The sequence below is a fragment of the Flavobacterium sp. 38-13 genome, assembly GCF_001899155.1.
Taxonomy (GTDB): Bacteria; Bacteroidota; Bacteroidia; order Flavobacteriales; family Flavobacteriaceae; genus Flavobacterium; species Flavobacterium lindanitolerans.
This window is the reverse complement of record NZ_MKVG01000015.1, coordinates 28306-71004: the sequence shown is the minus strand read 5'-3', so window position 1 is coordinate 71004 and position 42699 is coordinate 28306. Positions and strand designations below refer to the sequence as shown.

Genomic DNA, 42699 nt, shown 5'->3' with positions numbered 1-42699 from the left:
CTAAAGGTGGTATCCAGATTAATCCAAGAGATTATTCGCTTTCTGAATTAGAGCGAATCACAAGAAGATTTACTTTCGCTTTGGGCGATAATATTGGCCCAGAGTTGGATATTCCTGCTCCGGACGTAAATACAAACGAGCAAACAATGGCTTGGATTGCTGACACTTATATGTCAACAAAATCTCCATCTGAAAGGTCAAACAACAAACACGTAGTAACAGGAAAGCCTGTTGGTTCCGGTGGATTAGAAGGTCGTGACCGTGCTACAGGATTTGGTGTTTACCTGACTCTAAAGCTTTTCTTCGAAAACAAGAATGAAACATTAGCCGGTAAAAAATACATTGTTCAAGGATTTGGAAACGTGGGTTACTGGGTTTCTTACTTCATGGAAAAAGATGGGGCTAAATTATTAGCTGTTCAGGATGCTCACGCTACAATTATCAATGAGAATGGAATTTCTGTTAATGATTTGTACGAGCATTCAAAACCAAGAAAAGGTTCAATTCAGGGATTTACAGGTGCTAAAGAAATGGAACCAAAAGATTTCTTCGCTTTAGACTGTGATTTTGTAATTCCGGCTGCTTTAGGTAACCAAATTACTGCTGCCAATGCTTATGATATTAAAGCTAAAGTAGTAGCAGAAGGTGCTAACGGACCAACAGATAACGAAGGAGAAAGAATTCTTTTGGAAAGAGGAATAACTATTATCCCGGATATCTTATGTAACTCAGGTGGTGTTATTGGTAGCTACTTTGAGTGGTTGCAAAACCGTAATGGTGAATTATGGCCATTGGATGAAGTTATGGCTAAAATCGAAAAGAAACTTACTGAAAACTACAAAAAAGTGCAAAATATCGTAAACGAAAAGCAGGTAGACTGGAGAACTGCTGCCTACATTCTGGCTATTTCCAGAATTGAAACTGCTTATATACAACGTGGTATTTTCCCTTAATTAATTGTAGTGAATCATGAAAGAAATAATCATCGAGAAAAGAGAATATGAAATGCTGCGACAGATTATCTCTAATGCAGGTCATAATGTAGACAAAACTTACAAGGCTTCTATTGAAAAGCTGGCTAATGAGCTTAAATCGGCAACGATTATGGACAAGGAAAGCATGCCTGAAGAGATTGTAAGGTTTAATTCTATAGTAACAGTACAGATGCCTTTTGGTGACCCGAAAAGCTTCCAGATTGTTACGCCGGAAAAAAGCGATATTTCACAAAACAGATTGTCAATTCTGGCTCCTATGGGGCTGGCGTTATTTGGCTATGCTGTTTCAGATGAAATTATGTGGCAATTCCCATCCGGAATGAATGCCATAAAAATTCTGAATGTAGAACAACCGGACGCTTTACAAAAATAATGACCATGAAAAAAGAGCTAATCAAGATACATCAGGACCAGGATGACTTGCAAAAGTTTTTCATCAACAGGGATGTTGACCGCTGGAAAGATGAAGTGGCAATCATTGAAGAAGAAATCATTTTGTTTTCCAATTTATTGGGAGCTAAAAATGACAAGTCTTATTCAAATATCTTGGAAAAGATGAAGGTTTTCAAGGTTCAGAATTCTGAAATTCAAGAAGAATTAATCAATTATGACCGAAAATTAGAGGTATTGAAAGAATGTGAAGACCTTCAATGTGAAACCTTTTTCCTGAATTCTCATAACGATTTCAAGGAAAAGATTGAAGTACATTTTTACCAGTACCGAAATTTCAAGAAGAATGTTTTTTCTGTAATCAATAATAAATAATTAATTGTACCCAAAAAGTAATTGAGAATATACCATGATTATTAAGTAGATTCGTTTGAGACAGTTACTTTTAAAACACCGGTTTACGCCGGTGTTTTTTTTTAATTATTTTGATAAAGATGATTGGCTGACTTCGAGTGCAATTGTATTTTAGCCACGGATTAGGATGATTATGCAGATTTTATATTTATTTAATGAACCAAATTATTTAAATATCAAAACTCTAAAGATTAGCAGCCCATACATAAATATCGACCTTTTCGCTAATGTTATACTTTCTCCTGATTCTGTACTTTTTCCCCTCTATGCTTCTAATGCTGGAATTGGTAAACTTAGCTATTTCTTTTGTGGTAAAACCCAGTTTTATATAGGCACAGAATTCCTGTTCGCTTGCCACGACATTAGGTTGAATTTCAATCAGCCTTTCGCAGAAGTAAGGATACAGTTCCTTAAATTTTGGAAAGAAATGACTACTGTTCTGTACAGCCATATCTATAACTTCCTTTAATTTGTCTATATCAATTTCTGCTTCTCTTTTCCATATTCCAACCCTCTTTTTATAATATTTTATGGATATGGCTTGTTTTCTTATGATAAAACAGACAAGCCAAAACACAAGTCCAATTGAACCCAGCAATGATTCGAAAAAAATCATATCGTTTACCGGATGTTTAACTGAATTTGTCTTTATATCTAAAAACATCATGAAAAAAAGGAAAAAGCATATTAATACTATTGCCTTTTTATTTCTACTGATTTTAAAAAAAACAGGCAATGATAGAATCAACGGAATGTAATAGAAATAAATTCCCGACCCAAGCCCTATGTGAGAAGATATATAAAAAAAAATAAAACTCAATAACAGATATGTAAAGGTTTGGGCAAGGGCATTAAATTTTAAATCTGTGAATATCGTATAAAAGAAGAGAATAGACAGAAGAAAGAAGCAATACGAGATTAAAGATGATATATAAATAAAATCATATACAGAAATAGCAAAAAATAAAAGCGAGAGCGAAAGGAAACTTTTATTCCATAATTTAATATGTTCCACTTCCATTTTTTGCGTATACTTTTCGGTTCCAACTTCAATTAATTTGCAATAAAAACCTGAAATGCTTTCTAAAACCATAGTAGTTTGTAATTAAAAATAATGCCTGAAATTCAATGCAATTTTAAGCCAAAAAACTACGCAAGTACATGCATGTGTGTAATCATTTCGGAATATATCACATTAAAGACAATAAACAAACAAATGATTTTCAATAAATTAGATGACAAAATATGATATTGAAGTTTTCATATGTGTCTTTTAAATACAGTAATTAAAATAATCTTAATAGTAAGACGTCTATTACAAATAATTAAATTTGCAGTACCCACAAAATAAAAATTTATGAACAGAATATTTTCGGCCTTACTTCTTCTCTGCTTGTTTTCTTCGCTACTCAATGCCCAATCAAATAAAGAGGATATCGACAAATTATTAAAAGATGCGGGATACACTTTAGATTTTGTTGACAATCAGAAGGGCTTAAAAATTATACTAAAGGCAAGAGAAGCCTCCAAACGAATCGGATATAAGGAAGGATTACTAAAAAGCGGAAGCATGTTAACCGTTTTTTATATGCGTGAAGATAATTATAAAAAAGTGATTGAAACCAGTCGGGAAATGGAACCCCTTGCACTGGAACTCAAAAATTATATAGCACTCACAGATTTATACAGGATGATGGCACTTGCGCACGGTCAATTGGGATTGAGCAAACCAAGCTATGAAAAATACCAGGCTGCCTTAAAAGCTTCCAAAAAAATTCAGCAGAAAAATACGCGCCATTATAAAACGTCACTCATTTATGGGAATATGATAACCTATTTTGATCGTATGGACGACAATTATTCCCAGGATAGCATTTTACATTACCTGAAAAAAAGTTTGGACGAAATAAAACAAATTGATGACAATAGCCCCGATACTAAGCTTAATGACAAATATGATATACTTGCCGGTACTAACTCCAATATTGGCATGTTCTATATAAATCAGCATAAACCACAAAGAGTAGATCTCGCCGAAAAGTATTTTATGGATGCAATAGCCATATACGATAATAAAAAATACAAGCTTATGGCCATAAACAGAGTGTTACTATCAAACTCTTTTGGCCGTTTCTTCCAGGCAAAAAAAGACTATAATAACACTATAAAATATGCTACTAATGCTTTAGAATTAGAAAGAAAAGCGAATTCGCCTTATATGCGAAAAGAGTCTTATGAAATGCTGGCAGACTCTTATCTTGAATTAGACAACAAAGCTCTGTCAAAAAAGTATATGCAATTGTATACAAGTATAAACGACAGTATTACGGCAGCGCAAAATGCAAGTATTGAAGCACCTGTAAACCAAATCGTTTCACAGGAAAAAAAGAAGCATACAACTATAATCGTTATTATTTCGGGTTGTATTCTTGTCATTATGGCTTTTGTTGTAAGGCTATTCTGGAAAAGAAAAAACAGGATTTTACATGAAAACTATGAAAGCTTAATTGAAAAACTAAAGTCAGAAAAAAAACCAGGCAGACTTACTGAAGAAGAAAATTATGGTAAGATATCGTCAGATAAATCGTTTACTATTACAGAAGAAACTACTGATGCCCTACTCTTGAAACTGGAAAAATTTGAAAAATCTAAAAATGTGATTAAAAAGGAAGTTAGCCTTACTTGGTTGGCTAATCATCTGAATACCAACACGCGATATCTTTCTGAAGTTATAAAAAAATATAAGGGCAAATCATTTAATAATTACATCAATGGCTTAAGGATAAACTATATTGTAGAATTACTTTATGAAGAACCCAAACACAGAGAATATAAAATAAGTTATCTTGCTGAATTATGCGGCTTTTCGTCAAGAGAGGTATTTACAACAATATTTAAAAAGGAAACAGGCATCTCTCCCTCCTATTTTATTGATAATTTAAAAAATAAGGATATTTCATCAGGAACAGAAAATAAAGAATAGTGTTTTTATTTGTTCTTTCTGTAATGATTAAGCCACAATCTTGGCGGTGGTTCTTTCCCTATTAATTGAGCCGGATGGAACGCCATAGCTGAAAATGGTACCACCTGTATTGCGGTTTTCAGCCCAAATTCTTCCGCCAAGTTTTACTATAAAATCTTTACTAAACGAAAGTGCAATACCTGCGCCATCACGGGTTGAACCTCCTTTACTGCTTATGGAAAATAGTTTTTTCATTTGATTATCGGATAGTCCTGGTCCTTCATCTTTTACAGAAATTATAATTTCTTTCCCTGTTTTGAGGGCATCTATAGCAATAGTTTTGCCTTTAGGAGAAAATTTTAATGCATTCGATAACAGGTTTCTGTTTACGAATTGCAGCATTTCCCGATCAGATGTAGTTAAAATGCCTTCAGGCACATTATTAATAACGGTTATACTTTTTTCATTCAGCTGTGCCTTGTAACCGCTAATGGCTTCATTAAGCAACGAACGGATATTTACGGTTTCAAAATTGATTTTAAATTCTCCAAGCTGGTGTTTAATCCATTGCAGGGTAGCATCAAAATTTTCCAGCGTTACTGAAATATCGTTGCTCATAGCCAGATAAAAAGATTCCTTTTCTGATTTGGTAAGTAATTCCGAATTTCTTTCTAACAATCGCATCATATAAAGCATTGAAATAAGAGGTGAACGGAAATCATGAGCCAATATGGAAACCAGGTTAGATTTAATTGTATCTGCTTCAGATAAAGAACTGTTTTTATTTTTAAGAAGCTCACATAACACAACCTTCTTTTTATAATCGTTTCTGATTTTTTTATACGCACGTAACAGCAGCAATAACAGAATAGTGCAGGTTATTAAAAAGAAAATCAATATCATGACGGTCTGTCGCAATGCTTTTTGCGATAGTTGGAGATTTCCAGTGCTTTCCAATAATTGATTATAATCTATCCCATAACCTCCTGCATTATCGGAAGTAGTTACTTTGTCAGAAACAGACAGGCTGTTGATATTATCTTTTTTTGTAATAGCTGTTGTGCCGGTATGGGTTGCCTGAGAAAGCAAAATACCTTTGTTATTAGCAACGGCCTCTAACCGGATAGAATTATCAGACATTCCGGTTCTAATTCCAACCTCTCCATAAGCCCCACAGGCTCCCATAGCAAATAATAAGGTTAGAAATTTGTAGTTCATCACTGGCATTTTAAGGTTAAGTTTGTTCTATTTATAGATCTCTAACAACAATTAACAATAAGGTTGTTTAGAAAAACATTCAAAACAACAAGATGATAAGACTGATGGGGTAAGTATAAAAAAAGGCGAACTAAAAAATAAAAACTGTGGGGGACAGTACTTTAAATAGCAGTTGCCCAAAAAGCCCTAAGTTTAACTAGTGCTTCCTCTATCTGAAACATTTCTGCAGTTGTATACCCCATTTTACGGCTGGCAGCAACAGCTTTAAGTTCCAATATTGTTATAGGCGAAATAGTAATATATATGGCACAGGAGTTAGCTTGAATGTGAGATGTTTCCGTCCATATGGACAGTTTGGGGCCAGTTATGGAATGTACATAGCCATATTCTTCGAAAATTCTGTATACATCAGTAACACTGACCTTAAAATCAAAACAGGTATCAAATACACTGTTGAGCAATTTGGTGATATAAGTCAGTTCAATGGCATGGTTTTGAATCAAACTGTCATTTTTTTCAATCAGGAATTGTTTTATAAAGCTCTTTAATATCCGGTGCTCTTCAACTGCTAAATTATGTCCCATATTCAAAATCATTCATTAATCTATTAGTTCCATACAGTTCTAATTAAGCAAGAAACCTCTATTAGCCCTTGCCCACTTTATACAAATAACATAGGATAAATATGCTTTGGCAATAGACAATAGCTGTCATTACAAAGAAAAAAAACAAGGTGAATAAAAAGCAAAAACAACCAACGTATATATACACGTGTATAGTTATTTTTTCATAAAAAACTGATAATGATTTATTTAAATAAAATCATATGATAGTAAAAACTATATAAATCAAATACTATTTGAAAATAAAAAGTATTTTTAAGTAGGCACGTGTAGTTAAAAATTTACTTTTTCATCCGGGGTAACAATCAATATAAAGCAGTGTGGGAATGCCTCAGATTTAATAATTCAGGTGCAATTAATATTGTTTTATCAGATTTAAATCTGTACCAAACAAAAATCCCAGCCTAAAAAAGCCGGGATTTTATTTTTGTATTAATGATATAAGATTTAACTGGTAAGCCTAACGCCATCCCAATCCCGGTGCCACATGCTCCAAAATAGATGACAATACATGCACATTGTAATCAACACCTAATGTATTAGGAATAGTCAAAAGCAAGGTGTCGGCTTCCTGAATTGCTTCGTCTTCGGCCAATTCTTTTATCAGTTTATCCGGTTCTGCGGCATAGCTCCGTCCAAAGATGGCATTTCTGCCGGGTTCAATCATTCCAATCTGGTCTACTCTATTGGCTTCCTGACCAAAATAAAGTCGGTCCTGGTCATTTACCAAAGCAAAGATAGAACGACTCACAGACACTCTTGGTTCTCCCGGATGTCCTGCTTTTTTCCAGGCTTCCTTATACAACCGGATTTGTTCGGCTTGCTGTACATGAAAAGGCTTGCCGCTTTCATCAAATTTCAGGGTTGAACTTTGGAGGTGCATTCTGTTTTCTGCTGCCCAAACTGCTGTTGCATTGGAAGCAGCTCCCCACCAGATACGTTCACGCAATCCTTTTGAGTAAGGTTCCAAACGCAGTAAACCCGGCGGATTAGGAAACATCGGAGTTGGATTAGGTTGGGCAAAACCTACGCCATCCAATCTTTCTAAAAATTCCATGGCTTTACGGCGGCCCATATCGGCATCGTTTTCTCCTTCTTTCGGTTCATATCCAAAATAGCGCCAGCCTTCAATAACCTGCTCTGGTGAACCTCTGCTTATTCCTAATTGCAATCGTCCTTCCGAAATCAGGTCGGCAGCTCCGGCATCTTCCACCATATAGAGCGGATTTTCATAACGCATGTCAATCACTCCCGTACCTATTTCTATCTTACTTGTTTTGGCACCAATAGCCGAAAGTAAAGGAAATGGTGAGGCTAACTGCGCTGCAAAATGATGTACGCGAAAATAAGCGCCATCTATACCAATATCTTCGGCTGCAACAGCAAGGTCAATAGATTGGAGTAACGTATCGCTAGCCGTACGCGTTTTATAAGCCGGATGATTGGCCCAATGCCCAAACGATAAAAATCCTATTTTCTTCATTATTTGGTCTTAATTTTGTCTATTGTAAAGATAAAGATTTTCTGTCGGAAAATTGACAGGCTGCTAACCTATATCCCAATTGTTTCTGTCTTTATAAACTATAGGCTGCTACAGACTGCAGTGCTTTTGGTAAAGCTTCATCCTTAAATTGAGGAATTGCAGAGCCTTCAACCCTAAAAACAGTTATGTCTGTAATACCCAGAAAACCTAATACATTCCGCATATATTTTTCAGTAAGGTCAAATTCCTTTAATGGTCCTTCAGAAAAAATTCCTCCGCTTGCTATTGCCAGGTATACCTTTTTATCCTTCAGTAATCCCTCCACTCCATTTTCTGAATAACGAAAAGTTATACCAACCCTAACGATATGGTCTATCCATGCTTTAAGTGATGAAGGAATACTCAAATTATACATAGGCACATCTATGACCAATATATCTGCCGGTAACAGTTCTTCTAAAGCATCATTTGAATAAGATATCGCATCCTTCAGTTCAGCAGAAAGGTTCTGTGCAGGTGTCATAAATGAATTGAAATGGAGTTCGTTAAGATGTGGGATTTCATCTTTTGTTAGATTTCGTATAACAGTATCTATTTCCGGGTGTTGAGTTTTAATTTTTTCTACAATTGCATTTCCCAATTGAAAACTCATGGATTCCTTTCCTTTGAAGCTGGTTATTACTCTTAATAATTTCATCTTTTTTTATTTTTAAATTGTTATCACAAATTTTAAAAGAATTACTATACATTTGTTATCTGTTACAAAAAGGATAGTAGTTACAAAAAGAATAGTATATGGAAATACATATAGAAGATAGATGTGCTAAGGCTAAATTAGCCATCCGAGATACATTAGATGTGGTAGGCGGGAAATGGAAACTGGTCCTTCTTTCTGTTTTAAGAAATGGAAAAAGAGGGTTTAATGAATTATCCCGAGAAGCCGGAATTTCGCCCCGGATTTTGTCAAAAGAGCTTCAAGAACTGGAAATGAATGGTCTTGTGAGCAGAGAAGTCTGTAATACGAAACCTGTCACAGTGCAATACGCACTGACAGAGTATAGCAAAACTTTGGAAGAAGTATTAATTGCAATGGAAAAATGGGGAAACCTGCATAGACAGAAAGTAATTTCGGGAAACTGATTCCTATTCCATCTCTCCTAAAAACAGACTCCAGACTTCTTTCTTTTTATTTCCAAACGTTTTTGCTTCCGGGTAGAAATAAATTCTTTGGGATATATTTTTTTGTAAAGTTTCTGTATCTCTTTGAATGGTTAGTATATAGGATGCTGTCCAGTAATTGCCAAACGTTTTTACTTTCTGGATATTTTTTATCTCAAATTTAAGTTCCTTGGAAGCTACTTTCTCCAGTAATCTGTCTACACTTATTTTGTCTGAAGTAAAAAAGTCGGAAACCAAAGTGTTTTCCTTATACAAAGCATTAATTCTTTCTTCTAATTGTTTTTTTAAAGTATTGGGAGTGTTTTTAGCAGAATATATTTCTAAAAGCTCATAAAAATCTTCCAGCTTTGAAAAAGAATTTTCTTCATAAGCTTCAAGTGCTTTTACAGAAAAGTTGGTTTTTATACTGTTTGCTGCAATAGCATGGTTGGCTTCTTGCGCAAAAGTGCAGTTGTAAAAAAGGAATAGTATGACTGTAAAATACTTTATCATTGTTTGATTCTTATAAATTCAATTTTTCCTTCATCGTTGTTTTTAATTTCCAGAATCTGCATTCGCTTTACAGATTCGGTAGGAATGACAAGTTTTTCCGAAAACTCATTTTTATTGAAATATTCGGCTCCCAAATCATTTTTAAGCATCACAATGACTTCCAGATTATCCGATAAGATTTTATTGAGTTGTATTTTTCGGGTTTCCCAATCTTTAATATCCGATTTCATAAAGGCTTTGAGCATCATGGCATAATCGTCGGGCTGCAATAAGATTTCCGTCTTTTCTGAAGTCTTGTTTACTTTTATCTCCTGTTTTTTGTAGTAAGGGCTCTGAATGACAACTTTTGCATTTTCATCTTTCAGCGCCACTTCTATTTCAGAATTACGAATGGGTATTTCAATTTTTTTATCATCCTCAATAGTATAGGCTTTTACTTCTTTTGCCTGTATGGTATCATTTGTAAATTCATTCTTCAGTTGCAATTTCTGTGTCTGTTTCTTACCTGAGTAAGCAAAAAAGAGAATAGCAACCATTATAACAGCTAAAAAACCAATAACAACAAAATGTCTTTTATTCTTTTGGGAATGGTTTTCTTTTTGCTCAACGGCTACTTCCCTGTTTTTAAAAACAAATTCATCCCAACCTGAAAATCCGGAAAATTGGCTTAAAATATCAAGCATGTCTTTTCTTGGCAGTTTGGAATTGGTTTCGGCTTTAAGATGTGTGTAAATCCATTTTTCACTAATTCCCTGTCTGGTTTTCTCTTCAACCAATTCGATAAGATTCTGAATATCCTGTGAAGAAAAACTTTTCCAGTTTCCTTGAAAATAAGGATACTGCTTCTGGTAAGTCAAAAGCACTTCCTGTTTTAAAAGTTGGAAAAAGTCTAATTCGGTCATCAACAAAAATGAGTTCAAAAGTAGCCCGAAAGGTATAAAAAACTGTTGTAAATCTGCTGTAAAACTACTGTAAAAAGGTTACAGCCAAAGGAAAGCAGTTTTACCGGACTCCGTTTTGAATGGCAACGTAATCTTGCATCATTAATCAATAACAAAAATCAAGATGAAATTAAAATTCACAATTGCAGGTATTTTATTCTTTGGTATGGCTTACGCCCAACATGGCGCCAACCAAGTGTATAACAATCAGAATAATCCGTATAACTATAAAAATGCGGGCTTATTTCAAAACGCAGAAAAGGTTAACTATACAGAAGATGGTATTAATTTCAGGATTGCAATTTTAAACAATGTAAAACCGGATTCCTATGTGGTCACTTTGGGGCTAAACGAAGAAGGATTGTCTGTAAAAGACTGCAATGCCAAAATCAATAAGCGTTTGGATGGTTTCAAAAATGCGTTGAAAAAAACGGGAATCCGGGAAGAAGAGATTTTTGTTGATTTTATTTCGCAGACTAAAATTTATGACTATAAATCAACTTCTACCTCCAATCAGGTCAATATAACCCAGGAAGATAAGGGATTTGAGATAAAAAAGAATATTATTGTCAAACTAAAAGATGTCAGCTTGTTCGACAAACTGATTGATATGGCTTCGGAATATGAAATCTACAACATCATCAAAGTCGATTATAAAAAAGCTGATACCGAAAAAATCTATGATGAAATGTTGGCAGAAGCTAATGAGGTTTTAAAATCCAGAAGTAAAATTTATGATAAATACGGAAAAAGAGATTTTGAATCGGAGCCACAGCTATTAATAAATTTCTACAGTATCCAACCGGGTAAACAGTATAAAAACTTTACTGCCTTTGAAAGTTCAGATGCCGTTTATAATGATTATTACAATTCCAATAAGGTGTTGGTACGAAAAGAACAAAGGAAAAATAAGACTTTTTATTATGACGGTATAGACCCGGATTCTTTTGACAAGATTATGAATTCTGATTCTCCGGCTGTAGGCATTCAATATGTAATGGAATTCAGTATTTCTTACAAGACAAAGAAAAAAACAAAAGAAGAAACCAAAAAATTATACCATGTTATAACACCTAACGGAGATGTAAGAACATTAGATCTTAAGAACTAAAAAAGAAACAGCTTCAAGCACTTGTCTTGAAGCTGTTTTTATAATTCAACTCAATACATTTTATACTCTTCCGTTTTTGATTTCTTCCACAATTTCAGGATTCAATAACGTTGTTGTATCTCCAAAATTAGAGAAATCGCCTTCTGCAATTTTTCTTAGGATTCTTCTCATAATTTTACCGGAACGTGTTTTTGGCAATCCGGAAACGAACTGAATTTTGTCCAGCTTAGCAATTGGTCCGATATGACCGGAAATGTGCTGGTTGATTTCATTTGCTAAATTTGCCCTGTCTCTGGATTCGCCATATTCTTTAAGAATAATAAAGCCATACAAAGCATTTCCTTTAATATCATGAGGAAAACCAACAATTGCCGATTCAGCCACAGCAGGGTGTTCGTTGATAGCATCTTCAATAGGAGCTGTTCCCAGATTATGTCCGGAAACAATTACCACATCGTCTACACGACCCGTGATTCTGTAATAGCCTACTTCATCACGTAAGGCGCCATCGCCTGTGAAATATTTGCCTGGAAAAGCCGTAAAATAAGTTTCTTTAAATCGTTGGTGGTCACCCCAAATGGTTCGTGCCATTCCCGGCCAGGGAAATTTAATACAAAGGCTTCCTACAATTTGGTTTTCTTCAATTTCATTGCGTTTTTCATCCATCAAAACGGCCTGGATTCCCGGTAAAGGAAAAGTCGCATAAGTTGGTTTTGTTGGTGTTATAAAAGGTAGCGGTGAAATCATGATTCCTCCGGTTTCTGTCTGCCACCAGGTATCTACAATCGGGCATCTTTTTTTACCCACGTGGTTGTTATACCAGTGCCATGCTTCTTCATTAATCGGTTCTCCTACAGAGCCAATGACTTTTAATGTTGACAGGTCGTACTTTTCAACCCACTCACTGTTTTCTTTTGCTAATGAACGAATGGCTGTTGGAGCCGTATAAAATTGGGTAACCTTGTGTTTGTCGATGACTTCCCAGAATCTTCCAAAATCTGGATAAGACGGAACTCCTTCAAAAATTACGGTTGTGGCACCATTTAGCAATGGCCCATATAATATATAAGAATGTCCTGTAATCCAGCCTATGTCGGCAGTACACCAATAGATGTCGTTTTCTTCGTAATTGAATATATTTTTAAACGTATAGGCTGCAAAAACCATATAACCTGCCGTAGTGTGAAGCATTCCTTTAGGTTTTCCTGTAGAACCCGAAGTATAAAGAATAAACAATGGGTCTTCAGCATCCATAATTTCAGCCACATTGTTTGGAATTGCAGCTTCCAACAAAGGCTGTAGCCACAAATCGCGGCCTGTTTTCATGTTGATTTCTGCGTTTGTTCTTTTAACAACCAGAACTTTTTCTACCGAAGGGCATTTTTCCAGAGCCTCATCAATAATACCTTTAAGATCGATTGATTTGTTTCCTCTATAGGCGCCATCAGATGTGATAACCATTTTGCATTGCGAATCATTTACTCTAGTAGTTACTGCCGAAGCCGAAAATCCGGCAAAAATAACCGAGTGAACTGCTCCTATTCGGGCACATGCTAAAACGGCAATAGCCAATTCAGGAATCATAGGCAAATAAATGCATACTCTGTCGCCTTTCTTTATTCCCTGTTCTCTAAGAACATTGGCCATTTTTGCAACCCTGTCGTATAGTTCATTGTAGGTAATATGCTGTGCTTCTTCTTTTGGGTCGTTGGGCTCAAAAATAATAGCCGTCTTGTTTCCTCTTTTAGCCAGATGCCTGTCTATACAGTTTTTAGTAATATTAACTTTAGCATTTAAAAACCACTTGACATCCGCCTCCTGCATATCGAATTCAACAACCTTATCCCATTTTTGGTACCATGTGAAATTCTCATCAGCAATTTTGTCCCAAAATTTTCTGGGCTCTCTTATGGATTTGTTATAATGTTTGAAATATTGTTCCAGACTCTTGACTTGGTAATAGCTCATAATTGTATTAATTATAGATGGATTGAATGATGGTAAATATACTAAACATTGGATTAAATGGGTATCTGCAAACATTTTTTTTCTCAAATTTTATGAACCTGAGACTTATTTAAAAACGTTAAATTAAAAGTAGAAAACATTTGATGAACTATCTTTGCATAAATCCTGAAGATAAGATGCAAACTCGTAAAAAACTGCTTTGGCTAAAATGGCTTAAGCTTGCTCTTGCAGCAGTACTGGTCGGTTTTTTGGCCTCATTTCTGGCTATTTCACTAAAACATGTAACAGAACATTATGAAGGCGTTTTTTACGGCAAAGCCGAAAAGTATAATTTCCTGCTTTTGGTACTTCCGTTTTTTGGACTTTCTGTAATTTATTTTTTACGGATTTATCTTTTTAAGAACAAGGAAAACAAAGGAATCAAAGAGGTATTTGAAAGTACAAAACCGGGTAAAAGTCTGCCCGCCTATAAAATCCCTTCCCATTTCATCAACGGACTGATTACAGTAGCTTTTGGCGGTTCTACAGGAATTGAAGTTTCTACCGTTGTGGCTTCTGCCGCAGTTGGTTCCATTGCACATTCCAAAGAAAGCTTTTTGAAAAGGTATAAGACAGAATTAATCTGTGCCGGAGTTTCTGCAGGTGTTGCCGCTTTATTTGCAAGTCCAATAGCCGGCCTTTTGTTTGCTTATGAAGTCATTTCTAAAAAATTATCAAGGTCATTCCTGTTTACAACCGTTATTGCGATAAGCGTGACCTGGTTGTTTTTATTTTTTATGGATGTAAAGCCACTCTTTGACGTTGGCATTTCAACATGGAACTATCATGCTATTCCCTATTTTATCTTATTAGGAATTATTGCAGGTATAAATTCCGTTTATCTCACCAAATGTGTATTGCAAATCAAGGCTTGGTTTTCGAAAATAAAGACTCCTTATTACAGGGTCGTATTGGGAGCATTGCTAGTTGGAGTCGGATTGTTTCTTTTCCCACAATTGTTTGGTGATGGCTATAATGCCGTAAAAGAAAATATAGCCAACTCAAGTTCAACTCCTGCTATTTCGGTACTTTTAACCCTGGCAGCCTGTATTGTTTTAAAGCCAATTATTACTTCCGTTACGCTTTCGTCTGGTGGCGATGGCGGTGTTTTTGCTCCAAGTATATTTATTGGAGCGCTTCTGGGTCTTTTACTGGCTTTCGTGTCCAATCGTTTTTTTGATGCCGGAGTAATTCCATTAAATTTTATGGTTATAGGAATGGCCGCAATGCTTAGCGCCAGTATAAGTGCGCCTTTCACTGCCCTGTTTTTGGTTTGCGGATTAGTAGGGAGTTATGTTTTATTCTGGCCTATATTGGTTGTTTCTTTAGTTTCTAAATATGTAGCCGAAAGGCTTTGCCCATATACCGTATATACTTACGCAGCCAAAACAACCGCCTAATGCCAATCAAAAAGATACATCGCACCTACCGCAAAACCAGATATGTTCTCTATAAAGAAACGCTTGTTGATTTCAGGGAGCATTTTTGGGCATTTATTGGTTCATTTGTTGGAATGGGACTCATTGCCTATTTGCAGTATGGGTCGTTCAATGAAAATGATTTTGTATTTCTGATAGGTTCCTTTGGAGCTTCCTGTGTTTTGGTCTATGGTGTAATTCAAAGTCCATTGGCGCAACCCCGTAATCTGATAGGAGGCCATGTCGTTTCGGCACTAATTGGCGTTACGGTACAAAAACTGGTTCCGGATGTTTTATGGATAGCTGCTCCCCTTGCCGTTTCGTTATCTATCGTATTGATGCAAATCACAAAAACATTGCATCCGCCTGGTGGTGCAACGGCATTGATTGCGGTTACAGGTGGTCCGCAAATAAAAGCACTTGGATATGGTTATGTTATTTTCCCTGTGCTAAGTGGCGCTCTTATTTTGTTGTTTATTGCCTTAATTTTTAACAACCTGACTCCAAAACGAAAATATCCTTCTGCTCCTATTTTGAGAAAAAAGAAAAGAAAAAAGCATCCATAAAAAAGCTCCCGTTTGGGAGCCTTTTTTTTATTTTTCAACGCGGGTCCAATATTGCGTTCTTCCCAGTAGAGAAAAGCCAATATAACCGCGGACTTTTAGTTTGTCTTTATTTTCAAGATTGATATGGCATTTGTATTCTTTCCCGTTTTTTGGGTCCAAAATAGTACCGCCTTCCCATGTATCGTCATTTTTAGACAATCCTTCAATAATCACCAATCCTTTTATGGGTTTGTCTTTTTTGCTGCCTTTGCATTTTTCGCAGGTCTTGTCTTCTTTTCCTTTTTCAAGTATTTCAACCACTTTGCCGTAAATCTTGTCGTTCTTTTCATAAATTTCGACAATAGACTTGGCAGCCCCGGTTTCATCATCAAAGGTTTTCCACCGTCCGGTAACAGATTGTGCCTGTCCTGTCTGTATTCCTGCAAAAAGCAGAACGATACAATATGCAACTAGCTTTTTCATTTTCCGAAACTATAACGTATACCTATGTTTACTCCGATTCCACTGGCATTTACATACTGTGTTGGTAATCTGCGTGGAGAATCAGGGTCTGCCGGTCCTTGTGTATAACTGTCTGAAAAAACGAATTTCTTTTCATTTACAGGAAGATCTGCCAATTGCTGTCCCGGAACCAATACGGCATTTCCGTTAGTAACCGCCGTAGTTCTGTATTCTGTAATTTCTGCCGATTTACTCTTGATGCTCAAATTTTTAAACTCTACTTCGCCAAAAACCTGCAATCTTGGTGCAACAGGATAGGTAACACCTAATGCGCCTACAAAACCAACACTAAATTTCGATTCTACTTCTGATTTGGCTTCTACGTGAATGTCGGTTCCCTGACCGCCACCATTGGTTTGATTGGCCGTAGTTTCAATAAAAAGTTTTCCGGCTGTGGGTATAATGGCTCCAATTCTTGCGTACGGATTCAATTTGCTCAAACCCGGGGTAATATAAATGGCGGGGATAATGTCCAACCCTCTTAAATAGGCTACTTCTTCCGACTGGAGCTGCGGACTGGTTAATTTTCCTATAGTTTTATCATATCCTGAAAAATAATTGAAACCTATTTCGGCTCCTATATAGTTATTAAACATATATCCTGCCGTAATATTTCCTTTAAATCCACCTCCCAAAGTTCCATTCAGAGATTTTATCCTCATGGTTCCATCAGGATTTACGGTAATATCTGTTGACTGCTGAATCATTGTCAGCCCATTCGGGTCGGCATTGTTAAATTCTGTTTTTCCGGATTCGGTAACAAAACCTAAGCCACCCCGGATATAAAATTCCTGTGCCTGGCTTTTTGTGCCAATTAAGGCGAAACAAATCGTGCAAATTATAAGGCTTGCCTTTTTCATAATTTAGATTTTAAAGTTTAAAGTAATCAGTTATGCATCCTTTTTTCAAGTGTTTCGTTCAGGTTGCATATTAAAGTTAGCCATTTTCTGCTAGACCTTAACCGATTTTAGCATACCTTAACAGTTGGTCTTTCTTCGATAAATTGAAAAAATCCATTCTTTAAAATTGTCCATTGCTAACTTTTAAGTTATTTTGTAAAGTATAAATAAGGGCTATTTTGATACTTCAGGCAACCCATACTGTTTCTAACCGCAGGCTGAAAATGAGAACTGTTTTCACGGCCTGTTTAGTCTTGTTTATCACTGTAAACGTGCTTATAGATTACCTGTCTACACTATCCCAGAACAGCGCGTTCTACCTGTCAGAATCGTTACTGTTCAGTTCCTATTGGATTTTATTCCTTCCTTTGCTGACATTATTTTTAAAACTGACCGAAAAGAAAGATAAAATCGCAATTAAAATATTACTTATTGGCGGGGCAGTTGTATTGCATCTGCTATCATATCCTGCCTTGATTTGGATTGTCTCAAAAATATTCTATTCCCATACGTTTTCGTATTGGCAGACTTTTAGTTATGGCATATCCGCCTATTTGATAAAAACGATTATTATTTATGGGTTTATGCTAATGGCTTTCTCTTTATCGAATCAGAAAATCCAAACTTCACCATTATCTCCTTCAAATGAGAAAAAAGCTTATATCAATTCTATTTTAATTTCAGACAGCACTAACAGAAAAACAGTAGTGGCAGTAAATGATATATTCTATTTTTCTGCCAATTCTCCTTATGTCAACATTTATCAGCTTTCCAAAAAACATCTGTATAGCGGAACCTTAAAATCTTTGGAAGTACAATTAGACAACAAACAGTTTGTACGTATACACAAATCGTATATGGTGAACGTAAATAAGATTATATCTGTCCGGTCAAGACAAAACGGTGATTACGATATTACACTCACAGATGATACTGTTTTGAGATTGAGCCGTAATTATGCCAAGAATTTTAGGCTTCACTTTTCAGCACATCAGCTTAGCTTAAAATAAACTCCGCTTACACTATTTTAGTTGGAAATCAACTGTTTTCATTGTCATTTTGCATAAAATATTTGATTATGAAAAAACGAATTTTCTTTAAACTGATTTTTTTGCAACTGGTGTTTATGAGTTGTAACGGACAACAGGCAAATGAAAAATTACTCCCTAAAAACAATCCCATTGTTGGCGGTGGTTGTGATGGTTGCGAACTGATGTATATAGGAATACCCAAAGAATTGCATGCTACTGATACAAGTCCCGGCTGGAATGAAAAGGGCCAAAAGCTGATTGTTAGCGGAACTGTTTTTCAATTGGACCAAAAGACACCAGCCCCAAATGTAATTATCTACTATTGGCAGACTGATAATGCCGGATATTATTCGCCTACACAAAAAATGGATGAAAGAGTAAAACGCCACGGCCATATTCGGGGTTGGGTGAAAACCGATAAAAACGGAAAATATACTATCAAAACGGTACGTCCTGCTCCCTATCCAAATGATGTTTTGCCGGCACATATCCATCTGTCTATAAAGGAACCGGATGTTGCTAATGAATATTATACCGATGAAATCAATTTTGAGGATGACAAATTATTGACTGCTCATTTTAAAAAATATCCTCAGGAAAAGCGTGGCGGTAGCGGTGTTGTAAAAATTAAGGTTAAAGATGGTGTGCAAATTACTACGCATAATATTGTTTTGGGATTGAATATTCCTAACTATCCTAAGAAATTTAGATAAAATTCGATATTAATTTAGTTATGGTCCGTTATTTATCACTCAAAGACGCTAAGTCGCTATGTTTGCAACAGCAATTACCTCAAAACATTCTCTGACTTAAAATAAGTTACAGCATCGTGTACAGCATAATCTATAGGTCTGTATTTAATTCCAAGGTTCTGAACTGATTTTTTATTTGAATAGAAATTATTCTGGCAAAGAATACGCATGTTAGTCAGGCTTATGCTTGTTTCCAATCCGAAGAATCTTGCACAGTTACCGCCATAACCTAACAGATAAAGTAACCATTTAGGTAACGGTATCATTATTGGCCGTTGGTTGGAATATTGTCGAAGTAATTCAAAAAATGCCTTGTAGGAGAGGTTATTATTGGCCAAAAGATATTTTTCTCCGTTTTTTCCTTTCTCAATACCGGCTATAATACCTCTTGCCACGTCTTTTACGTCCACAAAGTTTTTACCACCCGGTGGATAAAACAGTATGTGTTTTTTCCATCCCATCAGTATTATTTTACCGGAACTGGGTTTGGTATCATAAGCGCCAAGCATAAATGTTGGGTTTACAATAATCACATCCATACTGTCTTTGTTTTGTAAGAGAAAATTTTCGGCTTCCAGTTTGCTTTTGGCATAATACGAATCTTTAAACGGATAACGCACAGCCTTATCTTCTGAACCCAATTCAAACAAATCACTGTGTCCTAACGTATTTGCAGAACTTACAAAAACAAATTTTTTAACAGAACCCGATTCAAGCGTAGAATGGAACAGGCTTATAGTAGCATCACAATTTATTTTCTGATAGTCTGAATAACGTAAGAGATGCTGTCTGGTTTCGGCAGCAATATGAATAACTACTTCACATGCTTCCATATGTGTGTATAGGTCTTCTTGCAAGTCACCTTTCACCAATTTCAAATGAGAGTGTAATTCTCCCTTATAATTTTTAGGGTTGCGAACTAATGCCCTGACCTTCCAGCCAAGTGCCAGCATTGCATGAACTAAATTTGTTCCTAGCAGTCCATTCGCTCCCGTGATAAAAACTGTTTTCATACTTGCGGATTTAGCTCTCTTTTTATAGACCGTGTCAATAAGGGTAGTTTTATCCAGATTGGAAGCATGACAAGCATTAGCCAACTCATACGGTTAACCATGATTACCGTATCCCGTTTTAGGAGTTGGCGGATACAATATCTTGCTACAGCGTCCGGATTGAGTAACGTTAGTTTTCCTAAAAAGCCTTGTTTTTCGATTCGGCGTGTGATTTCCGGGCTTGTTTTCATAGCACCCGGATTTACAACACTGACAAAAACGCTGGTGTGTTTTAATTCTTCATACAATCCTCTGGAGAAAGAATGTACGAATGCCTTAGAAGCCGGATAAACCGTTTTGTAGCCAATTGGGCAAAATGCTGCCATGCTCGATACGTTTAGGATATAAGCCTTTTCCTTTTTTTTCAGATTGGGCAGTAATTGATGGGTTAACAATGAGGTTGCCATTACATTTACCTCAATGATTTTGCTGATATATTCTGCTGTGGCCTCATCAAATTTTTGGGTTCCCCCGGTCCCCGCATTGTTTATCAGCATAAATACTGAAAAGTTTGCATTGACCCAGGCTGCAAAATCCAATACATTTTTTTTGACGGAAAGGTCGGTTTCGTAAAAAAATACCTTTACCCCATATCGTTCAGAAATTTCTGAAGACAATTCCGAAAGTTCCTGTCCCGGCAGACTCATCAAAATCAGCGGTATATTATTTTTAGCCAGTTCATAGGCAAATGCCCTGCCCAAGCCTTGGCTGGCTCCGGTAACAACAGCATAACCGGTTTCATTTCCAGATGCAACTGTCTCGTCATTTTTTCGTAGCATGATTCACTTTTTATGCCAAAAGTATACTCTTGCCCTTGTAAAAATGTTTGGATTTATAGAAATGAACTCTTTTTGAACACTCTATAATCAACTGTAAAATAAGCAGTTGGAAAATAAAAAGTTCCAATTTATAAATCAGAACTCTTTTTTCTGAATTCTGAAGGTGTAAGGTCCGTAAATTTTTTAAAAGTAATATTAAATGAGGTCTTGGAATTAAATCCCGATTCAAAAGCAATTCCTAAAATTGACAGGTTATTATTTCTGTTATCGGCTAACAATTCCTTTGCTTTTTCAATTCTGTATTTATTGATAAACTGAAAAAAGTTTTCATTAAATCCGGTGTTGATAACATACGAAAGCTGATGTGGTGTTACTTCCATCAATTGTGCGAGTTTTATCAAATTCAAATCACCGTCAAGATAGGGAGCTTCAGATTCCATAACTCCTAACAAACGTTGTTTTATGAGTTCGGTTTCTTCATTGCCAAGCAGCTTGATTTTTGGGCCTTCATTAGTTTTGCTTTCTTCCTGAAATGAAAAAACAGTATCAGCCTGTTGTGTTCCTACCGGATACACTTCCTGCTGTTTTAAAGAATAGTAGGCTATAAAATAAATTGCTATAAGGAAAGCAAAGTTCAGATAAGTGCCCGGCCTTTCTGCAATAAATATAATATTGTATACCGTGATTATAATTCCGGAAGCCAATATGGTATAGGCAATGTATTTAAGCCAGTTTAGACTGATTGGGTAAGTATCTGAAGAAAATTGCTGGATTTTCCTTTGATGCCTGTTGATTATCTCACAGGAATACAGTGCATAGAATAAACTTTGTACCAGCATAATTACGGTTAACCACGCCCTCAGGATGTCTTTATCTGCTTTGTCATAAAAGTACGATAACGATAACAAGGCCAGGAACAGACCGGCCAATGGTAAATGTCTCAATTCTTTTAAGGAAAAAGAAAATCCAGGATTTGTAAAATGAACCGCACTATAATAAAATGTCAACGGAGTAAAAAACTGCAGAAAATTCAAAACAAATAAAAAAGGCTTGCCAATGGATGCTATTCCCAAAATCTCGGCAGCTTCATCTATCCAGAAAGTTCCCCACAAAAACAAAAATAATCCCAGCCATATATTCGCTTTCCTGTTGACTTTTAAAGGATTGAAAATAACAAGCATAGTTAGCATGGCAAAGCCTCCTAACAGAAAAATTACAATCAATCGGTCAATATATATCATGGATAGTCAAAGCAATTATTTTTGTTTATGCATAAAACTCAAGTTTTCCAATCGTTTATGCCATCATTATATCTTATGTGTCCAAAGGTTGGCAATAGCTCATTTTCTCTGGTTATTGAGTATTCTATAGGCTGGTTAGGTATTTTACCTTCTTTCCAGCCGGCATAACATTCTTCCAGTTTTTGGATTTCTTCGTCTTTTGTCAGATTCATGTCCATACGATACAGCGTATTCAGCAATTCTTCCATTTCAGGAAGCGTATTTTTATCGGTATGAATCATAGGTGAAAGTCTTATAAACCGCTTTAATGCAGCGGCATCCAATCCTTTTTTATAATCTTCCCCAAATAAAAACATAAAAGCTACATAGTTGGACCAGTCAGGCGGTTCATACAATATGGTTTTTGCCTGATTTACTATCGACATTTTAAAAAACTGCAATTGCGGCTTCCACAGCCAGAATTTATATTTTTTTCGGCGCTGTTTGATAGTTGTCTGTTTGATGTCATAAAACGTCTTTTTATCGTCATTCGACATCGATTTATTGGAAGTTCCTAAAGAAACTAGGGTTATAGAATCTCTTGGCACGCCTGATTTTATGGCTTCAATGACTCCGGCAGCAATAGGGTTATTAAATCCACCTAAAGCGCCATCCCATAATTCAAAAAAGACTCCGGAATTCTTTGCTTTGAAACGGGCCGGAAAATCGAAATACTGTATTGGCGCATTTGAAGAACCGTGAATGGCCTGCGTGAGCTTTACCGAATCATAATAAGGACCGCCGCCATATGACCTGAAAAATTTCGCCCGATTATTTAAGGCGTCATAAGTACAGACAATTAGCTTTAAATCGGGTTTGCCAATAAAATCAGGAAGTTCGTTCATTTGTCTTTTGGCAGATTCCGTAAACAGTTCGCGAAACGCCTTTCCTTTTCTTTTGGAACTGTATTTTGGGCCTATACTTTTGATATAGTCTACGGGAAAAAAACGTTCCCAAAATGAATTTTTGCTAAAAATTTTTTCTCTGATTTTTTGGTCTTTAAAGAGTGCAATAGCCTTATCTAAAGGCCAGTCTTCTACCAAAGCCGCAAGAATAATACTTCCTCCGGAATTAGCAATCACCATATCAAATTCTTTCAGAATTGCATGGCCAGTCTTATCGGGATATCTGTCTTTTAAGGTGAGTAACTGTAGTAATGACCAGCTTCCGCCTCCGTCAAGCGATAGTATTTTATACATCTTGCTAATTTATGAGCTTCTAATTTAGTTATAAAAATAAACGCTTTTGTGCTGGTATCAAAAAATAGCGGAAAAATAATGATGCTTGTTGTGCTAAGGAGAATTATTTTCACGCAAAGACGCAACATCGCAAAGTATTAAATCTATTAGCTTCATAAGTTTATTAGAAATTTTTAAATCAAACACAATTACATTATATTTCTGAAAATAAAACAATTGATTAAGTTTATTTAAAGTTTTTTAATAACCTTTTCCGGATAATCTGTTATGATGCCATCAACCTTTAATTCAATCATTTTATCGATGTCTTTTTCGTCATTTACAGTCCACGGGATTAATCTCATATTGAGTTTCCTGACTGAATCAACCAAAGCTTGATTGACTTGTCCGTAATGCGGACTATATATCTGCGGCTTGAAATCCAATTTTGACAAATTCTTTGCAAGTCCCTTATCGCCCGCTAAAATCGCGATAGTCACATCAGGATATTTTTTATGTAAAGCATTTAGTATGGCCGGGTCAAAAGACTGGATATTACTTCTGTTTTGTATTTCTTTTTTCTTAACAATTTCCATCACCATTGTAACAAATACGTCCGGTTGCGGTTGGGATTTGTCGTATTGGTCTGCCCCTGACTTGATTTCAATATTATAACGAATGGGTTTGCCAGGTCTGTGTTTAGCCGTATAAGCTTCCATATCGTCAATCAGTTCTGAGAATAATGGCTTATAGGTCCTGAACTTTTGCTGTTCCGGAAAATGCGTATTTCCTTTGGAACCAATATCAAACTTACGAATACTGTCATAAGGCATCTGATATAAATTATAAGACCTTTCCTTTTCACGGGTAACAGGCATCCCGTTAGGGAGCGATACATATTCAGAAGACATAAAAGGTTCATGAGAAACCACCACCTTTTTATCTCCGGAAATAACAACATCAAGTTCAATTACGTCAGCGCCTTTGTCAATAGCACTGCGAAAAGCTTCCAGGCTGTTTTCAGGAAAAAGCCCTCTGTCTCCACGATGGCCCTGAACTTCGATGTGTGATAATTTTGCAGTAGCAGTATTATGGGCTATGTTGCAAGAGGTAACTGCACAGCAGGCAACCAAAAGAAAAGCAGGATATTTTTTCATTATTCAGTAGGTAATTGATTGGAAAAAGACAAATCCTTTCCGAACAAATATACAACATTCCCCCTACTTTGTCTGGTTAGTATTTTACAAACTTCGCCGTTGCAGTTCCTTCATCAGAATAAATCCTGATAACATAATTTCCTGAAGCCAGATTAGATATATCCAATACTTTGGTGTCGAAAGTACTACTGAACGTCCTTACCGGTTGCCCCATTATATTATATACGGTCACAGATTTTATCAGAATTTCATCCTTATTTGTAATCGTTATGAAATCACTTGAAGGATTTGGAAAAATCATAAAACGGTTTGAAAATTCATAATCCTTGTCACTAAGCGATTCGATTCTGGTGGTTACTCTTTCTGTCATAACCGGCAAATTAAAATCAAAATAAATACTGGCGGCATTGCTAAAACTATCGCCCGGAGCCAAAGACAGCTTAGTCTTAATTTTAAAAGCGATATAACCATCATTAATATGGTCATAAAAAGGGAGGTTGATGTCTTTAAAAACAAATTCAATCTTATTGGTATTGCTAATCTTGGTACTAAAATTATGGCTGCTTTCTATGGTTGAAAGCGTACTTATATCAAAACGTTCCGTATCGATAAGGTCTTTTACTACAATATCTTTTGCAACAAAATTGCCGGTGTTCTCAAAGCGTATAATATAATGCACATATTGCCCAATTATGGAAGAAGAAACCGAAAGTCCCTGAAGACAGGTTTTGTCATTAGGGTCAAAAGAATTAACTACTTTCTGGCGTAAGACAATCGTATTGTCTTCTGGTACAGCGTCTAATGAAGGTGTGATTATTGTAACTTTATAGTTAAGAATGTCTCCGCTATTAAGAGAAGGATTATCCGTTGGCCTATTCAATATAAAACGCAGTGCAATAGTACGCGATTCAAAAGGTTTTAAGTCAGAAAAAGACCATATCAAACGTCCAGGATTCTGTGCTGTTGATGTGGTTATTTCAGGGTGAATTATTGTAGCATCGAATTCCAATTGAATATTTCCGGATTGTGTTCTGGTTCCTTTATTTCTATATGAAATAGCGTAATTGGCTACATTCCCAGGCACTGCATCATTTAAAGGCAATAAGGCGATTTCAACGTCAGGATATTCTCCTTTTGATTTCAGGCAAAAAAGCTGCTCTAAAGAACCTGAGGGTTGGTCAGAAAATGAATACGTCATACTTGGTGGCGAAACATCAAAATAATCCGGGTTAGTGAGAAGAGGAATAATGGTTGTGTTGCCATCCAGTAATGGCAAATTATATTGCCCGCTCCTATCTGAAAAATATACCGTTTCAGTTGTTCCGCGAATTAATTTATAACCGGCAAAGGAAACAACGGTATCTTCCGCATCACAGCCATTCATGTCATCATCAAAAGTTGTACTGCTTCTCAAAGCATGATAATTTCCGCCCGGTGTAAAAGAGCAGTAAGAATTGACTCCGCATTCAAGACCAGGCAGTGCTGCCAACCGTGCTTCTATCATATCTATCTCATCTTCATCGGCACAGATATAGCGAAGACGGGGCACGGTGGATAACGAATGCTCAAAAAAAGCCGTATTATCCTTTCCGTTTTTTATAAAAAGCGAAGTAAGTAATGGGTTGGAACCAAACTCCAACACTTCAACACCCGGACATTGGGTAATATCCAGAGATGACAGCCTGTTAACGTCAAAACTAACCGACCTTAGTTCTTTATCTGCAAGAACCGTTAATGCATTGCTAAGTCCGTAATTACTGCATGGTAAAGAATCAAGCCCTTCAAGGCCTCGTAAATCTAAAGTGGCCAATGGATTACTTCTAAAGTTAAACCTCCCGATACTCAGCTCCGGACAATTATAAACCTTTAGATATCCTAACTGGTTGTTCGCAAGACTTAGCTCTGTTATTGCCGGACCGGAAACTGTCAACGACAACAGTTTATTATTGTCTGCAATTACACTTACCAATTCCGGATAGTCGACCAGATTACTGAGCGAAACCAATCGATTATTATGCAGCAATAGCCGTTTTAATTTAGTAAGTCCTGTAAAATCTAAAGCAGTCAGGACGTTATTAGAGCAATTGAGTTCTTCTAACGTTGTTTGGCCCGATAGGTCCAATTGTGCCAATCGGTTGTTATGGCAATAAAGTTTTTTGATAAAGTTTCCGGCTAATTGCAAGATTGCCAGTTGATTATTCTGACATTCCAAATCACGTAGCCTGGCCAGTCCGGTTAGATTAAGAATACTCAATCGGTTAAAAGAGCATTCCAAATCGCGAAGACGACTGTTCACTGAAAGATTCAAATCCGTTAGGGAATTATAAGAACAATACAGATACTCCAGGTTAGGAGAATTGTTTATATTTAGCGAAATCAAAGCGTTATGCCGGCAGTCAATAAAATTCAGCTCTGGATTATTCAGTACCAGGCTTTCGAGTTTGTTGTTGGCACAGGAAAGACTGTATAGTTTTGAGCAGGCTGATAAGTCTAATGAAACAATTTTGTTGTTTGAACATTGCAATGATGTCAATGAAGGTAAATCTGAGGTTGGAACAGAACTTAATTGGTTATCATTGCATAGTAAGGTAGTGATTGCCGTAAAATATTCAATCCCCTTTAAATTGGCAATTGAAGAAGACGATACATTGATATAACTAACTGCCAAAGCTTCTGATGCTTCAATCTCACCATTTTCATTACTATCAATACGGAAGTATTGTCCCTGCCTGTTTCTGGCAATCTCATTCCCGGCATCAGCAGCCAGCAGTTTTGCCTTAAAATTAGCATCGGGAATATATAGCCCTTGACCCTTCATGCTTTGCCAAAAGCAAAACACCAAGAGGGCGTAATATAGTTTTTTCATGGGGGTATATTTACAAAGCGTAAATATATCTTAAAAAAATCATAAAAACCCACTTTTTGGAAAGTTAATTTAAAGAATCCTTATTAAATCATTCAATATGCAATCATTTCAATTTCAAAGCAGTTTATTCTTTTCCAAATAAACTATTAATACGTTTAGGTGCTTTAAAACGATATCCAACATAAAATTCCAAGAACTGCTGTTGGTCTGCCACATGTATTTGGGCATCAGAGTTGTATGAAAATGAATTCAGGCTTGTAGCGGCTCCGGCAAAAAAACGTTCCGTATTATAACCCAATGTTAATCTAAACTGTGTTTGAAAAGAAAGACCATCTATAACTTCATCGGGTTTATTGTCATTGTAAACCGTTCTTGTGCTATTAAATCCCAACCCCGCATAGGCACCTGCTGATACAAGCCATTTGTTGCGTATAATCCAATTATAATAATATCCGGGACCAACAGCTATATCAAAAATATGGTCCTTGCTGGGTTCGTTGTTTTTAATTTGCGTAAAATAGTAGCTCATGCTGGGCACAAAACTGCCCGCGCTTTTTTGCTGCCATTCACTTTGTAGAAAAATTGCCCGAAACGAAAAATCCGGATTAAAGACATAAGAGGTGCTTCCTCCTATCTTTTGTATCTGAAAATGAGGAAACAGTATATTATTTTCTATTCCAATATCTTTCCTGTCTATATAAAACCCTTTAGTTTTTACATATTGTAACTCTTGCATCCAGGAACCAAAATAGAGTCGTGTTCCAAAATTATAAAACTTCGTATGTCCTCTAAGAGCATCATCTTTATTGAAGCGAAGAAACTCTGGCGTATAGCCCAGATCTATTTCAATAAACTTATAAATTAGCGTTAGTGTTGAACGCAGCCGTTGATTGGGTGACAAAGTAAAATCCAGATGATTTGTTCTGTCTTTCACACGAAACGAATTAAAACTATTACTGAGTCCAAGACGCAGTTTGATATGGTTGTCGTATTTTTCTATACGCTTTTCAGACTTTTGCACAGCAACAGTATCGCCTATTTGCGCCTGACAAATAGTGGCATAAAAAACGATAAAAAACAGGGCATATTTTTTTACCATCTCGTATTCCTATTCTTTTATGCAAGATACAAATTAACACTTTAAAATAAGATGGAGTTATATATTATTGGCATTTTTGTAATTTGCATACAACTCAAAACAACAAAGTATGAACAATACAAGAATATATAAAATGTCGTTTGCAAGCGTTTATCCGCACTATATTCAAAAAGTTGAGAAAAAAGGACGCACCAAAGAAGAATTAGACACTATTATTTTTTGGCTGACGGGATATGACGAAAAAAGTCTCCAACAAGTAATCGAGCAAAAGACAGATTTTGAAACTTTTTTTGCCAAAGCCCCACAAATCAACCCTAACGTTTCAAAAATCACAGGAGTCATCTGTGGTTACCGTGTTGAAGATATCGAAGATAAACTGATGCAACAAATTCGTTATCTGGACAAGCTGGTAGATGAATTGGCCAAAGGAAAAACAATGGAAAAGATTTTAAGGCAATAACGAACACAATAAGTCATTATTGCTTTTCAACTATAGACTTTCAACTATAGACTTTAGACTTTAGACTATCAACTAAAAAACTACTTCAAGCCTTTTCTATATTCAGAAGGTGTTTGCTGTGTCATCTTTTTAAAAATGGTATTAAAAGAAGTTTTGGAATTAAATCCGGATTCATAGGCAATTCCTAATAAAGAAAATTGGTTTTTCTTTTCAGATAATAACTTTTGGGCATGTCTTACTCTGTAGCCGTTTACGAATTGGAAAAAATTTTCATCAAATCCCTGATTAATCAAATAGGACAATTGATGAGCACTAATACCTAAAAGTCCTGCCAATTTAATCAGGTTTAGTTCGCCATCCAGATAGGGCTTTTCTGTTTCCATCAGTTCTGTCAATTTCAATTTTAGGTTTTCCAGTTCATTATCAGAAAGTAATTTCTTCTTTTCTTCCTGTCCCTCATCTTTTAGTTCTATTTCCAATAGTTCCTTACGTTGTGCTTCATCCAGCGGATAGATTTCTTTTTGTCTTAATGAATAATAAGATGTTAAGTACACTATTATCAAAAACAACAAATCCATTACCAAATGCTCCTGCCGTTTTTCAATAAAGATATTGTAGAGTTCATAACCTTCTGTAATGATAATGGTTACAAATAATAGAGAAGTTATCTTAATCAGCCATTGCAAACTACTATTTTCTGTATTGGAAGAAATCGTTTCTATTCGTTTCTGGTGACGGCGTATTTTAAAATAAACAATAGCAATATAGGGTAAATTATGTGAAATGGGAATCATGCTATATACTATATTATGAGGCGGATCCAACATCAAAGGAATATAGATAACCGGTAAAATAAGGCAAACCAGGTCAGCCTTTTTGAAAACATAATTTGGATTGATAAAGAAAACCACACTAAAATAGAGAAATAGCGGCGTAAATATCTGCAGAATATAAATAATTTGAGTTAACACGAATCCTGTGTTTAAACCGCATAAGGCAATAACATCGAAGAACCAAAAGCTGGACCAAAGGAAAAGAAATAGTCCAAAAAACAAATTGGCTTTTTTGTTCACATTCATTGGATTGGCAAGTACAATAAATGATTGCAGAACCAAACTGCCAAATAATAGTATAACGATAAATTTTTGCAGTTCAGTGGCTAACATTTTAAAGCTTTAAAGAAGTAAAATTAATATTTTATCATTTTTTTTACGCAAAAGAATTCTTATTGTTTTAAAAAATAAAATCAAGAAAAGTGCACTTCAACCATTAATAATATCTGTTAATCGATATTTTATAACATATTGTGGATTTTACCTCCTAACTTATACCTAAATAAAATTTATTTGTTAGTTTTGCAATATATAATAAAAAAGAATACAGAAATAGTATTCCACACATTAGCAACGGTAACATAACCTTTGCTTAACAAAACAGGTAAGAATACCAAAACTTGTATGCTGATTTGGCCGAACAACACTCCCACCAGGCCCTATCAAAAGCATGACAAACAGACTATTTTTTAATTATTAACTGATAATGCAGTTGTAGAACCCGATATCAGTATATATTAACAGCTTATTCCTATGTGCCCAACGTATTCAACGGCATAGAAGAAATTAGGCAGGTTGCTGTCAAGCAATGTTAATAGTATAATGTTCCGGTTATTTCCGATATCGCAGAATCAAATGTAATAGTGATTCTCAGACCCTTAGGGTTTGGAGCATAAAGTAATATGTCATATTCCTTCCTGTATTTAAATTCTGTTTGCTAATTACAATGCTCTTGTTTGTGCCTTGAAAATTTGCCGACAACAACACGTTTATATAGAAAAATATAATTTTCCTGCGAAGCCAATCAATTTATTTTACGCCGTACTTGTTAATTAATTTCAATGGTTAAACCGTTAAAACTAAAAACATGAACATCCAAAACGCTTGTTTAACACTATTGTTTATAGGCCTAAATAGCTTTGCACAACAAACAGGTATAAATACTAAAAATCCACAAGGAGTATTACATGTTGATTCTGCTATAAACAACCCAACATTGGGACTGCCAACAGTGGAACAAACTGATGATTTTATTATTAGCAATAGTGGCAATGTGGGTATTGGTACAATAACACCCAATACCAAATTACACATTAACAGTACTACCTCCGGTGCTCTCCGTATCCAGGATGGCACACAGGCTGCCAACAGACTATTCGTTAGTGATATCAACGGAACAGGTACATGGATAACTCCAGCTGTTACAAAAACGGTGACAATGGGTACTTTTCCCTCACCTGCCCAAACAATAACCCTGACAGGAACAAATAATGGAGGGTCAACCAATCCGATATATTCCGGTCTCTATTTAGATCTTGAACCTGGCAGATGGTTAGTAAATGCAGGTATTACTCTCGAAAATTTGCCTGCAGGTGCCATACAAGGCTGGGGACATGCGTGGCTGTCAACAAATAACACCGGTGCGCCGGTTCAAAATGGTTTTTCCCATTTAGGATCGGCTGGTAACAACACTTCTTTCGCCGGCGTATTGCAAGGTGCTTTTTTAACCTATACGCCTTCAACGCCAAAAACAGCTTTTATATCAGGAACTTCAATTATACAAGTTAACGGCACATCCACTTTGCGAATTTTCCTTATGCTGGAGAGATTTAGCTATACCTACAGGACAAATACATCACAAAATTATTTTTATGCAGTACCTGTTAACTAACCTCAAAAACATTATTTAACAGCACTATTTATCACCAATTTGTTAAACATTAAAGGCATGAAAACATTAAACATTTACTTCTGCTTGCTATTCATTGGTCTTAGCCTTCATAGTTTTTCACAGACGGGCATCAATACCACAAACCCTTTGGCTGCATTACATGTTGATCCGGCAAGAAACACTCCCGCCACAGGAACGCCTACAACGCAACAAACCGATGATTTTATTGTTTATAATAATACCGGAAATGTAGGTATCGGAACTGTTTCGCCAATAACGAAACTGCATATTAACAACGAAACGGCTAATCCGTCCATTACTATAACCGATGGCACCCAGGGTGTCGGTAAAGTACTTACTTCCGATGCCAATGGTGTAGCGACTTGGGAAACACCTCCCATTACAATGTCAGCTGTACTGGGTACTTTCCCTACCAGCAGTTTACCGGTAACGCCAACCGGAGATGCAAATTCTCCTATTTTCTCAACATTAAGAATTGCGCTAAAACCTGGAAAATGGATAGTCAATGTGGGTTTGGTTTTTGATAGCCTTGGCGGTGCAACATTTATACAAAATGCCTATTTGTCTTCTTCCTTATCAGGTGCGATAACACAAACTAACTTTAGTCATTTGGGACCGGGCGGTTCCAATACCTCCTATATAGGTGTACTGACGGGTTCTGCAACCTTTACACCAGATACTGCAGACAACAGAAGGAGCTTTCTCACAGGCAGTTCAATTATTCAGGTTACAGGTTCACCAGTCAGTATTATCAATTTGAGATTACAAAATCAGCCAATAGGTTATTACAGATTTGACCCTTATGCTCCGGAAAATTATTTTTATGCTATTCCTATTAACTAAAATAATCAACTTGGTTTATATTAAAAACAATATAATTATTTACGCCAAATATTCAGGCAGCTAAACAAATAAAGAAATGAGTACACGGCACATCTTTTTAATAGCATTGCTTACAGGCTTTAGCCTCAATAACTTTGCACAACAAACCGGGATAAATACTAAAAATCCCCAGGGGACACTACATGTTGATGCGGCTCATAACAACACCGGAACAGCACCAACTTCAACAGAACAAGCCGACGATTTTATTGTTGACGAGACTACAGGTAATGTAGGGATTGGTACCGTTTCTCCGACTACTAAATTGCATATAGTTAGCAGTGCCCCAGGCGCACTAACCATTGCTGATGGCACACATGATGGAAATCATGTATTATTGAGTGATGCCTCGGGCAACGGAAAATGGGTAGACCACCCTGTGATGAGGCCAAATATCAGAGGGAGCGCTACAACAACCAATGTATATTCTGATGGCAATGCCGCAACACCTTATCTCTATACCGGCTTTAGTATTACTTTAACCGAAGGCGACTGGATAGTAAATGCAGGTCTTACATTTGTCGAATTAGGAAGAAGAGGCGGAGGAAGCATTAATGTTACTTTTTGGCAAAAAGCCTACCTCTCATCGACCAATAGTAGTACATCAATATCACAAACCAACTTCAGCCATTTAGGTCCCGCAGGCAACAATACCTGTTATGGCGGTCCAATGTATGGTCTCAGTAGTCGTAGTCCTTATGAAATTGGATATATTACCGGAAGTTCCGTAATCAGAGTACCTGCCAGTACAAAAGCCACCATCTATTTAATGATTGAAAACAAACCGGTTTGGTATTACAGATATAATTCAACCTATTGGGAAAATTATTTTTATGCTATCCCTATTACACAGTAAAATAAAAAGAAACAAATTTTAAGTATCAAAAATAAAGTTGGCATAATTTGTGTCATTGCGGTAAAAAACAAATCCTATAAAAATGAGAAAAATGAAATTACAGTTTACAATACTTTTTTTAAGTATCAGTGCATTATCCTTTGCACAAAAAACCATTACAATGAAAATAAAAGAAAACACCGTTCCTTGTGAAGGTGTAGCTCCAATGGATTGTATGCAGGTAAAAGAAGGTAAGGCCAAAGAATGGAGTAATTTTTACAGTACTATAGAAGGTTTTGATTACCAGCCCGGATATGAATACAAGCTTAAGGTAATTAAAACCAAAAGACAAGGCAACATTCCTGCCGATGCTTCTGCCTATACCTATCGCTTAAAAAAACTGGTCTATAAGAAACAGGTCAAAGCTGCAAATGAAACCTATCTGGGCAAGAAGATGATTTTAAGCCAGATAAATGGTAAAAATATTAATAATGGCAAAGTATATTTAACTATTGACAAGGTAAAAAATGCTATTTTTGGCAAAAGCGGTTGTAATCGTTTTAACGCCGGATACCAAATTAAAGGCAATCAAATACAAATCAACCTTTTAATGGGTACTCTAATGGCCTGTGACCCGGAAAGCATGCAACTGGAACAGGAATTTAAAACCGTAATGGAAAACAAAAAATTCGAAATCCACACGCAAGGTACCACAGTACATTTTAAGGACCCAAAAACAAAAAAAGTTACCCTTGCTTTTACGATTCCTACTGAAGAGGAAATATGGGCAGCTATTGACGGTAAAAAATGGAAGCTGATACAAATTGACAATGTTGGAAAAGATTACGGAAAAGCAAATCTGCAATTTGATGCAAAAAGCAAAAAAATAACCGGAAATAGTGGTTGTAACAATTTCTTTGGTACTTTTAGTACTACGAAAGACCAGATTACTTTTTCTGCTTTAGCCGGAACAAAAATGGCGTGCATAGATAAAGATGCTGCAGCAACAGAAACAAAAATGCGACACTATCTTTCTGAAACAACATTACGATTTGATATTGCCGAACAGACACTCAATTTTTATAAAGATGATAAATTGGTTTTAGCATTTGTTATACAATGAGTTCCTTGCCAATAAAAACAATTTAAATAGTAATTAATAACAGCCTAATGAAAATCGATTTAAGAAGCGATACGCTAACACTACCTACTCCACAAATGCAAGAAATAATGAATAAAGCCCCTTTAGGGGATGATGTTTATGGAGAAGACCCGTCAGTAAATGCCTTAGAAGAAAAAGCCGCCCGAATGTTTGGAATGGAAGCTGCTTTGTTTTGCCCAACAGGTACCATGACCAACCAACTGGCAATAAAAGTGCATACACGCCCGGGCGATGAGGTAATTTGCGATAAACTTTCCCACATCTATTTGTATGAAGGTGGCGGTATAGCCATGAACGCATTCTCTTCTGTCAGACCTTTGGAAGGTGATCTGGGAAGGATAACCGCTAAAATGGTAGAAGAAAACATCAATAATGCCAATGACATACACCAACCCATTACACGAATGGTATCTCTTGAAAATACTGTAAATAAAGGAGGCGGAAGCATTTATGATTTTAATGAAATCAAAAAAATCAAGGAAGTATGTCATGCTAATGGCATTATCTTACATTTAGACGGGGCAAGACTCTTCAATGCCCTGATAGAAACTGATCAAACTCCGTTAGACTACGGAAAAACTTTTGACAGCATTTCTATATGCCTTTCAAAAGGACTTGGTTGCCCTGTAGGTTCATTGCTATTGGGTAAAAAATCTTTTATTGACCAGGCCAGACGTTATCGGAAAGCCATGGGTGGTGGCTGGAGACAAGCCGGAGCATTGGCTGCAGCAGGTATTTATGCCCTGGATAATCATATCGCCTTATTAAAAGATGACCATCGGAGAGCAAAGGAAATAGGGAAAATGTTAGCTGGAAATTCCTGGGTTGAGAAAGTCTATCCTGTAAGCACAAATATTATTCTGGCGCAATTGCCTCAAAATATTACTTCTACTGATTTTGTAGAAAAATTGAAGCAAAATGAAGTGTATTGTGTATCGTTTGGCAAACATTTAGTGCGCTTTGTAACCCATATTGATTTTACGGATGAGCAATTGGAGGTGTTAAGGACAAGATTGGCATTTTAAAAAGCTATATAACATATACAAAATAAAAACCGTCTCAAAAAATGAGACGGTTTTTATTTTAAAGCTTTATCAAAATTTACTGGCTGCAATACAAATCGTCTGCAGTAAGGAGTATGGTTAAACCCATTTGAATGTGTAAAAATTACCTTGTAAGGATTCATAGCATTGATATGATAATAGCTTGAGAACCTTTCTTTTTGTTTGTTTCGTTTCTTTCCATTTGTTGTTTTTGGTCCTATCACATCAATACCGGCAATAAATTAACATACTTCCTTACGGATTTCTACATTTATGTAAAAAAAAATAAAACAATAAACAAAGCCATATAAAATGCATGTTATTTAAAAATTCATAATTCTAAATTCGTAATTATGAATTTTTACACTATTCCTAATTTTACCCTCTTAAAAATACATACCCTAAAAAATAATTCTAAAAATTTCCTTTAATTTGTACAAACACAAATAAAATGGAATTCAATCCTGACGAACTCGATCAAAAAGCCATCTACAAACTCATCAGCGGAGCTGTTATTCCGAGGCCTATCGGATGGATTTCAACCATTAGCGAAGATGGTATTAATAATCTGGCTCCCTTTTCATTTTTTAATGTTGTTGGAGACGACCCACCACATGTCATGTTTGCAACGGCCCACTCCAACCAGCAGAAAAAAGATACCCTTGCCAATACGTTAGCTACCGGAGAATTTGTTGTAAATCTGGTTACTGAAGATATTGTTGAGGCCATGAATACTACCGCACAGACTGTACACGCAGATATTGATGAATTTGAACTGGCCGGCCTTACTCCTGTTCCGTCAGTTAAAGTAAGTCCTCCCAGAGTTAAGGAAAGTCCTGTTTCTTTTGAATGCAGGCTTGTTCACCATTATTCTCTTGAAGGACACAAATATGGCGGCGCTACAGTTGTTATAGGCAGGGTCGTAATGTTTCATTTTGACGAAAAGGTATTGCTTGACGACTATAAGATTAATATGGAAAACTACAAACCTGTAGCAAGGCTCGCCGGATCGAACTACTCAAAACTGGGAGAAATATTCGCAATTAAAAGACAATAACAAAACGAAACCTACCCTGCCAGGGTTATAAACCCTGGCAGGGTGATATTAAAAATATATACATAAAATGAAAATATCCGTAATAGGTGGCGGTCCCGGAGGACTCTACTTTTCTATACTAGCCCAAAAGGCCAATCCGGAATTTCAAATAGACGTCTATGAACGTAACAAGGCAGATGATGCTTTTGGTTTTGGTGTGGTGTTTTCAGACGAAACTCTGAGTGAATTTCTGTCGCGAGACCCTAAATCCTATGAATTGATTCGAAGCCGGTTTGCCTATTGGGACGATTTGGATATTGCACGCGACGGCCAAAAAATACGTATTACAGGAAATGGATTCTGTGGCTGTTCCAGAAAAACATTATTGCAGCTATTGCAGCAAAGATGCCGGGAAGAAGGCGTTGTTTTACATTTTGAACATGCAGTAGAAGATTTGTCTGCATTTAAAGACTCTGATATAATTGTAGCCAGCGATGGTATTAACAGCCTATTTCGCGACAAGCAGGCTACTGATTTCGGAACCACTTCCTCGCTCCAAAAAAATAAATTTGTATGGATGGGCTCTACCCGTCCGTTAGATGCTTTTACTTATTTTTTCCGAAATACACCCTATGGTCCTATTGTAGCCCATACCTATCAGTATGAAGAAGGAAAAAGTACCTGGATATTTGAAACTTCGCCTGAAACATGGGAAAAAGCAGGTTTAGTGACAGAAGATGAAGAAGGCACCATACAAAAGCTTTCTGAACTTTTCAAAGAAGAATTGGACGGACATGGGCTGATTTCAAATCGTTCACATTGGAGAAATTTTCCGATTATTACCAATACTGTCTGGCATAAAGACAATATCGTGCTCCTTGGCGATGCCAAAGCTACTGCCCACTATTCCATTGGTTCAGGAACCAAATTGGCAATGGAATGTGCTATTGCCCTGGCCGATGCCATTACCACTCATCCAAAAGATATTCCGCAAGCTTTCCAAATGTACGAACAAAGTCGCCGCAAACGCGTGGAAATGATACAGCATGCAGCCAAGGTATCGTTAGAATGGTTTGAAGACATGGACAGACATATTCAACAGGATTTTCTTCCTTTTGCCTTTGGTGTTATGACTCGTTCTAAGAAAGTTACTCTGGAAAATCTTGCTATAAGAGATGCTTCTTTTACAGATGCCGTTCTAAAAGATTTTAATAAATCTATTGGTAATGCTGAAACTAAAACACCACCGGCATTTACTCCGTATCAACTTCGCCAAATGCAACTGCAAAACAGAATAGTCATGGCTCCTATGGAGCAATATGCTGCCCAGGACGGATTGGTTTCTGACTGGCATCTGGTGCATTATGGCAGCCGTGCGACAGGTGGCGTGGGACTTATTCTAACAGAATCCGTTGCTGTAAGTGAAGAAGGAAAAATTACTTTAGGTTGTCCGCTTATAAGTTCTCAACAACAAATAGATAGCTGGAAAAAAATAACTGATTTTATTCATCAGAACAGCAAAAGTAAAATAGGAATACAACTCGGTCACTCTGGTCGAAGAGGTGCTGTAAAACGCCCGTGGGAAGGTCATGATGAACCAATTGAAACTCCATGGAAACTCCTCGCTCCTTCTGCTATACCTTACAACAGTAAGATGCCGGTGCCAAAAGAAATGGACAGGCAGGATATGGAGAATGTCATTACGCAGTTCCGCAATGCAGCAAAAAATGCAGAACTGGCTGGATTTGATATGATAGAATTACAGGCCAACCATGGCTACCTGTTAGGCTCGTTTCTGTCACCGCTAACCAATAACCGCAAAGATGAATATGGCGGAACCGTAACCAATAGGTTAAAATTTCCATTAGAAGTATTCAAAGCTGTAAGAGAAAACTTTGATAAAAACCGTCCTATTTCTGTAAGGATTTCAGCTAACGACTGGGCTAATGGCGGTATTACTCCGGAAGACGTATTGGAAATAGCAAAAGCATTTCAACAAGCCGGAGCCGATTGTATTGACGTGTCCTCGGGATATACCGTGAGTAATCAAAAACCCGCCTATGGAAGAATGTACCAGACCCCATTTTCTGACGCTGTGAGAAACTCTACAGGAATTCCGGTAATTACTGCCGGAACCATACAGGATATCGACCAAATTAATACCATCATACTCAACAGAAGGGCTGATTTGGTTGCTTTGGGAAGACCACTCCTACTCGACCCAGGTTTTGTAAGGAACGCCCAGGCCTATGAACAATATCCTGCCGGAGATATTCCCAAGGCCTATGAAGCGGGAATCTCACATCTTTATCCTTATAAATTAAGTGAAAGAAAAGCTGTGGAAGGAATGAAGAAAGCGTTAAAACCGGAAAGCCATAAAAAATAGTTGATAATTGATAGTTTATAGTTGATAATTTGAAAATTGTAATTAAAAATGTTTCAAGATAATTTCGCACAAAAGCACCTGCCATCACAAAAACTGCAACCGGATTATATTTACAATCATCCGGATTTTCAGCTTCCGGAAGCACTTAACTGCGTAGATAGATTATTGGATTCGCATGTCAGAGAAGGTCGTGGCCATCATATTGCCATGCGCACTTTTGAAAAAAACTGGACATATCAGGATTTATATGAAAAAGCGAACCAGATTGCACATGTATTAGTTGACGATTTGGGTTTGATTTCAGGCAATCGTGTACTGATACGTTCTGCCAACAATCCAATGTTTGTGGTTTGCTGGTTTGCCGTGCTCAAGGCTGGCGGTATAGTGGTCGCAACAATGCCTTTGCTGCGTGAAAAAGAACTTGAAGTCATGATTGACAGTGCCGAAATATCACATGCTTTTTGCGATTATCGTTTGGAAGAAGCATTAGCTTCAGTGAAATCTACTTTTCTCAAACAGGTCATCACGTTTGACGGCACAGAACAAAGCCTGTCAAAGCTTGAAACACTAATGCATAACAAACCTAAGGAATTTGAGAATTTCCCAACAAAAGCAGATTCAGTTGCCCTAATTGGTTTTACGTCCGGCACTACCGGAAACCCGAAAATGACCTCGCATTATCACAAAGACATACTCCTTATCTGTGAAGCTTTCCCAAAATATTCCTTACAACCCGTTCCGGAAGATATTTTTACCGGTAGTCCGCCTTTGGGGTTTACTTTTGGTTTGGGAGGACTTGTTCTTTTCCCATTTTATTTCGGAGCATCCACATTCCTGATTGAAAAACCGAGTCCGGAACTATTACTGGAAGCCATACAAAACCATAAGGTTTCTATTGTATTCACGGCCCCAACAGCCTGGAGAGTATTGGCCACTAAAGTCAAAGACTACGATATTTCATCACTACGCAAATGTGTATCAGCAGGCGAAACTTTGCCTGAAAAAGTCTGGGAAGATTGGTATGAAGCCACCGGCCTGAAAATTATTGACGGCATTGGAGCAACAGAAATGCTGCACATTTTCATTTCTTCTAACGAAGAGAATATGAAAAAAGGTGCTACCGGATTGCCAATACGAGGTTATGAAGCCCGTATCGTAGACCGTAAGGGCAATGAATTGGGTGTCAATGAACCGGGAAGATTAGCCGTAAGAGGAATTACCGGATGCAAATACCTGAACCGAACCGACAGGCAAAAAGAATACGTACAGGATGGCTGGAACCTTACCGGTGACATTTTCCGTAAAGACGAAGATGGTTACTATTGGTTTGTAGCCCGCGGCGATGACATGATTATTTCTTCCGGTTACAACATTGCGGCTATAGAAGTTGAAAGTGTATTGCTGAAACATGAGGATATATCAGAATGTGCAGTAGTAGGACTACCTGATGAAAACCGCGGCATGCTGGTATGTGCCTATGTTGTTTTAGCCGATAAATCCAAGGCTTGCGATGAGTATGTCAGGAGCTTACAGGACTGGTTTAAAGAAAATGCCGCACCTTATAAATACCCAAGAGAAATCCGTTTTCTGGAACAGCTCCCAAAGACAGAAACGGGAAAAATTCAACGATACAAATTAAAGGCTTTTGGCAAGGGAAATTGAGGAAAATTCACTAATATTATCCTTGATAATTTCTTTTAAAAACAAACAAAACTAATGAGAAAAGCATTTGTAGTATTAAGCATCACGGTATTGGCCATTATCGGTATAATGACCTATATCAACTGGAAAGCCAGCTTCCTATTACTAATATTCATCCCTTTGATTATCATGGGATTGTATGACATGTTCCAGTCTAAAAAAACAATCCGCAGAAACTTTCCACTTGTTGGAAGAATGCGCTATCTTTTGGAATCTCTGGGTCCGGGTGTTCGCCAATACTTTATTGAAAAGGACCTGGACGGAAAGCCATTCAACCGTTTGGAAAGAAGTCTTGTTTACCAGCGAAGCAAAAAAGAGACAGACTCTAACCCTTTTGGTACCCAATTAGATATCTACGAAGTAGGTTACCAATGGATTAACCATAGCATCAAGGCTATTCCTTTCTCAAAGGTTGATAGTAATCCAAGAATCAGAATCGGGTCTTCACAATGTGAAAAGCCTTACGATGCCAGTTTATACAATATCAGCGCCATGAGTTTTGGTTCCCTAAGCCGTAACGCGATACAGGCACTTAATGCCGGTGCCAAACAAGGCGGATTTTATCATAACACTGGTGAAGGTGGCCTTTCTCCATATCATTTGGAAGGCGGCGATGTAGTTTGGAATATCGGGACAGGTTATTTCAGTTGCCGTGACGATGATGGTAATTTCTCTTACGAACAATATGCCAAAAGAGCCGTTCTTGATAACGTAAAAATGATTGAAATTAAATTCTCTCAAGGTGCCAAACCGGGACATGGAGGGATATTGCCAAAAGAAAAAGTAACCGATGAAATTGCGGCCATACGTTTGGTAAGCAAAGGAAAAGACATCATTTCGCCTCCTACGCACTCTGCTTTTTCAACACCTTTGGAATTGATGGATTTCATCAAACTACTGCGAAAAGGTTCTGGCGGAAAGCCAATTGGCATGAAAATCTGTATTGGAAACAAATCAGAATTTATCGCTATCTGTAAAGCCATGGTAGAAACGGAAACTTATTTTGATTTTATTACAGTTGATGGCGGCGAAGGTGGTACCGGTGCAGCTCCTCAGGAATACTCTGACCACGTAGGTATGCCTTTAAGAGACGCATTGGCCTTTGTATATGATTGTCTCGTTGGATTCGGTATTAAAAACCAAATTAAAATCATATGCAGCGGTAAGATTATTACAGGTTTTGACATTATCAAGACATTAGCAACTGGTGCAGACCTTTGCAACTCTGCCAGAGGAATGATGTTCGCCTTAGGCTGTATTCAGGCTTTGGAATGCCACGCTAATACCTGTCCTACCGGAGTTGCTACTCAAGATCCGAGACTCGTTAAAGGATTGGTACCCGAAGAAAAGAGTATTCGAGTAGCTCGTTTTCAGCATGAAACGGTAAAAAGCGCTATGGAACTCATGGCTTCTGCAGGAATCTGCCATCCGGATGAAGTTGATCGACATGTAGTCAGCATGAGAGTTGACAGAACCAAAATTCAGACATTTGCAGAAACCTATCCGGAATTGGAAAATGGCTGTCTGTTAAATGAAAATACGGTACCGGAAAATTTCCGTTCTTTCTGGAAAAAAGCCACAGCAGCAAGCTTTTAAAAATACCTTAAAGCCATTTTAATTATGAGCAATTATTTTATTAAAGAGGAAAAAATACGTTTTCAGCATGTTGATTATGCAGGAATAGTCTTTTATCCTCGTTTTCTCGAAATGCTGAACGCCTTAGTCGAAGATTGGTTTGAAGAAGCTTTGGAACGTCCGTTTGCTACCATACACGAAACCAATGGTATTCCAACAGTCGATTTAAAAGTACAATTCAGGAAAGCAGCCCGATTGGGAGAAATTTTGAAAAAATATCTATGGGTAAAAAATCTGGGCAGTGCTTCAATGCTTTGCGGATTCCGTTTTGAAGACCAACGGGGAAAAACCTGTCTTGAAGGCGAAGTTACACTTGTGAATGTAGCTATTAGTACCAATAGGGAAAACATCAAATCTGAACCTTTTACTGAAGACATGAAACAAAAAATAACTCCTTTTTTGTCTGAACGCTAAGATTCAA

Annotated in this window: 39 protein-coding genes; 21 read left to right on the top strand and 18 right to left on the bottom strand. The window is 36.8% G+C overall.

The window, feature by feature from the left end; genetic code table 11:
* The 3 genes from BGO88_RS10445 to BGO88_RS10435 form a co-directional block, all read left to right on the top strand.
* Positions 1–953 (top strand): Glu/Leu/Phe/Val family dehydrogenase (locus BGO88_RS10445; RefSeq protein ID WP_286706838.1); only part of this gene is annotated, 953 nt, incomplete at its 5' end.
* Between the two features lie 16 nt (positions 954–969).
* Positions 970–1368, top strand: a complete 399-nt coding sequence (locus tag BGO88_RS10440; RefSeq protein ID WP_056073554.1) for a GreA/GreB family elongation factor — start codon at positions 970–972, stop codon at positions 1366–1368.
* 5 nt (positions 1369–1373) lie between these two features.
* Entirely contained in the window at positions 1374–1760 is a 387-nt protein-coding gene (locus BGO88_RS10435; RefSeq protein ID WP_286706837.1) for a hypothetical protein, read from the top strand.
* Positions 1761–1983: 223 nt separating this feature from the next.
* Here the strand turns inward: BGO88_RS10435 and BGO88_RS10430 are convergent, their stop codons facing one another.
* The gene (locus tag BGO88_RS10430) at positions 1984–2415 is read right to left on the bottom strand and encodes a helix-turn-helix transcriptional regulator (protein ID WP_157486197.1); all 432 of its coding nucleotides are present in this window, start codon (positions 2413–2415) and stop codon (positions 1984–1986) included.
* 741 nt (positions 2416–3156) lie between these two features.
* Between BGO88_RS10430 and BGO88_RS10425 the strand changes: the two genes are divergently transcribed.
* Positions 3157–4782, top strand: coding sequence for a helix-turn-helix domain-containing protein (locus BGO88_RS10425; RefSeq protein ID WP_286706836.1), 1626 nt, complete (start codon positions 3157–3159; stop codon positions 4780–4782).
* Between the two features lie 27 nt (positions 4783–4809).
* Here the strand turns inward: BGO88_RS10425 and BGO88_RS10420 are convergent, their stop codons facing one another.
* The 4 genes from BGO88_RS10420 to BGO88_RS10405 form a co-directional block, all read right to left on the bottom strand.
* A complete protein-coding gene (locus tag BGO88_RS10420) occupies positions 4810–5979 on the bottom strand; it encodes a sensor histidine kinase (protein ID WP_286706835.1) in 1170 nt (389 codons plus the stop codon).
* A gap of 161 nt (positions 5980–6140) precedes the next feature.
* Positions 6141–6563 carry a hypothetical protein gene (locus BGO88_RS10415; protein WP_286706834.1) on the bottom strand — a complete coding sequence of 141 codons (423 nt, stop codon included), beginning with the start codon at positions 6561–6563 and terminating at the stop codon, positions 6141–6143.
* 499 nt (positions 6564–7062) lie between these two features.
* Complete coding sequence (locus BGO88_RS10410) at positions 7063–8085, bottom strand: LLM class flavin-dependent oxidoreductase (protein ID WP_286706833.1); 1023 nt, start codon at positions 8083–8085, stop codon at positions 7063–7065.
* Positions 8086–8176: 91 nt separating this feature from the next.
* Positions 8177–8782: an FMN-dependent NADH-azoreductase gene (locus tag BGO88_RS10405; RefSeq protein ID WP_286706832.1), complete on the bottom strand. Its 606-nt coding sequence runs from the start codon at positions 8780–8782 to the stop codon at positions 8177–8179.
* Positions 8783–8880: 98 nt separating this feature from the next.
* Between BGO88_RS10405 and BGO88_RS10400 the strand changes: the two genes are divergently transcribed.
* Complete coding sequence (locus tag BGO88_RS10400) at positions 8881–9225, top strand: winged helix-turn-helix transcriptional regulator (RefSeq protein WP_286706831.1); 345 nt, start codon at positions 8881–8883, stop codon at positions 9223–9225.
* A 3-nt stretch (positions 9226–9228) separates the two neighbouring features.
* On the opposite strand, the gene BGO88_RS10395 is transcribed toward BGO88_RS10400, so the two are convergent.
* On the bottom strand, positions 9229–9756 hold the full coding sequence (locus BGO88_RS10395; protein ID WP_286706830.1) for a hypothetical protein: 528 nt from the start codon (positions 9754–9756) through the stop codon (positions 9229–9231).
* Entirely contained in the window at positions 9753–10658 is a 906-nt protein-coding gene (locus BGO88_RS10390) for a hypothetical protein (protein WP_286706829.1), read from the bottom strand. Before BGO88_RS10390 ends, BGO88_RS10395 begins: the two co-directional genes overlap by 4 nt.
* Positions 10659–10821: 163 nt before the next feature.
* Here BGO88_RS10390 and BGO88_RS10385 point away from each other — a divergent pair, with 163 nt between their 5' ends.
* Complete coding sequence (locus BGO88_RS10385) at positions 10822–11808, top strand: SIMPL domain-containing protein (protein ID WP_286706828.1); 987 nt, start codon at positions 10822–10824, stop codon at positions 11806–11808.
* Positions 11809–11868: 60 nt separating this feature from the next.
* Here the strand turns inward: BGO88_RS10385 and acs are convergent, their stop codons facing one another.
* Complete coding sequence (gene acs, locus BGO88_RS10380) at positions 11869–13776, bottom strand: acetate--CoA ligase (protein WP_101472579.1); 1908 nt, start codon at positions 13774–13776, stop codon at positions 11869–11871.
* 143 nt (positions 13777–13919) lie between these two features.
* Between acs and BGO88_RS10375 the strand changes: the two genes are divergently transcribed.
* Positions 13920–15215 (top strand): chloride channel protein, encoded by a 1296-nt coding sequence (locus BGO88_RS10375; RefSeq protein ID WP_286706827.1) that lies wholly within the window; start codon positions 13920–13922, stop codon positions 15213–15215.
* Positions 15215–15799, top strand: a complete 585-nt coding sequence (locus BGO88_RS10370; RefSeq protein WP_286706826.1) for an HPP family protein — start codon at positions 15215–15217, stop codon at positions 15797–15799. Before BGO88_RS10375 ends, BGO88_RS10370 begins: the two co-directional genes overlap by 1 nt.
* Positions 15800–15826: 27 nt before the next feature.
* Here BGO88_RS10370 and BGO88_RS10365 read toward each other — a convergent pair whose 3' ends face one another.
* Together BGO88_RS10365 and BGO88_RS10360 are read right to left on the bottom strand one after the other, a co-directional pair.
* Positions 15827–16261, bottom strand: coding sequence for a DUF2147 domain-containing protein (locus BGO88_RS10365; protein ID WP_277016850.1), 435 nt, complete (start codon positions 16259–16261; stop codon positions 15827–15829).
* Complete coding sequence (locus BGO88_RS10360) at positions 16258–17160, bottom strand: outer membrane beta-barrel protein (protein ID WP_056073522.1); 903 nt, start codon at positions 17158–17160, stop codon at positions 16258–16260. The genes BGO88_RS10365 and BGO88_RS10360 overlap by 4 nt, the downstream gene beginning before the upstream one ends.
* A 263-nt stretch (positions 17161–17423) precedes the next feature.
* On the opposite strand from BGO88_RS10360, the gene BGO88_RS10355 reads away from it, so the two are divergent.
* A complete protein-coding gene (locus tag BGO88_RS10355) occupies positions 17424–18209 on the top strand; it encodes a LytR/AlgR family response regulator transcription factor (RefSeq protein ID WP_286706825.1) in 786 nt (261 codons plus the stop codon).
* Positions 18210–18277: 68 nt separating this feature from the next.
* On the top strand, positions 18278–18943 hold the full coding sequence (locus BGO88_RS10350) for a dioxygenase family protein (RefSeq protein WP_286706824.1): 666 nt from the start codon (positions 18278–18280) through the stop codon (positions 18941–18943).
* Positions 18944–19017: 74 nt separating this feature from the next.
* On the opposite strand, the gene BGO88_RS10345 is transcribed toward BGO88_RS10350, so the two are convergent.
* From BGO88_RS10345 to BGO88_RS10315, 7 genes are all read right to left on the bottom strand, one after another.
* Positions 19018–19995 (bottom strand): NAD-dependent epimerase/dehydratase family protein, encoded by a 978-nt coding sequence (locus BGO88_RS10345; protein ID WP_286706823.1) that lies wholly within the window; start codon positions 19993–19995, stop codon positions 19018–19020.
* Positions 19992–20813, bottom strand: coding sequence for an SDR family NAD(P)-dependent oxidoreductase (locus tag BGO88_RS10340; protein WP_286706822.1), 822 nt, complete (start codon positions 20811–20813; stop codon positions 19992–19994). Before BGO88_RS10340 ends, BGO88_RS10345 begins: the two co-directional genes overlap by 4 nt.
* A 128-nt stretch (positions 20814–20941) precedes the next feature.
* A complete protein-coding gene (locus tag BGO88_RS10335) occupies positions 20942–22054 on the bottom strand; it encodes a helix-turn-helix domain-containing protein (RefSeq protein WP_286706821.1) in 1113 nt (370 codons plus the stop codon).
* A 38-nt stretch (positions 22055–22092) separates the two neighbouring features.
* Positions 22093–23292 (bottom strand): patatin-like phospholipase family protein, encoded by a 1200-nt coding sequence (locus BGO88_RS10330; RefSeq protein ID WP_277016832.1) that lies wholly within the window; start codon positions 23290–23292, stop codon positions 22093–22095.
* Positions 23293–23522: 230 nt separating this feature from the next.
* Positions 23523–24428 (bottom strand): glycerophosphodiester phosphodiesterase family protein, encoded by a 906-nt coding sequence (locus tag BGO88_RS10325; protein ID WP_286706820.1) that lies wholly within the window; start codon positions 24426–24428, stop codon positions 23523–23525.
* 76 nt (positions 24429–24504) lie between these two features.
* The gene (locus BGO88_RS10320) at positions 24505–27294 is read right to left on the bottom strand and encodes a DUF7619 domain-containing protein (RefSeq protein WP_286706819.1); all 2790 of its coding nucleotides are present in this window, start codon (positions 27292–27294) and stop codon (positions 24505–24507) included.
* Between the two features lie 124 nt (positions 27295–27418).
* Positions 27419–28393 carry a DUF4421 family protein gene (locus tag BGO88_RS10315; protein WP_286706818.1) on the bottom strand — a complete coding sequence of 325 codons (975 nt, stop codon included), beginning with the start codon at positions 28391–28393 and terminating at the stop codon, positions 27419–27421.
* 109 nt (positions 28394–28502) lie between these two features.
* Between BGO88_RS10315 and BGO88_RS10310 the strand changes: the two genes are divergently transcribed.
* Positions 28503–28853 (top strand): DUF2200 domain-containing protein, encoded by a 351-nt coding sequence (locus BGO88_RS10310; RefSeq protein WP_286706817.1) that lies wholly within the window; start codon positions 28503–28505, stop codon positions 28851–28853.
* 80 nt (positions 28854–28933) lie between these two features.
* On the opposite strand, the gene BGO88_RS10305 is transcribed toward BGO88_RS10310, so the two are convergent.
* Entirely contained in the window at positions 28934–30019 is a 1086-nt protein-coding gene (locus BGO88_RS10305) for a helix-turn-helix domain-containing protein (protein WP_286706816.1), read from the bottom strand.
* Positions 30020–30773: 754 nt separating this feature from the next.
* Here BGO88_RS10305 and BGO88_RS10300 point away from each other — a divergent pair.
* From BGO88_RS10300 to BGO88_RS10255, 10 genes are all read left to right on the top strand, one after another.
* A complete protein-coding gene (locus BGO88_RS10300; RefSeq protein ID WP_286706815.1) occupies positions 30774–31577 on the top strand; it encodes a hypothetical protein in 804 nt (267 codons plus the stop codon).
* A 57-nt stretch (positions 31578–31634) separates the two neighbouring features.
* The gene (locus tag BGO88_RS10295) at positions 31635–32441 is read left to right on the top strand and encodes a hypothetical protein (RefSeq protein WP_286706814.1); all 807 of its coding nucleotides are present in this window, start codon (positions 31635–31637) and stop codon (positions 32439–32441) included.
* Between the two features lie 76 nt (positions 32442–32517).
* On the top strand, positions 32518–33336 hold the full coding sequence (locus BGO88_RS10290) for a hypothetical protein (RefSeq protein ID WP_286706813.1): 819 nt from the start codon (positions 32518–32520) through the stop codon (positions 33334–33336).
* 160 nt (positions 33337–33496) lie between these two features.
* On the top strand, positions 33497–34438 hold the full coding sequence (locus tag BGO88_RS10285; RefSeq protein ID WP_286706812.1) for an META domain-containing protein: 942 nt from the start codon (positions 33497–33499) through the stop codon (positions 34436–34438).
* Positions 34439–34485: 47 nt separating this feature from the next.
* The gene (locus BGO88_RS10280; protein ID WP_286706811.1) at positions 34486–35502 is read left to right on the top strand and encodes a threonine aldolase family protein; all 1017 of its coding nucleotides are present in this window, start codon (positions 34486–34488) and stop codon (positions 35500–35502) included.
* 469 nt (positions 35503–35971) lie between these two features.
* Positions 35972–36577 carry a flavin reductase family protein gene (locus tag BGO88_RS10275; protein ID WP_286706810.1) on the top strand — a complete coding sequence of 202 codons (606 nt, stop codon included), beginning with the start codon at positions 35972–35974 and terminating at the stop codon, positions 36575–36577.
* Between the two features lie 67 nt (positions 36578–36644).
* On the top strand, positions 36645–38942 hold the full coding sequence (locus BGO88_RS10270; protein WP_286706809.1) for an oxidoreductase: 2298 nt from the start codon (positions 36645–36647) through the stop codon (positions 38940–38942).
* 48 nt (positions 38943–38990) lie between these two features.
* Positions 38991–40604 carry an AMP-binding protein gene (locus BGO88_RS10265; protein WP_286706808.1) on the top strand — a complete coding sequence of 538 codons (1614 nt, stop codon included), beginning with the start codon at positions 38991–38993 and terminating at the stop codon, positions 40602–40604.
* A 54-nt stretch (positions 40605–40658) separates the two neighbouring features.
* Entirely contained in the window at positions 40659–42239 is a 1581-nt protein-coding gene (locus tag BGO88_RS10260) for an FMN-binding glutamate synthase family protein (protein ID WP_286706807.1), read from the top strand.
* Positions 42240–42263: 24 nt separating this feature from the next.
* On the top strand, positions 42264–42692 hold the full coding sequence (locus tag BGO88_RS10255; RefSeq protein ID WP_286706806.1) for an acyl-CoA thioesterase: 429 nt from the start codon (positions 42264–42266) through the stop codon (positions 42690–42692).
* Positions 42693–42699 lie beyond the last annotated feature (7 nt).

Bases quoted from the DNA above. Each gene is read 5' to 3' on its own strand.
- BGO88_RS10440 (WP_056073554.1), top strand. From the start codon at position 970: ATGAAAGAAATAATCATCGAGAAAAGAGAATATGAAATGCTGCGACAG.
- BGO88_RS10435 (WP_286706837.1), top strand. From the start codon at position 1,374: ATGAAAAAAGAGCTAATCAAGATACATCAGGACCAGGATGACTTGCAA.
- BGO88_RS10430 (WP_157486197.1), bottom strand. From the start codon at position 2,415: ATGATTTTTTTCGAATCATTGCTGGGTTCAATTGGACTTGTGTTTTGG.
- BGO88_RS10425 (WP_286706836.1), top strand. From the start codon at position 3,157: ATGAACAGAATATTTTCGGCCTTACTTCTTCTCTGCTTGTTTTCTTCG.
- BGO88_RS10420 (WP_286706835.1), bottom strand. From the start codon at position 5,979: ATGAACTACAAATTTCTAACCTTATTATTTGCTATGGGAGCCTGTGGG.
- BGO88_RS10415 (WP_286706834.1), bottom strand. From the start codon at position 6,563: ATGGGACATAATTTAGCAGTTGAAGAGCACCGGATATTAAAGAGCTTT.
- BGO88_RS10410 (WP_286706833.1), bottom strand. From the start codon at position 8,085: ATGAAGAAAATAGGATTTTTATCGTTTGGGCATTGGGCCAATCATCCG.
- BGO88_RS10405 (WP_286706832.1), bottom strand. From the start codon at position 8,782: ATGAAATTATTAAGAGTAATAACCAGCTTCAAAGGAAAGGAATCCATG.
- BGO88_RS10400 (WP_286706831.1), top strand. From the start codon at position 8,881: ATGGAAATACATATAGAAGATAGATGTGCTAAGGCTAAATTAGCCATC.
- BGO88_RS10395 (WP_286706830.1), bottom strand. From the start codon at position 9,756: ATGATAAAGTATTTTACAGTCATACTATTCCTTTTTTACAACTGCACT.
- BGO88_RS10390 (WP_286706829.1), bottom strand. From the start codon at position 10,658: ATGACCGAATTAGACTTTTTCCAACTTTTAAAACAGGAAGTGCTTTTG.
- BGO88_RS10385 (WP_286706828.1), top strand. From the start codon at position 10,822: ATGAAATTAAAATTCACAATTGCAGGTATTTTATTCTTTGGTATGGCT.
- acs (WP_101472579.1), bottom strand. From the start codon at position 13,776: ATGAGCTATTACCAAGTCAAGAGTCTGGAACAATATTTCAAACATTAT.
- BGO88_RS10375 (WP_286706827.1), top strand. From the start codon at position 13,920: ATGAACTATCTTTGCATAAATCCTGAAGATAAGATGCAAACTCGTAAA.
- BGO88_RS10370 (WP_286706826.1), top strand. From the start codon at position 15,215: ATGCCAATCAAAAAGATACATCGCACCTACCGCAAAACCAGATATGTT.
- BGO88_RS10365 (WP_277016850.1), bottom strand. From the start codon at position 16,261: ATGAAAAAGCTAGTTGCATATTGTATCGTTCTGCTTTTTGCAGGAATA.
- BGO88_RS10360 (WP_056073522.1), bottom strand. From the start codon at position 17,160: ATGAAAAAGGCAAGCCTTATAATTTGCACGATTTGTTTCGCCTTAATT.
- BGO88_RS10355 (WP_286706825.1), top strand. From the start codon at position 17,424: ATGAGAACTGTTTTCACGGCCTGTTTAGTCTTGTTTATCACTGTAAAC.
- BGO88_RS10350 (WP_286706824.1), top strand. From the start codon at position 18,278: ATGAAAAAACGAATTTTCTTTAAACTGATTTTTTTGCAACTGGTGTTT.
- BGO88_RS10345 (WP_286706823.1), bottom strand. From the start codon at position 19,995: ATGAAAACAGTTTTTATCACGGGAGCGAATGGACTGCTAGGAACAAAT.
- BGO88_RS10340 (WP_286706822.1), bottom strand. From the start codon at position 20,813: ATGCTACGAAAAAATGACGAGACAGTTGCATCTGGAAATGAAACCGGT.
- BGO88_RS10335 (WP_286706821.1), bottom strand. From the start codon at position 22,054: ATGATATATATTGACCGATTGATTGTAATTTTTCTGTTAGGAGGCTTT.
- BGO88_RS10330 (WP_277016832.1), bottom strand. From the start codon at position 23,292: ATGTATAAAATACTATCGCTTGACGGAGGCGGAAGCTGGTCATTACTA.
- BGO88_RS10325 (WP_286706820.1), bottom strand. From the start codon at position 24,428: ATGAAAAAATATCCTGCTTTTCTTTTGGTTGCCTGCTGTGCAGTTACC.
- BGO88_RS10320 (WP_286706819.1), bottom strand. From the start codon at position 27,294: ATGAAAAAACTATATTACGCCCTCTTGGTGTTTTGCTTTTGGCAAAGC.
- BGO88_RS10315 (WP_286706818.1), bottom strand. From the start codon at position 28,393: ATGGTAAAAAAATATGCCCTGTTTTTTATCGTTTTTTATGCCACTATT.
- BGO88_RS10310 (WP_286706817.1), top strand. From the start codon at position 28,503: ATGAACAATACAAGAATATATAAAATGTCGTTTGCAAGCGTTTATCCG.
- BGO88_RS10305 (WP_286706816.1), bottom strand. From the start codon at position 30,019: ATGTTAGCCACTGAACTGCAAAAATTTATCGTTATACTATTATTTGGC.
- BGO88_RS10300 (WP_286706815.1), top strand. From the start codon at position 30,774: ATGAACATCCAAAACGCTTGTTTAACACTATTGTTTATAGGCCTAAAT.
- BGO88_RS10295 (WP_286706814.1), top strand. From the start codon at position 31,635: ATGAAAACATTAAACATTTACTTCTGCTTGCTATTCATTGGTCTTAGC.
- BGO88_RS10290 (WP_286706813.1), top strand. From the start codon at position 32,518: ATGAGTACACGGCACATCTTTTTAATAGCATTGCTTACAGGCTTTAGC.
- BGO88_RS10285 (WP_286706812.1), top strand. From the start codon at position 33,497: ATGAAAATAAAAGAAAACACCGTTCCTTGTGAAGGTGTAGCTCCAATG.
- BGO88_RS10280 (WP_286706811.1), top strand. From the start codon at position 34,486: ATGAAAATCGATTTAAGAAGCGATACGCTAACACTACCTACTCCACAA.
- BGO88_RS10275 (WP_286706810.1), top strand. From the start codon at position 35,972: ATGGAATTCAATCCTGACGAACTCGATCAAAAAGCCATCTACAAACTC.
- BGO88_RS10270 (WP_286706809.1), top strand. From the start codon at position 36,645: ATGAAAATATCCGTAATAGGTGGCGGTCCCGGAGGACTCTACTTTTCT.
- BGO88_RS10265 (WP_286706808.1), top strand. From the start codon at position 38,991: ATGTTTCAAGATAATTTCGCACAAAAGCACCTGCCATCACAAAAACTG.
- BGO88_RS10260 (WP_286706807.1), top strand. From the start codon at position 40,659: ATGAGAAAAGCATTTGTAGTATTAAGCATCACGGTATTGGCCATTATC.
- BGO88_RS10255 (WP_286706806.1), top strand. From the start codon at position 42,264: ATGAGCAATTATTTTATTAAAGAGGAAAAAATACGTTTTCAGCATGTT.